This window comes from Formivibrio sp. oc-25 (assembly GCF_055810895.1).
On sequence record NZ_JBVVOL010000011.1, the window covers coordinates 54,273 to 98,970 of the forward strand.

Below are 44,698 nucleotides of genomic sequence, written 5' to 3' on the forward strand. Positions count from 1 at the left end.
CGATACCATTCGGTCTCGCCGGCACATTGACCACAGTGATCCGCGCAGGCGGCGCGCATGACCGCTACGCGCCCCTTGCGGACCCAATGCGACAGCATGCCCTGTATCACCGCCTCCTGCTGGTGAAAGTGGCGGCTCAATTCCGCCAGACTCACCGAAGGATGGCTTTGCAGATAGCTGCGCAGGAGATTCATCATTGGCAACAACTTCCGTTTGTGCAAGCTGCGGCTGGTGCAGCAGGTGATATCTGGCTGATATCTCCGCGTTGGCCAGCGCGGCGCAACAAGAAAATGGCCAGGCTAGCCAGGGTGGCCAGTGCCAGGAGCCAGGCGGATGCACTCAGTGGCGATATGGCGAATTGCGCAGCCTGATACCAGGCGGTGCCGCTGCCCCAGGCCATACTGAATGACCAGGCTGCCACCAGCAGGGTCCAACGCAGGCCGGATTCGCGATATACCGCACCCATGGCCGCTACGCAGGGCAGGTAAAGCAGCACGAACAGCAGATAAGCCATGGCGGCAGCCGTGGAACCAAACATCTGGCGCATCATGCCGAAGGTGTCGGTATTGACCTCGCCAGCGGCTTCACCTGCTTCCACGTCACCCAGGCTCAGCCCCAGCGGGTCGGTCAGCGATCCGGCGACATCGGCCAGCCCTGCAGGAATGCTGGCAAAGGCTTCCTGAATGCCCCCGCTCAAGCTGAATGCCTGTTCTTCTTCGGCTGCTCCCGCATCATCCTTGCCCTTGGCGGCGATGCCGGTATAGAGCGTATCCAGCGTTCCCACCACAGCTTCCTTGGCGAAGATGCCGGTAAAGATGCCGACAGTGGCTGGCCAGTTTTCGCGGCTGACCCCCATGGGTTCGAAGATCACCGAAATATGCTGGCTGACACTGGTAAGGATCGATTTTTCGGTATCTTCATTGCCAAAACTGCCATCGGTTCCGAGCGAGTTGAGCACGTTCAGAATCATCACGACTGCGACAATGGCCTTGCCCGCCTTGATGATGAATGCCTTGAGCCTATCCCAGGTGCGCAGCAGCAGGCTTTGCAGGGTCGGCATGCGATAAGGGGGCAGCTCCATCACGAACGGCGTGGCTTTGCCCGGCAGGAGCGTGTGCTTGAGGATCAGTCCGGTTGCTGCTGCGGCCAGAATGCCTGCCAGATACAGGGCGAATACCACGTTCTGGCCATTGGTCGGGAAAAAGGCCGCTGCAAACAGCGCGTAGACCGGCAAGCGGGCACCGCAGGACATGTAGGGGATCATCATGATGGCCTGCAGGCGATCTCTCACCGAATCCAGCGTACGGGTACCCATGATTGCCGGCACGTTGCAGCCGAATCCCACCAGCATCGGCACAAAGGCTTTGCCGGGCAGGCCCAGCTTGTGCATGACGCGATCGGTCACCATGGCAGCGCGTGCCAGATAGCCAGAGTCCTCCAGGAACGACAGGCAAAGGAACATGGCGGCAATGACGGGGATGAAGGTCGATACCGTCTGGATGCCACCACCGATACCATTGGCAATGAATACGGTCAGCCATTCGGGTGTGCCGAAGCTGCCAAGCAACTCGCTCATGCCATCAACCAGCAGTGTGCCGGTCAGAATGTCGAAGAAATCGATAAAGGCCGAGCCGACATTGATCGACAGCAGAAACATCAGGTACATCGCCCCCAGAAAAACCGGGATTCCCCAGATCCGGTGCAGGGCAATGCCGTCAAGCTTGCCGGTCAGTGCTTCGCCTGCCAGCCGGGGACGACTGATTGCTTGCTGGCAGAGCAGGTCGATGGCTTCGTAACGGGCACTGGCGATGGCGATGTCCAGTTCACCATCAAACGGCTCCCCCCATTTCTGTTGCAAAGCGGACAGTGCTGCTTGTTCCGGGCCATGCAATTCCAGGTGCAATTGTGTGTTTTGCAACAATCCCAACAATTGCCAGCGGCTTTGTTGCTGCAGATTGGCCGAGGCGTTGGCCAGGGTCGAAAGATCCGCTGCATGCTGGCTGGTCAAGGTCTGTGGCGTTGCCGGACGACGCGGGTTGGTGCCTGCCTGGATCAGGGTGGCCTTCAGGTCGGCGATACCCTTGCTGCGACTGGCGGTGATGCCGATGACCGGGCAACCCAGTGCTGCCTGCAGGGCCGGAAGGTCGATTTCCTCGCCCTTGGCCGATACGGCATCCATCATGTTCAGGACAACCAGCACCGGCCGGCCAAGATCAAGCAGTTGGTAAGTCAGGTACAGGTTGCGTTGCAGATTGGCGGCATCGACCACGTTCACGATCAGATCGGCCTCGCCTGTCAGGGCGTAATCGCGTGCAATGCGCTCGTCTTCGGACAGTCCCTGTGTTTCATATTCCAGCGCATAGGTTCCGGGCAGGTCGATGACATTGACGATTTGCTCGTCCAGCGTGAAGCGCCCGGTTTTTTTTTCGACCGTTACGCCGGGCCAGTTGCCCACGCGCTGCCGCGCGCCGGTCAGGGCATTGAACAGGGTGGTTTTGCCGCAATTGGGGTTGCCGAGCAGGGCAACGTGCAGTTCGCGCATGATCAGAGTACCTCCACGCCGACGCCAGCCGCTTCGGCGCGACGCAAACATAAACGGAAACCGCGCAGAGCGATTTCCACCGGATCGCCCAGTGGTGCCAGGCGTACGACTTCGACTTCGCAACCGGGTGTCAGGCCCATGGCCAGCAGTTTGCGTCGGAAAGGACGCGATTCAGCCAGCAAGCCGGTCACGACAGCTTTCTGGCCTTGCGGTAATTGTCCGAGTGTTTTGCTCGACATGGTTGGATCTCCCTTTGGGTGTATACCCGGCACAGTTTGGTTAACTCCAAGCAAGTTCTTTGCCAGAGAGCAACGGCATTGCAAATTCGTTTTAATGATAACAAATCGCATTTGCGCATCGATTCGTATCTGCCCGAATACTGATGAGAATCAATATCACTTGTTTGATATGGGCTGACAGCGCTTGACAATGCATGTCTCAAAGCAATTAAATAGGAATAATTCTCATTTGAGGAGTGTATCATGACCGCATCCCATCATGTAGTGGCCTCGCCGGTTTTTGATGTGCTGGGCGAGTTGTTATTCCAGTTGCATGGCAGCCTGCTGACAGCACAAGGGCAGAAAATGCATCCGCGCAATGTGCAAAAGATGGTGGCCTGGCTGACCCTGCTGGAGCAGGATGGCAGTCTTCCGCCCGAGTTTCGTGAATTGTGCGAATGCCTGCGCGATGATTGGCAGCAGCCTGTGCAACCTGAAATTGCCGGCGGCTACCGGATGGGGATGATGTCATGTGCAGCCTGAGTGAAGCCTGCCAGCATCACAAGGCCCCGGCATCCTCGCGTCGCAGGCGTCTGTGGGAGTTGGAGCAGCGCTGCTACTGCTCGCTGGTGGGGGTGTGTTTCGAGGTTGATGAGTTAAGGCGGATGCTGGTGCGCAGCATGGATCTGCCCAAGGGTGTCAGCGATTATGAGGTGCACGTCACTGCGGTGCATTTATGTGAAAAACGCTCGCCATTTTCCGAATTGCTGCAACGCGAACTCGAACGCCGATATGCCCTGATCCTCAAGCGTTTTCGCATGGCCAAGACGCCCGAGCATGTGCTGGCACTGTGGCATGAGTCACTGCAGGGGCCGGACGTGCGCGGCGCGCTGTGGGCTGCCTGGTCACACCCGCAATGCGATGATATGGTCAGTCAACTGGTATATGCCGATATCCATATGCTGCAGCACCAGCTTGGTTGCATGCAGCGACGGGAACAGGGGTATGTGCAGAAACTGGAGCAGGAAAACCTGCGCCTTGCGACAGAATTGGCTGCCATCCAGCAACGCATGACGGCCTTTCGCGTCGAGAAGATCGCGCAGATCGATGACTTGCGTCAGCAGTTGCAGCAGCGCAATGAGGATCTGCAGCGGGTGCAGGCTGAAATGGAACGGCTAAGCGTTGTTGCCGAGCAGACTGCCCATCCGGCCCGCTTGTTGCATGAGCTGGCCTCGGTCCAGCAGCGCATGCTGCAGACAGAAGCTCGCCTGCGCGAACAGGCGATCGTGAACGCCGAGCTGACCGTGCAACTGGATGAAATGCGTCGCGAGAATGCCCGCCTGGAGCAGACGATCGGTCGCTTGCTGGCGCAGGATCATTCCCGGGCCGGGGTGGATGCCCCCGCGCTGGATTGCAATTTGTCTGGCCGCTGCGTGCTGTGCGTAGGCGGCAGAACTGGCACCATCGACATCTATCGCGGCATGGTTGAGCGCATGGGTGGGAAGTTCGTACATCACGATGGCGGCGTGGAAGAAAGTTTCCATCGCCTGGAATCCAGCATTGCCTGTGCTGATGCCGTGATCTGCCAGGCCGGCTGCGTCAACCACAATGCCTACTGGCTGGTGAAGGACCTGTGCAAGAAAAGCGGCAAACCCTGTGTTTACACACGCAAACCCAGTGTCAGCGCCTTTCTGGGTGGGCTCAATAGCCTGTTTGTTGCGGCCTCAGGCAACAACATGCCCGATGAATAAGAAACTGTTCACGATCTGTGGCGAGAAGCCGTCAGCGGGGTGAAGCGCAGCGCAAAAACCGGAATGTACAGGGAGTGCATGAGGACGCTTCGCAGAAAGCACCTTTTGGGTGTTTTGAGCAGTACATGAGCCCCGATTACGGCTTCACAGTAAGATTGCGAACCGTTTCTAAGTTCGCATCAGTGTCGGCGTATCGTCAGCAGCAATGGCCAGGCAAACAGCGCAAGTGCCGCACCTGTACCCGCGGCAATGGCAAACAGATTGGCCCAGTCCACCCAATAGCCAAAATCCGAAAAACTGGCGTGGGTCAGGAAGGGAACGGTGGCGATGCCCGCCAGTGTGCCAATCAGCCAGATGCCGATCAGTGCCCGCACTGGCAGAAATTGGCGTGGGCGCCCACCGCGCAATGCCAGCATCCATAAAACCAGCCACATGGCACCCAAAGCTGCCAGCCAGTGCCCGTTGAGCCAGGCCAGTTCATAAACGATATTGCCAGCCAGCCAGATTTCATACATGGCAATACTCCTCTACACATGACCCTTGAGCACGGCAATGTAGGCCGGCTTGAGCAACTGGGTCTTCATCAGCCAGGCAAACCAGCTTTCCTGCAATGGGTTGATCATCGGCAGCGACGGCGTGAGATTGCCTTCGTAATCAAACTCGATCAGCAGGGCCGATCCTTCGCGCAGCAAAAGCGGGCAGGAGGTATAGCCATCAAAGGATTCCACCGGCTGGCGTCCGGCAATCACTGCCATCAGGTTATTGGCCACGATCGGGGCGCTCTTTTTCACGGTCGCGGCGGTCTTGCCGCGCGGGGTGCCGTTGATATCGCCAATGCCGAAGATGTTGGGGAAGCGGCGATGCTGCAGGGTCGATTTGTCGACCTCCAGCCAGCCACCCGCCGCCATGGGCCCGTCCTGCCAGGGCAATGGACTGTTCTTGATGGCATCCGGTGCGCGCATGGGGGGCACGACATGAATGAAATCGTAAGGAATTTCCGCATCTGCGCCTTCCGGCCTGGCGAAATAGGCACGACGGGCGTGAATATCGATGGCGGTCAGTTTGTGCTGGTAGTCCACATCGATCCCCAGTGTCTGCCAGCGCTCGATCACTGTATCGTGGATGACCGGTACGCCGAATACGTTCTTGAGGGCGGAATAAAAGTGGACGGTCGAGCGTGAAAGCCGGCCAGACTGCTTCAAGCGGTCACGCAGCATGAACGTGGTTTTGAGTGGGGCACCGGCACATTTGAGCGGGGTGGCTGGCAGGGTCATTACCGCCTGCCCGCCTTTTTCGCAGAAGGCCTGCATGGCTTTCCAGGTGGCCTCGGCGCCCTGCGGTCCGTAGTACACGCTGGCCAGGCCGTTCTGGCCGATGGCTGCCGGATCCATGCCGGCGATCTGGGCGTAATCGAGATGAACGCCGCTGGCGATGACCAGAAAATCGTAGCGGATGCGCTGGCCGCTGTCGGTGATGACGGTGTTGTTGTGCGGATCAAAACCCGCTGCCATTTCCTTGATCCAGTGCACGCCCGCAGGCTGGAAATCGCTGTTACGGTCGCGCACCTTGTGTACTGGCCAGATGCCGGTGCCTACCAGGGTATAGCCGGGCTGATAGTTGTGCTCTTCCTTGCGGTCGAGCAGGGTGATGCGCGCACCCTCCAGTCCTTGCTGCAAGCGACTGGCGATGGCGATGCCACCCAGGCCGCTGCCTACGATCAGGATGTGCGCACTGGTCCTGATTTTTTCCTGGGCTGTTGCTTCTTGCGGCAAGGAGGCGCCAATTGCCAGCAGCGCTGTGGATCCGACGCGCAGAAATTCGCGTCGATGGATGTCGAAATATCCCGAACACAGCATGTTGGCGCCTCCTTTGGGGGGAATCGCGCGCAGAGCCTAGCGGTCTTTGCGATCTTCCTGCGCTTCGTACCACATTGCATTCATGGCAGCGAGCAGCAACGCTGCCGTCAGGCCGAGAATCCAGGCGAAATACCACATGATGAATGTCTCCTATCCCAAGACTGGGTCAAAAATCCGTTGCTCAGTACACCGATTTGCTGTTTTGCTCGATAAACGTACCGGTGACCTTGCCGCGCATGACGCGATAGGCCCAGCTGGTATAGAGCACGATCGGCGGCAGGAACAGCACCACCACGCCCAGCATGATCGCCAGCGTGAGATAACTGGAGGTCGCATCCCAGGCGGTCAGGCTGCTTTGCGGATGGCTCGATGATGGCAGCACGAACGGAAACAGCGAAGCCCCGGCAGTACTGATGACGCTGGTGCAGGCAAGGCTGCTGGCAATGAAGGCAATACCGCCCTTGTTTTTCAGCGCCGCCAGCAGGCCAATCGCCATCGAGACAAATGCCGCCAGCGGCAGGATCGTCATCGCCGGGTAGCGTTGGTAGTTGGCCATCCAGGCACCCGCCTGCTGGATCACTTCCTTGTTGAGCGGATCGGAAGGTGCGCCGGGCAAGCCGCCTGCGGTGATCACATAACCCGGAATGCCATAGGCGAGCCAGACGCCCGCCAGCGCAAAGGTGGCAATCAGCAACAGGTTGAACAGCAGGGCCGCCTTGCGTGCGCGTGCTGCGATGTCGCCTTCGGTGCGCAGGATCAGGTAATGTGCGCCATGCGTGAGCAGCATGGCCAGGCTGACGATGCCGCACAAGAGCGGGAAAGGTGTCAGCAGACCGAAGAAGCTGCCGGTATAGGTCACTCGCAGGGTGTCATCGAACTGGAACGGCACACCCAGGAACAGGTTGCCAAAAGCCACGCCAAAGATGATCGGCGGCACCGCGCCTCCTACGAACAGGCCCCAGTCCCAGAAATTGCGCCAGCGTGGGTCGGCAACCTTGCTGCGGTAATCAAAGCCGATCGGGCGGAAGAACAAAGCCCACAGCACGGCCAGCATGGCGATGTAGAAGCCGGAAAAGGCCGTGGCATAGACGAACGGCCAGGCGGCAAAAATGGCGCCGCCCGCCGTGACAAACCAGACCTGGTTGCCTTCCCAGTGCGGGGCGATGCTGTTGATCATTACCCGGCGCTCGGTATCGGTCTTGCCGACGAAAGGCAGCAGTGCACCCACACCCATATCGTGACCATCCATGATGGCAAAACCGATCAAGAGGGCACCTACCAGGAGCCACCAGATGAATTTCAGTGTTTCGTAATCCATATTCAGGCTCCTTGCTGTTCAAGATGGTATTTGCCGGTGCCGAGCGAGCTTGGGCCCAGACGGGCGTACTTGATCATCAGGTACATTTCTGCGATCAGGAAGCCGGTGTAGAGCAGCACAAAACCGGCCAGTGAGAAGAGGATGCTGCCAACGCTCAGGCTGGATGCGGACAGGTGCGTGGGCAGTACGCCGTAAATGGTCCATGGCTGGCGGCCATACTCGGCGACAAACCAGCCCAGCTCACACGCAATCCAGGGCATCGGGATAAACCAGAAGGCCCACTTCAGCAGCCAGCGATTCTGCTCGATGCGATTGCGCGCGGACGCCCAGAAGGCAAGCGTGAACAGCAGCAGGAAAGCAACGCCCAGCCCCACCATCAGGCGGAAACTCCAGAACATGGGTGCGACATCCGGAATGGTGTCGTGCGCCGCCTTGTCCATGATTTCAGGTGTGGCCTGGCGGACATCGGTCACGTATTTCTTCAGCAAAAGCCCAAATCCCAGATCGGCCTTGTATTGCTCGAAAACGGCTTTGACAGTTTCGTTTTTCTGATCGCTGCGCAAGGCTTCCAGTGCGATCACGGCTTTCTGTCCGTTTTCAATGCGGGCCCGGTTCATGGTGATGATGTCTTCAATGCCGGGAATTTCGGTACTGACCGAGCGTGTGCCGATCAAGCCCATCACATAGGGAATCTTCAATTCCAGGTGATTCTTGCGGGCTTCCTGGTCGGGGATCGCGAACAGCACCAGCCCCGCCGGCGCAGGCTCGGTTTCCCACATCGCTTCCATGGCGGCGAGCTTCGATTGCTGCGATTCCGTCACGGTGTAGCCCGATTCATCTCCTAGTACGATTACGGACAGTGCCGAAGCAAACCCGAACGCAGCAGCGATGCGGAAGGAGCGCAAGGCGAACGGCTTGTCGCGCCCTTTGAGCAGATACCAAGCCGAGATACCCAGCACAAACACTGCTGCTGTGACGTAGCCAGCCGACAGTGTGTGGACAAACTTGGCCTGCGCTGTGGGATTGAACAGTACCGCCCAGAAGTCGGTCATTTCCATGCGCATGGTCTGGTAGTTGAATTCCGAGCCAAGCGGATCCTGCATCCAGCCATTGGCGATCAGGATCAGCAGGGCGGAAAGGTTCGATCCCAGCGCCATCAGGAAGGTGGTCGCCAGGTGGCCGACTTTCGACAGGCGATCCCAGCCAAAGAAAAACAGCCCGACCATGGTGGATTCGAGGAAAAAGGCAAGCAGCCCCTCAATGGCCAGCGGTGCGCCGAAGATATCGCCCACGTAGTGCGAGTAATACGCCCAGTTGGTGCCGAACTGGAACTCCATGGTCAGCCCGGTGGTAACCCCCAGAGCGAAGTTGATGCCAAACAGCTTGCCCCAGAACTTGACCATGTCGCGGTAAATTTCCTTGCCGGTCATCACGTAAACCATTTCCATGATGACCAGAATCCAGGCCAGCCCCAGCGTGAGCGGAACAAAAAGAAAGTGGTACATGGCCGTCACGGCAAATTGCCACCGTGACAAGTCGACCAGGGTTTCACTGATCATAAGACCTCCGGGTTTTCAGAAAATATTGAGAAAGAAAATGCTTGTTTGGACGCAAATCATGCGGGCGACCTGGCGCATCGACGCAGCGCGGCCAGCGTGTTGGCCGGGGCGAAAATACGGGAAAAAGGCAGGCATGGCAGAATGGTTATTGGCATATGATCCCCTCCATTCTAGAACGATTATCAATATACGACTTGGTATTATTTGACTTGAGTCAATTGTGCACAGGCGAAAAGAAAACGGCATGGCTGTTGGGCCATGCCGTATCTGAAAAGCGCGGGTGGCTGAAATGATGTGATCAGATCAGGCCGTTTGAGTCGTTTTTTCCGGGAACGAAAGTTTGGCCTTGCCATGCTCGTCGATGTCGATGGTGACTTCGCCGCCATGGGCCAGGCGGCCGAACAGCAATTCGTCGGCAAGCACCTTGCGGATCGTGTCCTGGATCAGGCGTGCCATCGGCCGTGCACCCATCTGCGGGTCGAACCCCTTTTCCGCCAGCCAGGCTTTGAGTTCCGGCGTGAAGTGTGCATCGACCTTCTTTTCCTGTAGCTGAATTTCCAGCTGCAGCAGGAACTTGTCGACCACCTGCAGAATGACCTGCGGGCTGAGCGGGGCAAACGAAATGATTGCATCCAGCCGGTTGCGGAATTCGGGGGTAAACAGGCGCTTGATATCCTGCATTTCCTCACCGCTTTCCTTCTTGGTGGTAAAGCCGATCACCGGGCGATTCAGTGATTCCGCTCCCGCATTGGTGGTCATGATGATGATCACATTACGGAAATCGGCCTTGCGTCCATTATTGTCGGTCAGCGTGCCATGATCCATCACCTGCAGCAGCACGCTGTAGATGTCCGGATGCGCTTTCTCGATTTCATCCAGCAGCAGCACCGAATAGGGATGCTTGGTGATGGCATCGGTCAACAGGCCGCCCTGCTCGAAACCAACATAGCCGGGCGGCGCACCGATCAGCCGGCTGACGGCATGGCGCTCCATATATTCGGACATGTCAAAGCGTACCAGTTCTATGCCTAGTGTATAGGCAAGCTGGCGGGCCACTTCGGTCTTGCCCACGCCGGTCGGACCGCTGAACAGGAAGTTACCAATCGGTTTCTGCGGATTACCCAAGCCTGAGCGTGCCATTTTGATCGCTGATGAAAGCGCTTCAATGGAGGGGTCCTGGCCAAACACCACGTGCTTGAGATCGGAGTCGAGCGTTTTCAATGCATTGCGATCATCACTCGAGACATTCTTGGGCGGAATGCGCGCAATCTTGGCAATGATCTCTTCGATCTCGTGCTTGTTGATGGTCTTCTTTTGCTTGGATTTGGGCAAAATCTTCTGGGCAGCACCGGCTTCGTCGATCACGTCGATAGCCTTATCGGGCAGGTGACGATCATTGATGAACTTGGCCGACAATTCAGCCGCTGCCGTCAATGCGGCGGCGGTGTATTTAACATTGTGATGCTGCTCGAATTTATCCTTGAGCCCCCTGAGAATTTCAACAGTCTGCTCGATCGTAGGTTCGGCGATATCGATCTTCTGGAAGCGACGCGACAGGGCGTTGTCCTTGTCGAAAATTCCGCGAAACTCGTTGTAGGTTGTCGCTCCGATGCACTTGAGCGCGCCGTTGGAAAGCGCCGGCTTCAGCAGGTTCGAGGCATCGAGCGTACCGCCCGAGGCCGCGCCTGCACCAACGAGCGTGTGAATTTCATCGATGAACAGGATTGCACCCGGCTCTTCGGTCAACTGCTTGATCACCGCCTTCAGGCGCTGTTCGAAATCGCCGCGATACTTAGTGCCGGCCAGCAGCGCGCCCATGTCAAGTGCATAGACTGTGGCATCCGACAAGATATCCGGTACGTCGCCTTCGACAATGCGTCGCGCCAGTCCTTCTGCGATGGCTGTCTTGCCCACGCCGGCCTCGCCGACCAGTAGCGGGTTGTTCTTGCGACGCCGGCAAAGGATCTGGATCACTCGTTCCAGTTCGGGTTCGCGGCCGATAAGCGGATCGATCCGGCCGTTGAGTGCCTGCTGGTTGAGGTTTTGCGTGTAGCTGTCCAGAGCCCCACCCGAGGATGTGGTTTCCTGCTCGGTTTCTTCGCCGCCTTCCGATTTGGGCGATTGCGCCGGGCCACTGCTCTTGGTGATGCCATGCGAAATGAAGTTGACTACATCCAGGCGCGTAATGCCCTGCTGATGCAGGTAATACACGGCATGGCTATCCTTTTCGCCGAAGATGGCTACCAGTACGTTGGCACCGGTGACTTCCTTCTTGCCCGAAGATTGCACATGCAGGATGGCGCGTTGAATCACGCGCTGGAAGCCGATGGTTGGCTGGGTCTCCACTTCGCCCGAGCCGGAAACAATCGGTGTGTGCTCGTTGACGAAGTCTGTCAATTGCCGCCGCAATTCATCCAGATTTGCCCCGCAGGCGCGCAGCACTTCACTGGCCGATGGATTGTCGGTCAGTGCCAGCAGCAAGTGCTCGACGGTAATGTATTCGTGACGCTTCTGGCGCGCCTCCATGAAAGCCATATGCAGGCTGACTTCAAGTTCCTGGGCAATCATTTTTGTATCTCCATGATGCATTGCAGCGGATGCTGGTTCTGCCGAGCGTAACGAGTTACCTCGGAAACCTTGGTTGCAGCGATATCCTTGGGAAATATGCCGCAGATGCCACGTCCCTCCGTATGGATTTTGAGCATGATTTGCGTGGCGCGTTCATAGTCCATATTGAAAATAGTTTGCAAGACCGTGGTTACAAAATCCATGGGGGTGAAGTCATCATTCAGAAGCACCACTTGCCACATGGATGGCGGCCCGCTGCGTATGGTTTGTTGTAGTTTTTCGGTTTCCTGCTGGTACCTGGTCGCCATGGTTGTTTCCGTGTTCGAGCGCTCCTGATTTCATTTTGGTCCGGTGTATTGGCTTTTCAAGTGAGCAAAATTGTTACAGTTTGGTACCGGGCTACCACTTTCGCTTGACCGGCGCGGGGCAACTCGCGTAAAACCGCTTTTCAGAGTTTGATGTCAAGTTTCACGCAGTACCGGTCTTGCCGTTTTGCTTGTCTTGTACTATCAAACCCAGCGTACCTCGTTGAGGTTTTATTTTTTAGAAATAGGAATTTCCAGCAATGGCTATCGGTACTGTTAAGTGGTTCAACGACGCTAAAGGTTTTGGCTTTATTACTCCGGATGAAGGCGGCGAAGATCTGTTCGCTCACTTCTCTGCAATCAACATGCCAGGTTTCAAGACCCTGAAGGAAGGCCAGCGCGTTTCCTTCGAAGTGACCACCGGTCAAAAGGGTAAGCAAGCCTCGAACATCCAGGCTGCCTGATTGGCAATAAGCCGCAAAGCTACAAACTTTGCGGCTTTGTTTCAGGTGGAATGAAAATCCTCTTGGAATGATTTCCACCAGTTATTTTTATGATAGGAAATTTCAAAATGGCACTCGGTACTGTTAAGTGGTTCAATGACGCCAAGGGTTTTGGTTTTATCACTCCGGATGAAGGTGGCGAAGACCTGTTCGCGCACTTCTCCGCAATCAACATGCCAGGTTTCAAGACCCTGAAGGAAGGCCAGCGCGTTTCCTTCGACGTGACCACTGGTCAGAAGGGCAAGCAAGCTTCCAACATCCAGGCTGCCTGATTCGCCGGATGTAAAGCAGGAAAACCCCGCTGCGGCGGGGTTTTTTGTTGCCTGCAAGAACGGGTTCCAAGGGTTGATCGTGGTGCGGTGCGTCGCGGGCCTGCCTTGTGATGGTGCGAATGACAGGCGATAAAAAAGGCAGGCTTGAAAGCCTGCCTTTGCATTTTCGGATGACTTGTCCGCTTATTTTTTGTCCAGCGTGCCAAGCGGCAAAACGGTACGGCCATAAACTTCGTTCAGGATCTGGGCGACTGCGCAGTAGATGGCGGATGCGCCGCAGAAGATGCCTTCAAAGCCAGCAACACGGGCCAGTGCTTCATTGCCGGTGGCTTTTTCGATGGCCAGCAGGAAGAACAGGACCACCAGCGAGCCAAAGATAACTTGCAGGGTGCGGTTCAGCTTGAGCGTGCCGATGAACATGAAGAAGGTGAAGACACCCCACATGGCCAGATAGGCTGCCATCGAAGTACCGTCATCGGGGGTGAAGCCCATTTTCGGCAGGGCGAGCAGGCCCACGAGAGTCAGCCAGAAAAAACCATAAGAGGTGAAGGCGGTTGCGCCAAAGGTATTGCCCATGCGCCATTCCTGCACGCCGGCGAATACCTGGGCGATGCCACCGTAGAAGATGCCCATGGCCAGAATCATGCTGGTCAGCGGATAAAAACCTGCATTGTGGATGTTCAACAGCACGGTGGTCATGCCGAAGCCAAGAAGACCAAGCGGTGCGGGATTGGCGAGGGCGCCAGACGGGTTGGACATGAAAACTCCCTGACAAATTGATTTGGATTCTAAAAAGAGTAAGAAACAGCATTGCCGCAGCGCAAAAACAGCGCCATCAGGTCGGGCGCGACTCTACCTGCTATGTGGCCGAGATACCATGTTTTTTTTGTGATTTTTGACTCGAATCAAGCGTGAAAATTGCTGATTGCGATTGAGTCTGGATGGGGGAGATGGGCACCTCGCCGAATGACGACGAGGCGCCCTGTCAGCATTAGCCAAGCCAACCAATGACATTCAGGAAAATCAGGGAAATGGCGATGGGCGCGACATAGCGCAACAAGGTATTCAGCAGATGGAAGCCGCCATTGTCGATGGCAAGCTCTTCGCGAACATGCTCGCGCTGCATGATCCAGCCCACAAATATCGCGATCAGCATGCCAGAAACCGGCATGATGATTTTTGATGTCATGGCATCGAGCAGATCAAAGATCCCCAGCCCGAAAAACTTGACGTTTTCCCATGAGTTGAAGGAAAGACATACCGCAACGCCTAGCAGCCAGACAGCACCGCAAGTAGCCCAGGTGGCCGTGACACGACTGATGTTGAAACGTTCGGTGATGTAAGAGACGAACGGTTCGAGCAAGGAGATCGAAGAGGTCCAGGCGGCAAACAGTACCAGCAGGAAGAACAGGATGCCGATCAGGTGACCCATCGGCATCTGGGCAAAAGCTACCGGCAGTGTTTGTAGTATCAGGCCAGGACCGGATGCAGGTTCCTGGCCGTTGGCGAACACAATGGCAAAGATGGCCAAGCCAGCCAACAGTGCGATCGCGGTATCGGCCAGTGCGATATGCAGGCAGGTACGGATGATCGGTGTTCCGCGATCAAGGTAGGAGCCGTAGGTCATGATGGCACCCATGCCCAGACTCAAGGTGAAAAAGGCATGCCCCATCGCCGACAGGATGACACTGGCATTGATTTCCCTGGCGTTGAAATGGAACATGAATTTCAGTGCACCAACCATGTCCGCGGCAAAAATGCCGTATGCAAGCAATACCAGCACGATTGCGAACAAGGTCGGCATCATGATTTTATTGGCCGCTTCAATACCGCTGGTAACGCCACGCACGACAATATAGCCGGTCATGAGCATGAAGACGGTGTGCCAGCCTATCAGTCTGAGCGGGCTTGCCAGCAGGTCGCCAAATCGCTGGCCAGCCAACTCCGGCGTAATGCCGGCAAAGCCTTTCATGGCTTGCATCGAGTAATCCAGAACCCAGCCGGCCACGACGCTATAGAACGAGAAGATCAGCAGGGCACCGATAATGCCCATCAAGCCCAAGCCTTTCCAGAGCTTGGTGACACCGGCTTCCTGAGCCAGTGCGCCCATCGAAGCAACGGGATTGCCTTGGCCGCGACGGCCGAGCATCAGTTCGGCAATCAGCAAGGGCACACCAATGGCAAAAATGCATGCAAGGTAGACCAGCACAAAGGCGCTGCCGCCGTTTTTTCCGGTCATGTACGGGAATTTCCAGATATTGCCCAGTCCAACGGCTGAGCCGATCGTGACCAGAAAAAAGCCCAACGGCTGGACCAGTGACTGCGTTCCAGTGCCGGGGAAGAAGTTGTTTGATTCATGTTCGAATCAGGTTCCAGGTTTTTGGTTATTGGGCAGGGCAACAGCAGCGGCACCTGCAGCCAGGGTGTGAATATTACGATGCTGGCGTATATTGCCTATTGGGTATTTCGTGTAGTTGCAATACACATTAGCTGTGTCCGAATGTTTTCTCCCGCAGCACGCGCAGTTCATCGCGCAATTTGGCGGCTTTTTCGAATTCCAGGTTCTGTGCGGCTTGCATCATCTCTTTTTCCAGGCGCTTCAATTCCTTGGCGACCTGTTTTTCGTCCATCTCTTCCAGCAGGCGATGGCGTTTCTGTTCGATACGCACAGCGGCAGCATCTTCGGCGTTGTAGACGCCGTCGATGATGTCCTTGATGCGCTTGACCACGCTCTTGGGGGTGATGCCATTGGCTTCGTTGAATGCGATCTGCTTGGCGCGACGCCGTTCGGTTTCGTCGATAGCCTTCTTCATCGAATCGGTGATCTTGTCGGCATACAGGATGGCCGTGCCGTTCAGGTTGCGCGCAGCGCGGCCGATGGTCTGGATCAGTGAGCGTTCGCTGCGCAGGAAGCCTTCCTTGTCGGCATCCAGAATCGCCACCAGCGATACCTCGGGAATATCCAGCCCCTCTCGCAGCAGGTTGATGCCAACCAGTACATCGAAAAGCCCGAGGCGCAGATCGCGGATGATCTCGACGCGCTCGACGGTATCAATATCCGAGTGCAGGTAGCGAACTTTCACGCCATGTTCGCCCAAGTATTCCGTGAGTTGCTCGGACATGCGTTTGGTCAACGTGGTTACCAGCACCCGTTCTTCCACGGCAACGCGTTTCCGGATTTCCGAGAGCAGGTCATCCACTTGCGTGCCGACCGGACGTACTTCGATGACAGGGTCGACCAAGCCCGTTGGTCGTACCACTTGTTCTACGACTTGGCCATGATGCTCTGCTTCGTAATTGGCGGGTGTGGCCGAGACGAACACGGTCTGCGGCATCATGGTTTCAAATTCTTCAAATTTCAGCGGACGATTATCCAGTGCCGACGGCAGGCGGAAACCGTAATCAACCAGGTTTTCCTTGCGCGCGCGATCGCCGCGGTACATGCCGCCAATCTGGCCGATCAGGACATGGCTTTCGTCCAGAAACATCAGGCTGTTGTCGGGCAGGTAGTCGATCAGTGTCGGCGGGGCATCACCCGGTTTCTTGCCGGAAAAGTGGCGCGAATAGTTTTCGATGCCTTTGCAAAAACCCATCTCATTGAGCATTTCCAGATCGAAACGGGTGCGCTGTTCCAGCCGCTGCGCTTCCACCAGTTTGTGGTTTTGATGGAAAAACGTCAGCCGATCGCGTAGTTCTTCCTTGATGGTCTCGATCGCCTTGAGTACGGTGGCACGCGGGGTGACGTAATGGCTGGACGGAAACACGGTAAAGCGGCCGACGCGGCTTTCGATCTTGCCGGTGAGTGGGTCGAACAGTTGCAGTTTCTCGATCTCATCGTCAAACAGCGAAATCCGCACGGCCAGATCGGCGTGTTCGGCCGGAAAGACATCGATCACGTCGCCACGTACACGAAATGAGCCGCGCGCGAAATCCATCTCGTTGCGGTCGTACTGCATGACGGAAAGCCGGCTGATGATATCGCGCTGGCTCAGATGTTCACCTTCCTTCAGGTGCAGGATCATCTGATGATAATCGCTGGGGTCGCCGATACCGTAAATGGCCGAGACCGTGGCCACGATCACGCAGTCGGGGCGCTCCAGAATGGCTTTGGTGGCGGAAAGGCGCATCTGTTCGATGTGCTCGTTGATGCTGGAATCCTTCTCGATGAACAGATCGCGGCTGGGGACATAGGCCTCGGGCTGGTAATAATCGTAGTAGCTGACGAAGTATTCCACCGCGTTTCTGGGAAAGAACTCGCGCATCTCGGAATACAGTTGCGCTGCAAGCGTCTTGTTCGGTGCCATGATGATCGCAGGGCGACCGGTGCGGGCAATCACATTGGCCATGGTGTAGGTCTTGCCTGAGCCGGTTACGCCCAGCAGTGTCTGGTATTTGAGACCATCATCAAGCCCGGCTATCAATTGCCCGATGGCGCCGGGCTGGTCGCCGGCAGGCGGAAATGGTTGAAACAACTCATAGGGGCTGCCGGGAAAAGTGACGAACATGGCGAAATCCTGCAGGCAAAAAGCAACCCATCATTCTACCGAAGCTGAAGTGTGCGGATGAAACCTTCTGCCAAAGATAGCTCCCTGCAAGGAAGTGATGCGTGTCAAATGACAATGATTTGTTCTTGCCGAATGTCTAAAAATTACCTATCGGATCATGAATGGGTCGATATAATTTCATTAGTTAATTTGCGCGTGCAGGTTCTGTCATGAAAACTGCGAAGAAAGATTACCACCCACTTTCGGTTCTATTGCACTGGGGTGCGGCTTTTTTTGTTATCGCTTCGGTTATTTCGGTTGAAGTCGGCATCCGAATGTCGAGAACCGATCCGCTGCGACCAACCTTGCTACGCTTTCACATGATTGCCGGGCATCTGGTCTTTGCCCTGAATCTGCTGCGATTGGCCCTGTTCAGCGTATTCGGCACGCCAACGCCGGATGGTTCTGATTTCCATCAGGTGCATGCGGCGCGCTTCATGCATGCCATCCTCTATGGCTCGATTGGGTTCCTGGCTTGTTCCGGTACGATTTTGTACCTGGGTCAGGCGACAGGCAGCTATGTGCTGGGTGTGTATATTCCAGAAATTCTTTCGCCAATGGGGCTTTCGATGTTGGCGGAGCTGCACCACCTCGTCAGCACGGCCTTTATCGTTTTCTGCGGGCTGCATGCTGCGGCTGCCTTGTGCATGCATTATTTCGGCCGTCAGGCCACGCTGACCAAGATGAAGCCCGAAGCAGCAGTTACCGGCTATATCGCTGTGCCAGAGCCGGAAAACTACATGCGTGTCGATGGCGTGGTCGTGCGAACCCAAAGATCGTCAAATTGAGTGGCGGCACTTTGTCCGATATGAAAACGGCCTGCATAGCAGGCCGTTTTTCTTGGGTATTGCGCAGTTCAGTTGTGGCAGGCGGTTGCAATGGCCTCCGCCAATGCATCCACCATTTCCTCCGTGGTATCCCAGGCGCACATGAAACGACAGCCGCCAGCGCCGATGAACTGGTAAAAGCGCCAGCCACTGCTGCGCAAGCTGTCGATGGCGTGCTGGGGTAATGTGGCGAATACGGCGTTGGATTCGCGAGGAAACAGAAGTGTGGCCTCGGGAATGCGTTGCAGGGCATCGTGCAGACGCTGGGCCATGGTGTTGGCATGACGGGCATTGCGCAGCCAGACGTCATTTTCCAGCAGGCCGAGCCATGGCGCGGAAATGAAGCGCATCTTGGAGGCCAGTTGCCCGGCCTGCTTGACGCGATAGGCAAATTCTTCAGCCAGTTCCCGCCGGAAAAATACCACGGCTTCCCCCACTGGCAGGCCGTTTTTGGTGCCGCCAAAGCACAAGACGTCTACGCCGGCGCGCCAGGTGATGTCGGCGGGGTGTGCATTCAATGTGGCGACAGCATTGGCAAAGCGTGCGCCATCCATGTGCACGGTCAGGCCATGCTGGTGGGCCATTGCCGAAATGGCTTTGATTTCCTCAATTTGATAGACCGTGCCAACTTCCGTGGATTGGGTGATGGAAACCACTTTCGGTCGCGGGTAGTGAATATCGCTGCGACGGGTGATGATGGCTTCAATCGCCTGTGGGGTGAGCTTGCCGTTCGGCCCGGATGCGGTCAGCAATTTCGAGCCGTTGGAGAAAAATTCCGGCCCGCCGCATTCGTCGGTTTCGATGTGTGCCAGCTCATGGCAGATAACCGAGTGATAGGACTGACACATCGATGCCAGTGCCAGTGAATTGGCAGCGGTACCATTGAAAACAAAAAAGACTTCGCAGTCGGTCTGAAATAGTTCGCGGATGGCATCGCATACGCGCAGGGTCCATCTGTCCTCGCCGTAAGCGGGTTCGTGGCCGCTGTTGTTGGCCTCGATCAGCCACTTCATGGCTTCCGGACAGGCACCTGCGTAGTTGTCTGAGGCAAAGTGCTGTGACATAAGGATACTTTCGTATAGAAAGATAGAAAGTACATTTTTGCAGATTGGGCGTGGGGCGCTATTCGGGTTTGCCGCAAAGTGGCTGGCAAAAGTGCCGCAGGGCGGGTGAATGATTTCATTACAAGTATCTGAGGGGTGAAGAGTGATTGATCGATCATTGGTTGAAAAGGCGGCGGACAGTGGTGTGCGCAAACTGACCCTGTTGCAGACGGATCCGGGGCGTTACATGGTGCGCTCGATCCTGGCGGGAATGTACCTGACCATCGTGGTGTTCCTGTTCTGGGCGCTGAGCCACAATCTGCAGGCCAGTGCCTTCGGCAAGGTCATTGCGTCCGGTTTTTTTGGTGTGGGGCTGTCGGTGATTGTGTTTACCAATGCCGAGTTGTTCACCAGCAATAATATGTATCTGGCGGTATCTTCCGCGGAAGGGAAGACGGGGTGGGGGCAGACCACCCTGCTGTGGGGTGCCTGCTACCTAGGCAATCTGCTCGGGGCTGTACTTGTGGTGTTGCTGTTGCTGGGGGCGGATGTGATCAGCCACTTGCCGGCGGATCATGCTGTCTATGCCGGGGCGGCCCATAAGGCGCATCAGTCGGCATCGGTGATTTTCTTCAAGGGTGTGCTGGCAAACTGGATTGTCTGCCTGGCGGTGAGGCTGGCGCTGCGCTGCAAGGAGGATATTGCCAAAATCACTGCGATGATTCTGGTGGTATTCATTTTCCTTTACCTGGGATTCGAGCACTCGATTGCCAATATGGGTACTTTCCTGGTGTCGTTGCTGGGTAGTGGGTCGATCACGCTGAACGATGCACTCTACAACCTGTTGTTCTGCACCTTGGGGAATATTGTCGGGGGGGTGCTGTTTGTCGGTTTGCCATTCAGCTACATCAACCCGAGCGAGGGATCGGGCGGGTAATCCGCAAAACAAAAACCCCGCAACAGCAGTTGCGGGGTCTCGAGTATGCAGCACCGGAAACGGCTTACTTGAGCTTGGTTTCCTTGTACATCACATGCTTGCGGGCAACGGGATCAAATTTCTTGATCTCCATTTTTTCCGGCATGGTGCGCTTGTTCTTGGTGGTGGTGTAGAAGTGGCCGGTGCCGGCGCTGGATTCGAGCTTGATCTTGTCACGCATGATTGCTGGCCTTTAATCAGAGTTCGCCGCGAGCACGCAGGTCTGCGAGAACGGCATCAATACCCACTTTGTCGATGGTGCGCAATGCGGCGTTGGAAACGCGCAGGCGGACAAAGCGGTTTTCGCTTTCAACCCAGAACCGGCGGGATTGCAGGTTCGGAAGGAAACGACGCTTGGTTTTGTTGTTTGCGTGGGAAACGTTATTCCCGGTAACCGGGCGCTTGCCGGTGACTTTGCATACTCGTGCCATGATTCAAAATTCCTGCTGGATTCTTGCAAAGACCGGATTTATAGCATGAAAATGCCGCTGTATTCAAGCCTTGCCCGGTTTTTTCGCTATTCTGCGACAGGTGGTGCCAGTACGGTACGGTTGCCATTGGTTTCCATCGGACTGACCAATCCGGCAGTTTCCATCTGCTCGATCAGGCGGGCGGCGCGGTTGTAGCCGATGCGCAACTGGCGTTGCACCGCCGAGATCGACGCGCGGCGCGATTTGATCACGAACGCCACGGCTTCGTCGTAGAGCGGATCGGATTCTTCGCCGCCACTGCTGCCGGATTCCCACGGCAAGCCACTGCCGCCGCCTGCGGCTTCAGCTTCAAAACCACCGTTGAGAATACCTTCGATATAGTCCGGTTCGCCAAACTGCTTCAGATATTCGGTGACGCGGTGCACTTCCTCATCGGCGACGAAGGCACCATGCACGCGCAAGGGGTAACCGCTGCCGGGTGGCATGAACAGCATGTCGCCCTGGCCAAGCAGCGCCTCGGCACCCATCTGGTCGAGAATGGTACGGCTATCGATCTTGCTGGAGACCTGGAAGGCAATGCGGGTGGGGATGTTGGCCTTGATCAGGCCGGTAATCACGTCGACCGATGGCCGCTGCGTGGCCAGGATCAAGTGGATGCCGGCCGCGCGCGCCTTCTGTGCCAGGCGTGCGATCAATTCTTCGATCTTCTTGCCGGCAACCATCATCAGATCGGCAAATTCATCGACCACAACCACGATCTGCGGCAGGTTTTCAAGCCGTTCCGGGTTTTCTGGCGTCAGGCTGAACGGATTGGTGAGGTGTTTGCCGGCTTTTTCGGCCTCTTTCACTTTCTGGTTGAAACCGGCCAGATTGCGCACGCCAAACGTGCTCATCAGCTTGTAGCGCTTTTCCATTTCCGCCACACACCAGTTGAGCGCGTTGGCGGCGAGTTTCATGTCGGTAACCACCGGTGCCAGCAAATGCGGAATGCCATCGTAGATGGAAAGTTCCAGCATCTTGGGGTCGACCATGATGAAGCGCACTTCATCCGGCGTGGCCTTGTAGAGCAGCGACAGGATCATGGCGTTCACCCCCACCGATTTGCCAGAGCCGGTAGTGCCGGCCACCAGCAGATGCGGGGCACGGGCCAGATCGGTCACGATCGGGCGGCCGGTGATGTCCTTGCCGAGCGCGACGGTGAGTTTCGAGTGTTGCTGGTGATACGCCTCGGACGAGATGATTTCCGAGAGGCGAATGGTCTGGCGCGAGGGGTTGGGTAGCTCCAGACCCATGCAGGTTTTGCCGGGAATCGTTTCCACCACGCGAATGGATACCAGCCCCAGTGCGCGGGCCAGATCCTTCATCAGGTTGACGATCTGGGCGCCCTTTACGCCGACAGCCGGCTCGATTTCATAACGGGTGATGACCGGGCCCGGGTAGGCTGCGACGACCTTGACCTCGACATTGAAGTCGGCCAGCTTGCGCTCGATCAGGCGCGAGGTGTATTCGAGCGTTTCCAGGCTGATGGTTTCCTGGGCCGGCGGCGGCGGGGCGAGCAGCGTCACTGGCGGCTGCGAAAGTTTGTCGGTGGCGACCGGGATATCGTCGCCAAAATCGAACAGGGCTGGTTGCGCAGATTTTTTCTTCTCCTGCTCTGCCTGCTTTTCCATTGCCTTGACCACGGCCTTGGCAACCGGAATTTCCATCTGCGGCGGCTCGATATGCAGCGGGGGCTTTTCCACCTGCTTTTTCTTCTCTTCAATTACGCGCTCGCTGCGGGCTTCTGCCGCCTGGCGGCCGATGCGACGGTCATTGGCGGCCTGGATTGCATCACGCATGCGCAGGCACGATGTTTCCAGCAAAAGGCCGACACGCTCCATGATTTCCAGCCATGACCAGCCGGAAAAAAGCGAGAAGCCCAGGCAGAACGCCAGAATCAGGGCGAGCGTGGCGCCGGAGAAGCCGAACAGGCTGGTCAGCCAGCCGCCCAGGGCCAGGCCAAGCATGCCGCCCGGCGCGAGCGGCAGGGTGGCATGCATGCTGTGCAGGCGCAGCGCCTCGAAGCTGCTGCTGGCCAGCAGCAGCAGCAAAAAGCCGGCACAGGCGAAAAAGACGACCGGGCGTGAGCCTTCACTGATGCGGTCTATGCGGCGGTAACCCCACAGAATGGCGCCGAAGCAGAAGCCGACCCACCACCAGGCGGACAGGCCGAACAGATAAAGCAGGATATCTGCCAGTACGGCGCCAAATGCACCGCCACGATTCTGCACCAGGCCATGGCTGGTGCTGTGCGACCAGCCAGGGTCGTTCGGGTGGTAACTGGCCAGCGCCAGAACCAGATAGACCGCAGCGGCGACCAGGATCAGCCACCAGGACTCACGCAGCAGGTTGGCTAAGTGCGGCGGCAGCGCGGCGCGGCTGGAAACATTGGGTACGTTTTTGCTTTTCTTGCGGAAAATGGCCATATGGCGATGCCAGATTGAATTGTTTGCGAAGTGATTATAACGGCGAGAAACAAGATGCAGGAAAGTCGTTCCGATCAAGGTGTGCTGAAAGCACTGCGTCATATAATCATCATCTTTGGATCGATGGATGGATCATGCCGATGACAGCGCAAGAACACTTGGCGGGGAAGCGCGCTTTCCTGGCCATGCTGGGAATTTGCCTGGTCGTGATGCTGACGGCGCTGGATCAGACTGTGGTTGGTACGGCGATGCCCAGGATTGTGGCCGAATTGCAGGGCTTCAATTATTACAGTTGGGTGGGTTCCGGTTATCTGCTGACCTCGGCGATTTTCATGCCGCTGACGGGCAAATTCGGCGACCTTTACGGACGCAAGCCGTTTGTGCTGGGTGCCATCGTTTCGTTCACGCTGGCTTCGGTGTTGTGCGGGCTGGCGCAGAATATGCCGCAACTGGTGATCGCGCGGGCCCTGCAGGGGATCGGCGGGGGCATGGTGATGGGCACGGCCTTTGCCTCGATTACCGATCTTTTCCCGGATACCGCGCGGCGAATCCGCTGGATGGCGATGGTGACGACTGCATTCGGCATCGCCAATGCGGTCGGCCCGATGCTGGGCGGCTTCATGACCCAGCACTGGGGCTGGCGCAGCGTGTTTTTTGTCAATCTGCCGGTGGGACTGGCGGCGCTGTGGGTGGTGCTGCGCTTTTTGCCGCGCTTCCCCGGACACCGCCAGGGTAATGAAAAGGTGGATTGGTTCGATGCCCTGCTGATGGCCGCTGCACTCGGCGCCCTGATGCTGGCACTGGAAGATGGCCGCATGCTCGGTTATGACTCGCTGGCTTTCTGGGGGCTGCTGCTGGGTGGTCTGGCTGCGGGTGGCTGGTTCGGCTGGCGCTTGCAGCATGTGGCGGCACCGATTTTCCCGCCGCGCGTCTTGCGCCTGGCTGCTGCGCAGCGCCTGATCCTGCTGGCATTCCTGTCCGGGTGTGTGCTGTTCATGCTGGTCTTCTATGTGCCGCTGCTGCTGCAGGGCGGATTTGGACACACTCCGCGTTCGGCCGGCCTGTTGCTGACACCGCTGGCGCTGGGTATTCCCGTGGGCAGCCTGATCAATGGCAGGCTGCTGCCGCGGCTGAAATGGGGTCACCGCCTGTTGTCCTGTGGCATGTTGCTGCTGGCCGGCGGTTGTTTGCTCGTGACGCGGCTGCATCCAGCCTCCAGCGATGGCCAGATTCTATTTGCGCTGGCGTGCTGCGGGATCAGTTTCGGCTTCCAATTCCCCAATCTCAATCTGCAGATGCAGTCGGCGGTGGAACGCAGCGATGTGGGTGCGGGAGCGGCCATCGTCAATTCCACGCGGACATTCGGCAGCATGATTGCCGCCAGCCTGACGGCGCTGCTGGTCAATGCCAGCTATGAATCGAGTGTGGCCCATGCCTTGCCGCAGCCAGGCGTAGAGGCTGCCAGGACCTTGCTGGAAAACCCGCAGGTACTGGTGCGCGATGCCGATCGCCAGGCCTTTGTCGAGGCGGCACAAGCCCTGGGTTTGCAGGCGCAGCCCTTGCTTGATACGGCGCAGGCCGGCCTGGTCGGCGGGGTGCATCACGCGCTGTGGATCGGCATGGTGCTGGCGTTGGTCGGGGCAGTCATCGGCTGGCGGCTGCCGCCGCTGCCGCTCAGGAAGTGATCACTCCAGTGGTCAGACAGGCCACAGCGGTGCTTCATCCATCAGTGCCACTTGCTCTCGCAATTCCAGGATCCGGTCCTGCCAGTAGCGCGCGGTGTTGAACCACGGGAAGGCAGCGGGAAAGGCCGGATCATCCCAGCGGCGCGCCAGCCAGGCCGAGTAGTGGATCAGGCGCAATGTGCGCAGGCCCTCGATCAGATACAGCTCGCGGGTATCGAATTCGCAAAAATCTTCATAACCGGCCAGGATATCGGCAAGTTGGCGCACCATATCGCCCCGTTCGCCCGAAAGCAGCATCCATAGATCCTGTACGGCCGGGCCCATGCGGCTGTCATCAAAGTCGACAAAGTGCGGGCCATCCGGCGTCCAGAGCACATTGCCAGGGTGGCAATCGCCATGCAGGCGGATGCGGGCGATTGCCCCGGCACGATCAAAGCAGCGACGCACGCCGTCGAGCGCCTGATTGACCACGCTGCCCCAGGCTTCGGTCAAATCCGATGGAATGAAATCGTGCGCCAGCAGGTAATCGCGCGGCTCGATGCCAAAAGTGTCGAGATCCAGGGCGGGGCGTTTGGTAAAGGCATGAACGGCACCGACGGCGTGGATGCGGCCGAGAAAGCGGCCCAGCCATTCCAGCGTGTCCGGATTGTCCAGTTCCGGTGCACGTCCGCCACGGCGCGGAAATACGGCAAAGCGAAAGCCGGCAAAGTGATGCAGCGTGTTGCTGTCGAATGTCAGCGGCGCCACGACCGGAATTTCGCGTTCAACCAGCTCTTGCGTGAAAAGGTGTTCTTCCAGAATGGCCGCATCGCTCCAGCGCAGTGGCCGATAGAACTTGGCCACCACGGGCGGCCCATCTTCCTGGCCAATCTGGTAGACGCGGTTTTCATAGCTGTTGAGCGCGAGCAGCCTGCCATCGCAGGGCAGGCCCAGGCTTTCCAGGGCATTGAGCACGCAATCGGGCGTGAGTGCAGCATAAGGATGTTCAGTCATGCCCGGATTGTAGCCCGGGAAGGCAGGCTCAGGCCGGAGATGTTGTCTATGCTTTATTCAGGCGACGAATTTATCCATGGGAGATACAGCATGGAGGTCTGGTTTGCGCTCGGCATCACCCTGCTGGCTGGCATGGCCACCGGTATCGGCAGCATCATCGCCTTCACGGCACAGCGAACCAACTATCGGTTCCTGTCGATCGCTACCGGTTTTTCGGCTGGTGTCATGCTTTATGTTTCGTTTGTCGAGATTTTCTTCAAGGGCGTGGTGGCGCTGACCGAGCGCTACGGCGATTACTGGGCGCACTGGATCAATACCGCTTCGTTCTTCGGTGGCATGCTGCTGATCGGCTTGATCGATAACCTGATACCGGCCGGGGAAAATCCGCATGAAATCCGGACCGAAAAAGAAACCATGCCACTGCACGACCCGAATGCACCACTGGCGCCATCGCCGCAGGTGCGCAAGGCGCTGCATCTGGATCATGGCCATGGGCACGATGCACATCATCATCACAGATTGATGCGCATGGGTTTGTTTACCGCGCTGGCCATCGGTATCCACAATTTCCCGGAAGGGTTGGCCACCTTTCTGGCTGCATTGCACAACCCGAGTCTTGGCGTGGCCATTGCCGTTGCGATCGCACTACACAATATTCCGGAGGGCATCAGCGTGTCCGTGCCGATCTTTTATGCCACGGGCGATCGCAAGCGTGCTTTTCTTTATTCCTTCATCAGCGGCATGGCCGAGCCGGTGGGTGCCGGGGTGGCGTATCTCTTGCTGCGCTTCATTGCCGGAGGGGATGACGCAACCGTGCCGCCGGAGTTGATGGGCATCCTGTTTGGCGGTGTAGCCGGCATCATGGTCTATATCAGCCTGGATGAATTGCTGCCCACCAGCCGCGCCTATGGCAAGGGCCATGACAGCCTGTTCGGCCTGATCGCCGGCATGCTGGTCATGGCCGTGAGTCTGCTTCTTATGAAATAGTTGTCAGAGCCTGTTCACGATCCTGCTGCGAGGCTGTGATCAGGGCGCATGCGCTGCTCAAAACACCCGAAAGGTGCTTTCTGCGAGGCGTCCTCATGTACTAACTTGTACATTCCGGTTTTGCGCTGCTCTTTACCCTACTGACGGCCTCTCGCGACAGATCGTGAACAAGTTCTCAGACAACACCCTGTGCCAGCATGGCATCGGCGATCTTGACGAAGCCGGCGATATTGGCGCCCTTCACGTAACTGATCCGGCCGTCGGCCATCTGGCCGTGCTGCAGGCAGGCAGCGTGGATGTTGCCCATGATTTCGCGCAGGCGGGCATCGACTTCCTCGCGTGACCAGGAGAGCCGCATGGCGTTCTGGCTCATTTCCAGACCTGATGTGGCTACGCCGCCGGCGTTGCTGGCCTTGCCCGGCGCATACAGGATGCCGTGCTGTTCAAACAGCTTCACGGCTTCTGCCGTGGAGGGCATGTTGGCGCCCTCGGCCACACAGATCACGCCATTTTTGACCAGCGTGGCCGCATCGTTCTCATCAAGTTCGTTCTGGGTGGCGCAGGGCAGGGCGACATCCACCGCCACCTGCCAAGGGCGCTGGCCCGGCAGGAAAGCGGCATCCACGCGCTCGGCGTAGTCGCTGACACGGCCGTGCAGCTTGTTTTTTACTTCCATCAGCGCAGCCAGTTTCTTCGGTGTGAAGCCGGCCTCGTCCACGACTGTGCCGCTGGAATCCGATACCGTGACGATTTTGGCACCCAGCGACATGGCTTTCTCGATCGCATACTGCGCCACGTTGCCGGCGCCGGATACGCTGACGCGCAATCCATCGAACGAGCGGCCCACGCGCTGCAGCATCTGTTCGGCAAAGTACACCGTGCCATAGCCGGTGGCTTCCGGGCGCAGCAGCGATCCGCCGAAGCTCAATCCCTTGCCGGTGAAGACGCAATCCGAGCGATTGCTCAGCTTTTTCATCATGCCGGCCATGAAGCCGACCTCGCGCGCCCCCACGCCGATATCGCCGGCCGGCACATCGGTATCTGCACCGACATGGCGCTGCAATTCGGTCACGAAGGCCTGGCAAAAGCGCATGACTTCGCCCGGGCTCTTGCCCTTCGGATCGAAATCGGCACCGCCCTTGCCGCCGCCCATCGGCAGCGTGGTCAGTGCATTCTTGAAGGTTTGCTCGAACGCGAGGAATTTGAGGATCGACAGGTTGACGGACGGATGGAAGCGCAACCCGCCCTTGTACGGGCCGATGGCTGACGAATGCTGGATGCGATAGCCGCGATTCACCTGCACCTGGCCGCGATCATCGACCCAGGCTACGCGGAACTGGATGATGCGTTCGGCCTCGATCAACCGATCCAGTACGCCTTGCGACAGGTATTCGGGTTTCTGCGCGATGATGGGCCACAGGCTCTCGATGACTTCATGCACCGCCTGCAGATACTCGGGTTGTCCGGGGTTGCGCGCAGCGACGCGCGCCATGAAATCTTCAAGGGAAACCGTTTGCATGGATGAATTCCTCCAGCGGCCTGCCCTGGCAGGTCGCGCAATGTTGGGTGTGTCGGGATAAAAATGCGGGAAGATTAGGCTCTGTTGACATTTGATTGATTTTTACAACGTCAACAGAGCCTAGGGCTGGCCGCTGGCATCCTGGCTATGGGTGACCGCGAGCACTGTCAGCCGGCGCGAGGTGCCGTCCGGGAAGATCCAGTCAATGCTCTGGCCGCATGGCAGCCCGATCAGGGCAGCGCCGACCGGGGCCAGCACGGAAACCTTGCCTTGCGCCATGTCGGCATCGGCCGGAAAAACAATCTGTACCTCGCGTGCGGAGCCGCTGGTTTCGTCGCGGTAGCGCACCCGTGAATACATGGCCACGGTGTTTGCCGGAATTGATTCCATGGGAACAACAATGGCACGATCCAATTCGGCCAATAGCTCGGCCGAGGGTGGCATGGCCATCAGTCTGGCATAGTCGACATGGCTGATGATCAGGTCGTTTTCTGGCATGTTCTATCTGATTTTTTGATGCGTGCGGGTAGTTGATCTGTCGTCTGTTTTGAGCAGGCTGTACGCATGATAGGCAAGTGCTCCTGGCTTGATAAGTCGGCATGGGTGAATAATACTGTTTCCATTTTGGAAACAGATGGGCAGGTGCCATGCACGATATCAATGACATGCTGATCTTTGCCCAGGTGGTCAAAGCCAGGAGTTTTTCCGGTGCGGCGCAGCGCCTGGGCGTGTCGAAATCACGCATCAGCAAGGCCATATCCCGTCTGGAAGCTGCGCTGGGTGTGCGCCTGTTGCAGCGCAGTACCCGCCGCCTGAGCCTGACCGAGATCGGTGAGGCGTATTTCGAGCACTGCGACCGGATTCAGGACGAACTGGCGCGTGCCGATGCAACGCTGAACCGCCTGCATCTGGAACCGCAAGGCACGCTGAAAATCAGCGCATCCGTGGCGTTCAGTACCTTGCACGTGGCACCGGCCCTGGCGGATTTCATGGCGCAGTATCCGGATCTGTCGGTGGATCTGACCATCGCCGACCGCTTTGTTGATCTGGTGGAAGAAGGCTTCGACCTGGCCCTGCGCATCGCGGCCAACCCCGGGCATAACCTGGTGGCACGCAAGCTGGCACCGATCCGGCGCAAGATCTGCGCCAGCCCTGCCTATCTGGCGAGCCACGGCACACCGCAATTGCCGCAGGATCTGGCCCGCCACAATTGTCTCGATTACACCTATCTGAGCGCGGGTGGTGTCTGGCGTTTGCGCGGGCCGGAGGGCGATATTGCCGTGCCGGTGGCGGGAACCCTGCGCATCAACGATGACGAGGCGCTGTCGCAGGCCGTGCTGGGTGGCCTGGGTCTGGCCTTGCTGCCCACCTTTATCGTCGGGCGCGAGTTGCAGCGGGGCCGATTGGTCGAGGTACTACCCGGTTATGTACCGGTGGAGCAATTCCTGTATGCAGTGTATGTGCCCAACCGGCATCTGCCGCAAAAGGTGCGGGTATTTATCGATTTTCTGAGCCAACGCTTTGGTGCATCGCCGTACTGGGACAATCTCACCCCTGAACAGCATGGCCAGCCGCCGCTGACGCTGGATACGGTCTGGATCTGATCAGTTGTGGCTGGTTGCGGTATCGCGTTGCCAGTGGGTCTTGCTGCCCTGCAGCAGCGAGTTGTCGGTGAATTTGATCTGCAGCAGAGCCAGTTGCCACACTTCACTGCGCTTGAGCCGGGCAATCGGGTGACGTTGGCAGTATTGCCCGTAAGCGGTTTCCGCCGCTTGCCCGCGTAGCAGGCAGGCTTCGGCCGTGAACTGGATACCCTGGATTTTCGGAATCAGTTTCGGTTGACCGGCAATGGTGCCGGCAATACGCGGGGTGGCCAGCATGGCCTGACCGTGGCGGGTGGCTGGATTGCTGAGAATGATGAGGGCAACGCTCTCCGCATCAAAGGCATAGAAGCAACTGGCGGCCCACGGTTCGCCCTCAAACAGCGTGGCCAGACCCACCACATGCTGGCGCTGGATGAAACGGCGGATGTTATCGGGCAAGGGTGTCATGGCTGGATAGTGGGGAGCCGGAAAATTGAAGGAAACATGGATGCCGGAATGACAGCCGGAACCGGCTCAATTCAAGGTGTGGGGTCGATTCATGCTGCCAGCGTGCTTTCACCCCAGCGCGGCAATCGGGGAACGTCGATCCCGAACAGATCGAGGGCGCGACCCACGCTGTGCGTGATGATTTCGTCAACCGTGGCCGGGCGCTGGTAGAGCGCCGGCACCGGCGGAAACACCACACCGCCCATTTCTGTCACCTGTGCCATATTGCGGATATGTCCGAGGTTGAGCGGCGTTTCGCGCACCATCAGCACGAGCCGCCGCCGTTCCTTGAGCGTGACATCCGCCGCGCGGGTGAGCAGGTTGTCGGAAAGGTTGTGCGCAATGGCCGCGAGCGAGCGCATCGAGCACGGCGCGATCAGCATTCCGAGCGTGGTAAACGATCCGCTCGAAATGGCGGCGCCCAGATCGCCGATGGGATGGACCACATCCGCCAGGGAAAATACCTCTTCCCGGCTGATGTCGGTTTCCAGCGAGCGCGTCAGTTCCGCGCCTTTGGAGACGACCAGATGCGTTTCCACATCCTGCGACTGCAGCAGTTCCAGCGCCTTCATGCCGTACTGGAAACCCGATGCGCCGCTGATGCCGATGATAATGCGCCGTTTGCTCATGGCTCAGATTCCCTTCAAACGAAATCCGGCAGGAAGCGCTTCACATCGACTTCGAGAAACTTCGAGCGCTGGAAATGCGCCTTGAGATGGAACGGCACGGTGCAGTCGAAGATGGTCTTGCACGACATTCCTTTTTGCAGAATCGACGGGCTGTATTCCGGGATCTGCGAAGGATCGAGCGGATGGCAGCGCACGCCCGGAATGACGATGGTGTCGACATCGGCCTGATAACGTGTCTGCATGGCCCAGAGCACTTCGTTGCTGTCGAAGATGTCCACGTCCTCATCGACAAGGATCACGTTCTTCAATTCCGGATAGGCTGCAAAAGCCAGGATCGCAGCCTGGCGCTGGCGGCCCTCATCGGCCGGATTGCTCTTCTGAAACTGCATCACGGCAAGGAATTTTCCGCCGCCGGCCGAATGTGCGTACACATTGCGCAGTTTGCCCGGCATGGCATTTTCGACCAGATTCAGGATCGAGGCCTCGGTCGGGATACCTGCCATCGAAACGTGTTCTTCCGACGGCCCCACGGTGGTTTGCAAGATCGGGTTGCGGCGGTGCGTGACGGCTTTGACCTTGATCACCGGCAGCGAATCCTTTGATTCACCCGTGTAGCCCGGAAACTCCGGCATGGCCTTGCCGGTATGGGTGTGCTGGTCTTCGACGAGGCGCACATTCGGGAGCAACTCGCCTTCGATCACGATTTCTGCATTGGCAATCGCGCGCTCGTTGATGGTGAGGCACTTCACCATTTCCACCGCCTTGCCGCGCAGGCCACCGGCAATCGCCAGCTCGTCATAGCCTTGCGGCGTTGTGGGGGGTTCAAAGCAGGCGGCTATTTCCACAGCCGGATCGACGCCGATGCTGATCGAAATCGGCAGCGGCTTGCCGGCGGCCTCTGCCTTCATGCGGAAGGCATCAATATGGCGGCCCGGGGTCAGCCACATCGAGAGTTCATCACGGCTTTGCACGCACAGACGGTGGATGGTGATGTCCGATTCACCCGTGTCCGGGTCGGACGCATAACACATGCCCATGGTGATATAGGGGCCGGCATCTTCCGGGGTATTGGTCGGTGCAGGCAGGAGCGTGCGCAGATCGAAATCGGGGTCGGATGCCAGATTCACGATTTCACGGCTCGGCGCATGGGTCGCGTCGATGGTGACCGGCGCAATGGCGTGCTTGATGGCATCCTTGAGCAAAAAGCCCAAGCGATCCGGTGCGCAATCCAGCAATTTGCCCACGCGCTTGCGCGAGGACAGAAGGCCAATGGCCACGCGGAAATCCGGATAGCCCTTGACCTTGTTGAAGATCATCGCCGGGCCATCGATCCTGGTCGGGCGCATGCAGGTGCCCCCCGCGCCGACATGACGGTAAACGCCGGAGAGCTCTGCATTCGGATCGACTTCGACATCGGTACTCACCAACTGGCCCGGGATCGATTCGAGTCGTTGCAAGGCTGAACGCAAGTCGGTTACGGCAATCTGTTTCCCGGCGACGCCGAGATTTCCTTCCGTCACGCTGCTCATCATCCCTCCTGAAAGTATGGATTTCATGGTGGGATGAACTATATGTCGCAGCCATCAACTCAAGAAAATACCGTTTGCATTGCATCAGCCATACCAAAAAGGTTGCTGATGGTGAGGTGGGCTCAAGTGTCGCAGGGTGCAATCTGCAAGGCTCGTTGCTGGTTGCACCCTGCGAGGGTGGAGACTATGCAACGACCTTAAAGGTTTGAATGTCGACGCTATCGACCAATAGATCCAATTGATTGACGAGTGCTTTCAGGTAGGGTTGGGCGCTGTGAAAATCAAAGGCGTTCTGGTCTTTGAATTTTTCGAGCATCGTCAATTTTGCCGGATTGTCGATGGCCTGATGAAGTGCATAACTGATGCAGCCCTCCTCGCTGCGGGTGGGTTCGATCAATGCAAGCAGGGCAGCTTTCAGGTTATCGATCTGATCCGGTTTTGCCGTAAAGGCAGCAATGCAGGTAATGGTTGACGTGCTCATATTGGGCCTTGTTTAGTTGGAAAAGGTTAGCAGTTGCCAATGGATCGGGTATATCCGTCGTGTCATCGAGGCGTTGATTTCATAGTCATGAATGCCAGAACTTTGCAGATATATCACGGCAAGATCCTACCCCCACTTTCTGGATACTGACAAATAAACACCAGTAAACGATGTGACAGGCTCTGATGGCAGTGATTGCTGTTTGGTGTGATCAGCGCTGGCAAAAGCTTTCGATGGTGGCCGTGACTTCCGGGATCTCAACGCCGGTCGACAGGCGTGCGGCGACCGGGTGGAACTGCAGCGCAGAGGGGTTGATATCGATGCAGGCAAAGGCGCCACTGCGCGATTCCATTGCCTCGGAGGCCGGAAGGAATGCCACAGCCTCGATGCCGGAATCGAGCATCTCAAGGGCAATGGCCGGGTCGGAAACATGCATTTTCACATTGGGCTGGATACCGGCCTTGCGCAGCTGCGCCAGCAGTGTTTCAAAGGTGCCTACGCCTTCCACCCGGCGTAGCAGGATCAGCGGGTGCTGGCCCAGTGATTCCAGCGTCATTCTGGCTGGCAGCTCGTCTGGCAGCAAACGCCGTGCGACCAGCGCCTTGAGTGGCAGCGGCGCAAACTCGATCAGCTCGAACCCCTCCTGTTTGTGCGGACGCTGGATAAAGGCGATGTCGATGCGGCCCCGGTGCAGCAGTTGTTCGAGATGGCTGGAATCCGATACCGACACGCTGATCTCGGCACGCGGGTTTTCCTGATACAGCGAATGTACCAGGGGCAGAAACTGGCGCAGGAACAGGTAGGAAATTCCCACGCGCAGCATGCGCCGCTCGGTGCTGGCGATCTCGATGGTCTTGCGCTTGGTATCTTCGATGCTGCGCAGGATATCGCAGGCTTTCTGGTACAGGTATTGCCCGGCCTCGGTCGGCTCCAGCCGGCGGCCGGTACGCACGATCAGCTCGGTGCCAACTTCCTCTTCCAACTCCTGCAGGCGTTTGCTCAAGGGCGGCTGGGCCATGCACAGCACATGCGCTGCCTTGCTGATCGAGCCTTGTTCGATGATGGTGCAGAAGTAGCGCAGTCGTTTGAGATCCAAGATTCGGTCCATATGGGTGAATGCCGCTGACTTGAGGGTTTTATGCGCCTTCGGCGCGGGATTCAAGTGCCGTTTCCGCACGGCGGGCAGGAAGGGGGATTTGCGTCGCCAAATCCCCCTTCACCCCAAAGGCGAGCCCGCGCTGGCGTCCCTTCGGGATGCCCTGTGATGCTCGCAAAGCACGGCGGCTGCGGCGAGGATGGGCAAAGCCAATCAAGTCCCTTTTCGGGGAACTCGGGCTCCGCCCTCAAACAGTCCTCGCCGAATTCCCGTGTTTTGCTGTGCTTCTCGGCGCCAGCCTGGGCATTTCGCGTTCTTGCATGCGTTTGATATTCAGGTGGTTACACCCGCGGCAGGCAGACCGTTACCCGTACTCCCTGGCCCGGTTCCGATTCCAGCCGGATTGTGCCGCCGTGGACTTCCACGATTGCCTTGGCAATGGCCAGGCCCAGCCCGGTGCCGCCGGTGTGCTTGGCGCGCGAGGATTCCAGCCGGAAATAGGGCTCGAATACTTTTTCCAGTTGATCGGCAGGGATGCCGGGGCCGTGGTCGGCGATGGTGATGCGGGTTTCCTGGCCCAGGTCTTCCACGCCTAGTTCGATCTGTCCGCCACCATAACGGCGCGCATTGTCGAGCAGGTTGGCCAGGCATCGGCGCAGCGCATGCGGGCGGGCCTGGATGGGCTGACGGCAGTTGCCGGTACGCTGGATACGGGCGCCGAGTTCTTCCATGTCTTCCACCACGCTGTCGAGCAGGGCATCCAGATTGACCGGCACCGGTGCCTCCACGTTCGAGCCTGCGCGCAGGAAATCCAGCGTCTGGCTGATCATGGTGTCCATTTCGCTCAGGTCGTGTTCCATCTTCTCGCGCAAGGCCGGATCGATGCCGTTTTCCAGGCGCAGGCGCAGGCGGGTAATCGGCAGGCGCAAATCGTGTGAAACGGCCGAGAGTGCCTGGGCACGCGTGTCGATCAGGCGCTTGAGATCCCGTTGCATGGCATTGAAGGCTTGCGCGGCCTGGCGGACTTCCTGCGGGCCGGTTTCGGGCAGTGGTGGCTGGTTCAGGTTGCGCGCCAGCCCGGATGCGGCATCGGCCAGTTTTACTAGCGGGCGTGTCAACTGGCGTACCGACCAGAGCGACAGGGCCGCTATAGACAGCCCCAGCAGCACCAGCAAGGCGATCAGTCGATACGGCAAGTCGGTGGCGGGCACCGGCAGCAGATGATGGAAGGTCACGATACTGCCGTCACTGAGCCTGACCTGGGCGATATAGGTACGGGCAAAGAAGGGGCCTTTGCCTTCCGAGCCAGATGAGCGTCGCCTGCCCCGGTCGTCATCGTCATCATCGTGACGCGGGCGCAGGCCAAACAGCAGCGGATCAACCCGTTCGAGCGCCAGCATCTGGATGGCAAGCGGGCGTACGAATTGCCGTGCTGCTTCGCTGGCAAAGGCCTGGGCATCGTCGGAGGCATCGATGTTTTGCATCGCCCAGGGAATCGCGAACGAAAGCGTCGTGGGTTGTACGCTGAGTGCCTTGGCCAGAATCGGCCGCTCTGCCGGCGAAGCGCCGTCGAGCACGGTGGCGATGCCGCCCATGCGCTGTGCAGCGTATTCCGACAGCAGCTTGTAGTTGAGCCGGCCGCGATCATCCAGCAGCAGCCACCAGCCCAGCAGTTGCACGACGAACAGACCGGTAAACAACGCCAGCGCAATCTGGCCAAACAGGGTTTTGGGCAACCATTTCACGTGCGGCGCTCCACCCGTGCCGCAAGCATGTAGCCTTCGCTGCGCACGGTCTTGATCAGTTCCGGATCGCGCGCATCATCGTTGAGGCGGCGACGCAGGCGCGAAATCATCACGTCGATGGTGCGGTCGAACGGCCCGGCATCGCGCCCGGCCAGCGTATCCATCAACTGGTCGCGCGAGAATACGCGGTTGGGGGATTCGGCCAGGAGGTGCAGCAGCCGGAATTCCCCGGTGGAAAGCGCAATGACCACGCCATCGGCGCCGATCAGGTTGCGCGCGGACAGATCAAGCGTCCAGCCGGCGAAATGCAGCGATCTGGGCGCGCTTTCGCGGGTTTCATGCTCCTCGGCGCGGCGCAGGATGCTCTTGATGCGCGCCAGCAGCTCGCGCGGGTTGAAGGGCTTGGGCAGGTAATCGTCCGCGCCCATTTCCAGCCCGATGATGCGATCCATGTCATCGCCGCGCGCGGTCAGCATCAGGATAGGCAGGCGCGAAGCAGCGCGCAGATCGCGGCAAAGACTCAGCCCGTCCTCGCCCGGCAGCATCAGATCCAGAATCAGCAGATCGGGCGTTTCGTGCGCCAGCTTCTGGCGCATGCTTGCGCCATCGCAGGCGGTTGCCACCTCAAAGCCCTGATTGCCGAGATAGCCGCGCAGCAGTTCGGTCAGCTCCGGATCATCGTCTACCACCAGAATTTTCTTGCCCATTGGCACCACTCCCATGTTTCGTCCCAAGGATAGCGCGTGTGCCATCGGTAACCCCCTCTTTGTGAACGACCTGCACAAAGTATTACATGCCATTAACAAAATTCCGCGCAGTGGCCACAAACCGTTTACATGCACGAGGTTAAATTGAAAGCGTACCCAACCAAGCCTTGAGACAACCATGCAAGCCAATAGCCAACCTGACCGAATGGATGCTGATCCAGCGCTACCAACCGCCGCCCAGCGGCGCAGCGCCTGGATGCGCACCTTGCTGAAATGGCACTGGATCAGCTCGGCCCTGTGCCTGGTCGGCATGCTGTTTTTTGCAACGACCGGCATCACGCTCAATAACGCCGGCTTTTTCGAAAGCCAGACCCCGGTGCTGACGCAGCACCAGGGAAGTCTGCCGACCGGGCTGCTTCAGACCATCAATGCCATGGGCAATGGGCAGGACAAGGCCTTGCCCGATGCGGTACAGGCATGGATTGGCACAGCGTGGCACGTGCGCCTTTCGCCCAAAACCAGTGATTGGCAGAACGATGAAGTTTATGTCGACCTGAAATCTCCCGGCGTGGATGCCTGGCTCAGCATCGATCGCCGCACTGGCGCCATCCAGTATGAATCGGCCGACCATGGCTGGGTGGCGTTCTTCAACGATCTGCACAAGGGCAAGAATGCCGGGCCGGTCTGGAGTGGCTTTATCACCCTGCTCGGTATTGGCTGTCTGGTTTTCAGCATCACCGGGCTGCTGATCCTGCAGGTGCATGCCAAAGGCCGCTGGAGCGTATGGCCGGTAACTGGCCTGGGCCTGATTGTACCGCTGTTGCTGATCCTGCTTTTTATCCATTGAAATTTGCATTGAAATCCGGAGCGAACACCATGCAAAAAAAACTGATGACATCCGTACTGTCCCTGCTGGGCGTTGGTCTGGCCATGCCAGCCTGGAGTGCCGGTGCCGAACTCTCGATCAATCTGCCTGCCATCCAGGGCGCGCGGGTCAAGCGCCCGTATGTCGCAGTCTGGCTGGAAAAGGCCGATAGCCATGCCTTTGCCGGCAATATCGCCGTCTGGTACGACATGGCCAAGCCCAACAATATCGGCGCCACCAAGTGGTTGCCCGATCTGCGCAGCTGGTGGCGCATCAGCGGCAGCCAGGCTTCGTTCCCGATCGATGGCGTATCGGGCGCCACCCGCCCGGCCGGTGAACACGCCATCAACCTGGGCAGTACGCCGGCCTTCAAGAATCTGGCAGCAGGCAATTATGAAGTGGTGGTGGAGGTTGCACGCGAACATGGCGGACACGAGCTGGTGCGCCTGCCGCTGCAATGGCCAGTGCGTACTGCCAAAACCGAGAAAGTCAGTGGTACCGAAGAGGTGGGCGAAGTCCGCCTGAGCGTGAAGCCATGATCACCCGCATGGCTCGGCTGCGCGTGCTGATTCCGCATCAACTGGATACGGCAGTCAAGCCTGTGCGGGGCGAAGTCAGAAAGCTGCAGGGCTATTGCATGGGGACAAGCTGGAGCGTGCAACTGGTGGCACCTGCCGGCTTCGTGCAGGAGCCTGTGACACAGCAGATTTCTGATCTGCTGGAGGACATCGAAAACCAGATGAGCCATTTCCGGCCTGAATCCGATCTGTGCCGGTTTGGGCGTTTGCCTGCAGGTGCATCGCAGGCATTGCCCAACGAATTTTCCCGCGTGCTGCGTGCCGCGCTGGAGGTGGCCCATCTAAGCCAGGGCGCATTCGATCCGACCATCGCTGCACTGGCCGATGCCTGGGGATTTGGCAGTGCCCGCCGGTTTTTCGATGCCGGGTTTGTGCCGCCCAATCAGATCAACGTGGCGGCGGGGCGTTGGCCGGAATTGATGCTGGATAGTGATAACCGGCTGTATCAGCCCGGCGGCGTGGCGCTCAACTTTGCCGCCATCGCCAAAGGATTTGCCGTGGATGCCGTGGCGCAGTGGCTGTGCGGGCAGGGTTTTCCCAATCATCTGGTGGAAATCGGCGGCGAATTGCGCGGGGGCGGTGTGAAGCCGGATGGCCAGCCGTGGTGGGTGGCGCTGGAATCTCCGGCCACCGATTGCCCGCTGCCATCCACCCGCATTGCGCTGCATGACCTGGCGGTAGCGACATCGGGCGATTACCGGCGCAGTTATCGCATGAATGGCCGCCTGATCCACCACACCCTGGATCCGCGTACCGGCGCGCCAAGTGCCAACCGCGTGTCATCGGTCAGCGTTATCCATGCCGAATGCATGCTGGCCGATGCCTGGGCGACCGCGTTGACGGTGCTGGGCCCGGAGCAGGGCCTGGCACTGGCTGAACGCTTGAATCTGAGCGTATTGCTGCAAGGTCATGACCACGCAGGGAATTGGGTGGAATGGAGCAGTGCGGCGTGGCGCGATCTGCAGTAGGTTCCCGGCAATCATGAATGGTGATGAAAATGTACGAACTGATGACTTCTGATCCCTTGCGCGGGCTGGCTGCCGTTGGCATCGTGCTGGGCTATGGCGTGCTGTGCTGGAAGAAATGGCAGCATGCGCACCGGCCAATGCCGTTGGATAACGGCGGAGTCGATACGGGCAAGGAGCAATTCTGGGTGGTGTATGCCAGCCAGACCGGCCAGGCCGAAGCGCTTGCCCGGCAAAGTGCCCAGATGCTGATGACGGACAAACGCCAGGTGCATGTCTGCCGTATCGACGAAAACTGGCAGGAAGCCGTGCAGCAGGCCCGCTGTATCCTGTTTGTCGTCAGTACCTATGGCGAAGGCAGTGCCCCGGATCATGCCCGGCGTTTTGTGCAGCAAAGCATGCATGCGGCAACGCCGAGAATGCTGCAAGGCAAGCGTTATGGCGTGCTGGCGCTGGGCGATAGCCACTATCCGGCCTTTTGCGCCTTTGGCCGTGAACTGGATGGCTGGCTGCAGGCAGCCGGCGCAATCCCGGAATTCCCGCGTATCGAAGTCGACCAGATGAACGCGCAGGCGCTGCAGCAATGGCAGGCGCGACTGCAGCATCTGGGGGCTAGCCATACGGTGGATTGGCACACACCAGCTGCCCGCTATTCGCCGTGGCATTTTGTCGCACGCCAGTTGCTGAACGAAGGCAGTCCAGGCAACCCGGTTTATCTGGTGACCTTGCAGGGCAGCGCTGAGGCCATGCCGCAATGGCAGCCCGGCGATCTGGTCGATGTACTGGTTCCCGGGGCCGAGGCGTGGCCACGTGTGTATTCGATTGCCAATCTGCCCGGCGAGGGCAGGCTGGAGCTGATCGTGCGCCTGCATCGACGCGATGATGGCAGCAAGGGGATGGCATCCTCCTGGCTGACCGAAACTGCCTGCGCCGGCGACCGGATCCAGATGAAGATTCGCAGCAATCCCGGCTTTCATCTGGAGCCCGATCTTTCACGCCCCCTGATCCTGATCGGCGCAGGCACCGGCATTGCCGGTCTGCGCGCCCATTTGCAGGCGCGCGCTCATGCCATGCGCCAATCGGGTCTGCAAGTGCCGCAACGCAATGCCTGGCTGTTCTTTGGCGAGCGCTCGATCCGGCACGATTATCTGTGCCGGCTGGAAATCGAGGACTGGAAGCGTCAGCAGGTCTTGTCCAAAGTTGATCTGACCTTCTCGCGCGATGATCCGGTAGCGCCGTATGTGCAGCACAATCTGCTGGCGCAGTCTAAGGAAGTCTGCGAATGGATTCGCCAGGGCGCGCAGATCCTGATCTGTGGCAACGCGCAGAAGATGGCGCCGGGCGTCGACAAGGCATTGCGACGCATGCTCGGCTCGCACGAGGTGGATTTGTTGCTGGAGGCGGGGCGGATTCGCCGGGATGTTTATTGAGGGCAGTGCCTGTTTTTACCGGGATTGGCGGGAGTTCATCCCGGTAGGTGAGCTTTGCTTTTGCCGTAGGTCGGGTTTTAACCCGACGCGATACCCATGTTGTCGGGTTAAAACCCGACCTACGGCACTCAGTGGGTTTGAGGGTGTGTGAAGGTGCAGACCACCCTTTGCCAAACCGAGCCTTCCCGTGCCACGAACCTATTTCTCTCCCTGGCGCTTGTCCGCCAGCCGCTCCACCACCCCCTCGATCATGCTGGCGCTGATTTTCTTGGCAACCCGAGGGTTTTTCATCCGTACGGCATCGAAGAGCTCGCGGTGCTGCTTGATGGTGATTTCCTTGACGGCGTCGTCCTGCAGATAGGTCGCATCGAATACCACCTGCTGCAGCGCGCCGATCGCTTCGCCCAGTTGCTTGATCACATAGTTGTGCGCCGAAGCGTTCAGCGCCTTGTGAAAGCGGATATCCGCCAGATTGAAGCGCTGCTTGTCCTCGTATTGCCCGGCCATGTCGATCAGCGCGGCTTCCATCTCGGCCAGGTCTGCCGCCGTGGCGCGCAGTGCCGCCCATTCCGCAATCGCCGGCTCCACCACCTGCCGCATTTCCAATAGCGTCTGGATGAAATCGTAGTTCTCGCCCGTAGCCAGCACCCAGTTCAGCACGTCCGTATCCAGATAATTCCACTCTTCACGCGGATTGACCAGGATGCCTTTCTTGGATTGGGTGTCGATCAGTTTCTTGGCGCTCAGCACCTTGATCACTTCGCGCAGGGTGGCGCGTGAAATGTCATAGACCTTGCACAGGTCGGTCTCCGGGGGCAGCAGCGTGCCCTTGGGGTAAACCCCCTGAATGATGTCGTTGCCGAATTGCTCAATCGTACGGTCCAGCTTGGTTATTTTTTTTGTCATATCGGGTTCGGTGCGTTCATAGGCCCTTGTTCAAGGGCGGGATTGGTTTTGTGTCGACGCGGCATCCAGTGTCTTCGCGTTGCAGGTATGCGGCACAAGTATCGGAATTTTCGGGTATTTCCTTTGGCTTGGCCAGTATCCGATATCGCAATTTGCCTCTGCATTGCCGGTTTTCCATCTGACGGAATGGGCCTGCCCAAGGGCTTGGTCGGCTGCGTTTATGTCCGATTTTAGTCGGTTATTGTCTTTGTTGGTACGACTTTAAATATTTTCAGTCAGACAGAAAATTAATTTTGGTTTGACTGTAAAAAATATTATGTGATACAAATAATGCATGGACACCGTACTCTACTCATCGCGCCGCACCTTTCAGGAGCAAATTCTTGACCGGCTGGGGCAGGACATCTGTACCGGGCGCTATGCCCCGGGCCAGGTGTTGCCTTCCGAGGCTTATCTGGGCGAAGCGTTCGGCGTGAGTCGCATCGTGATCCGCGAGGTGATCAAGTCGCTGGTGGCCAAGGGCATGCTGGAGGTGCGGCGCAAGGTCGGAACAACGGTGTTGCCGCCGGATCACTGGAATCTGTTTGATCCGAGCATCATCGCCTGGCGCGCGCAGTCGGCCAGTCTGAACAAGATGCTTTCGCGCGATCTGATGGAGTTACGCCGCATCGTGGAACCGGCCGCGGCGCGCTTTGCGGCACAGCGTGCCGGAGAGCCCGAGCGCCAGGCCTTGCGCGCCGCCTATGTGGCGATGGAGCGCGCCATTGCCGGCGAGGGCAATTACGTGGCGGCTGATCTGGCCTTTCACGCCGTATTGCTGGCTGCCAGTGGTAACCAGTTCGTGCGGCAGATGCAGGAAGCGCTTTCCGCGATTTTGCGCACCAGCTTCGAGATCGTGTCGAACAAGCCAGGTGGCCCGGCCTTTTCCCTGCCGATGCATGAGGCCTTGTGTTGCGCCATCGAGGCAGGGGATGCCGTGGCGGCGGAACGGGCTGCGCTGGTGCTGATCGAGCAGGCAGAAAGCGACCTGACGCAGCGTTTGCTCCAGCCCGCCGCGGCGGCATGAATATGGAATTTCTGATGCAAGGCTTGCCTTGCACGCATCGCAATTCGGTGCTGGGCACCGTGAACGTACTCAACTCAGGAGAAAAAAGATGTCTGGATTGTTTGATTTGACTGGCCGTACCGCACTGATCACCGGCTCGGGCCGTGGCATTGGCCTGTCGTACGCAGAAGGTCTGGCCGAGGCCGGTGCCGCCGTGGTGCTCAACGACCTGCGCGAAGAAAACATGACCGAAGCCTTGGCCAAGCTCAAGGCCAAGGGTTACAACGCACGCGGCCTGGCCTTCAACGTGGCCGACGAAGCCGCCGTGGTGGCCGCATTCGAGCAACTGGACAAGGATGGCGTCGAGGTCGACATCCTGATCAACAATGCCGGCATCCAGTTCCGCAAGCCGATGGTCGAGCTGGAACTGAAGGATTGGCAGCGCGTGATCGATACCAACCTCACCGCAGCCTTCATCGTCGGGCGCGAAGCCGCCAAGCGCATGATCGCCCGTGGTCGCGGCGGCAAGATCATCAATATCGGTTCGCTGACCAGCGAAGCAGCCCGCGCCACCGTCGCCCCGTACACCGCAGCCAAGGGCGGCATGAAGATGCTGTCCAAGTCGATGGCAGCCGAGTGGGCAAAATTCAATATCCAGGCCAACTCCATCGGTCCGGGCTACATCCTGACCGACATGAATACCGCACTGATCGAAAACGCCGAGTTCGATGCCTGGGTGAAGAGCAGCAACCCGGCCGGCCGCTGGGGCAAGCCGGAAGAGCTGGTGGGTACCGCCGTCTTCCTGTCCTCGCCGGCTTCGGATTATGTGAACGGCCAGATTATTTATGTGGATGGTGGCTGGTTGTCGGTTCTCTAATTAATTTGACCAGGAGCGAACTCATGGACGCACGTGCCTGCGTATTGCATGAAGAAAAAGACCTGCGCATCGAGAATGTGCCGGTCGCAGAAATGAAGGATGACCAGGTACTGGTGCGCATCGGTGCCGGCGGCATCTGCGGCTCTGACCTGCATTACTACCTGCACGGCGGATTTGGCGTCGTGCGCGTCAAGCAGCCGATCGTCTTGGGTCACGAAGTGGCCGGTACGGTCGAAGCGGTCGGATCGAAAGTGACCAAGGTCAAGGCTGGTGACCGTATTGCATTGAGCCCCAGTCGTCCGTGCGGCAAGTGCAAGTTCTGCCAGGCCGGTGAGCATCAGCATTGTCTGGATATGTGGTTCTACGGCAGCGCCATGCGTACCCCGCACAGCCAGGGCGCGTTCCGCGAACTGATCGTGGCGGAAGAGTATCAGTGTGAATCCGTTGGCGATGCGATCAGCCTGGGCGAAGCCGCCTGCTGCGAACCGCTCTCTGTTGCTCTGCATGCGGTGAAGCAAGCCGGCAATCTGGCGGGCAAGAAGGTACTGGTCACCGGCTCCGGCCCGATCGGCGCCCTGGTAGTAGCCGCTGCGCGTTATGCCGGCGCGCTCGAAGTGGTGGCTACCGATCTGCACGATGCCGCATTGGCCAAGGCCGTCGAAATGGGTGCAACCGGCACGGTGAATGTCGCCGCAGCCCCAGGCTTGCAGACCGAGCAATACACGGCTGACAAAGGCTACTTCGATGTTGCGATTGAATGTACCGGTGTCGGTGCGGTGCTGAAGGACATCTTCCCGGTACTGCGTCCGCGTGGCGTGATCGTGCAAGTCGGCGTGAGTGGCGACGTATCGATTCCAATCGGCGTGCTGGTGGGCAAGGAAATCAGCCTGGTCGGTGCGTTCCGCTTCCACAGCGAATATGCGCTGGCTGCACGCCTGTTGAAGGAAGGCCGCATCAACGTGAGGCCGATCATCACGGCAACCCTGCCAATCGAGCAGGCCGTGGAAGCGTTTGAACTCGCATCGGATCGTCGTTCGCAGATGAAGGTGCAGCTGACTTTCTGATCGCAGAAATTAAATTCTAAAAAAACTGCCTTTCTCCAAGGAGACAACATGGCAACCCTGATTACCGACGTCAAAGTCATCCTTACCGCCCCTGAGGGCATCAACCTGGTGGTGGTGAAGGTGGAAACCAACCAGCCGGGCCTCTACGGCCTGGGTTGCGCGACCTTCGCCTACCGGCACGTGGCGGTCAAATGCCTGATCGAAGAATACCTGCGCCCGCTCCTGATCGGTCGCGATGCCGAAGCGATCGAAGAAAACTGGCAGCTGATGCACCAGAACGCCTACTGGCGTAATGGCCCGATCGAGAACAACGCCATTTCCGGCATCGA

Annotated in this window: 44 protein-coding genes and 1 pseudogene (1 of these 45 running past the window's edge); 17 read left to right on the plus strand and 28 right to left on the minus strand. The window is 58.3% G+C overall.

The window, feature by feature from the left end; genetic code table 11:
- The 3 genes in view from AC0KVQ_RS09425 to AC0KVQ_RS09435 are tightly spaced (at most 2 nt apart) and all read right to left on the minus strand, a layout consistent with a single transcriptional unit that may run on beyond the window.
- On the minus strand, positions 1-197 hold the 5' portion of the coding sequence (locus AC0KVQ_RS09425; RefSeq protein ID WP_473420897.1) for a FeoC-like transcriptional regulator. 76 nt of this gene lie to the left of the window's left edge; only the first 197 of its 273 coding nucleotides appear in the window; the start codon lies at positions 195-197; the stop codon falls past the left edge of the window.
- Positions 194-2,542 (minus strand): Fe(2+) transporter permease subunit FeoB, encoded by a 2,349-nt coding sequence (gene feoB / locus AC0KVQ_RS09430; protein ID WP_473420898.1) that lies wholly within the window; start codon positions 2,540-2,542, stop codon positions 194-196. The genes AC0KVQ_RS09425 and feoB overlap by 4 nt, the downstream gene beginning before the upstream one ends.
- A gap of 2 nt (positions 2,543-2,544) precedes the next feature.
- Positions 2,545-2,781 carry a FeoA family protein gene (locus tag AC0KVQ_RS09435; RefSeq protein ID WP_473420899.1) on the minus strand — a complete coding sequence of 79 codons (237 nt, stop codon included), beginning with the start codon at positions 2,779-2,781 and terminating at the stop codon, positions 2,545-2,547.
- A 243-nt stretch (positions 2,782-3,024) separates the two neighbouring features.
- Here AC0KVQ_RS09435 and AC0KVQ_RS09440 point away from each other — a divergent pair, with 243 nt between their 5' ends.
- Both AC0KVQ_RS09440 and AC0KVQ_RS09445 read left to right on the plus strand, forming a co-directional pair.
- Positions 3,025-3,303 (plus strand): hypothetical protein, encoded by a 279-nt coding sequence (locus AC0KVQ_RS09440; RefSeq protein ID WP_473420900.1) that lies wholly within the window; start codon positions 3,025-3,027, stop codon positions 3,301-3,303.
- A complete protein-coding gene (locus AC0KVQ_RS09445; protein ID WP_473420901.1) occupies positions 3,291-4,511 on the plus strand; it encodes a DUF2325 domain-containing protein in 1,221 nt (406 codons plus the stop codon). Before AC0KVQ_RS09440 ends, AC0KVQ_RS09445 begins: the two co-directional genes overlap by 13 nt.
- Before the next feature lie 179 nt (positions 4,512-4,690).
- Here AC0KVQ_RS09445 and AC0KVQ_RS09450 read toward each other — a convergent pair whose 3' ends face one another.
- The 7 genes from AC0KVQ_RS09450 to clpS form a co-directional block, all read right to left on the minus strand.
- Entirely contained in the window at positions 4,691-5,026 is a 336-nt protein-coding gene (locus tag AC0KVQ_RS09450) for a hypothetical protein (RefSeq protein ID WP_473420902.1), read from the minus strand.
- A gap of 12 nt (positions 5,027-5,038) precedes the next feature.
- Positions 5,039-6,367: an NAD(P)/FAD-dependent oxidoreductase gene (locus AC0KVQ_RS09455; protein WP_473420903.1), complete on the minus strand. Its 1,329-nt coding sequence runs from the start codon at positions 6,365-6,367 to the stop codon at positions 5,039-5,041.
- A 36-nt stretch (positions 6,368-6,403) separates the two neighbouring features.
- Complete coding sequence (gene cydX, locus AC0KVQ_RS09460) at positions 6,404-6,505, minus strand: cytochrome bd-I oxidase subunit CydX (protein ID WP_473420904.1); 102 nt, start codon at positions 6,503-6,505, stop codon at positions 6,404-6,406.
- A gap of 43 nt (positions 6,506-6,548) precedes the next feature.
- Complete coding sequence (gene cydB / locus AC0KVQ_RS09465; protein WP_473420905.1) at positions 6,549-7,685, minus strand: cytochrome d ubiquinol oxidase subunit II; 1,137 nt, start codon at positions 7,683-7,685, stop codon at positions 6,549-6,551.
- A 2-nt stretch (positions 7,686-7,687) separates the two neighbouring features.
- Positions 7,688-9,244: a cytochrome ubiquinol oxidase subunit I gene (locus AC0KVQ_RS09470; protein WP_473420906.1), complete on the minus strand. Its 1,557-nt coding sequence runs from the start codon at positions 9,242-9,244 to the stop codon at positions 7,688-7,690.
- 303 nt (positions 9,245-9,547) lie between these two features.
- Positions 9,548-11,812, minus strand: coding sequence for an ATP-dependent Clp protease ATP-binding subunit ClpA (gene clpA, locus AC0KVQ_RS09475; RefSeq protein ID WP_473420907.1), 2,265 nt, complete (start codon positions 11,810-11,812; stop codon positions 9,548-9,550).
- Positions 11,809-12,120 carry an ATP-dependent Clp protease adapter ClpS gene (gene clpS, locus AC0KVQ_RS09480; RefSeq protein WP_473420908.1) on the minus strand — a complete coding sequence of 104 codons (312 nt, stop codon included), beginning with the start codon at positions 12,118-12,120 and terminating at the stop codon, positions 11,809-11,811. Before clpS ends, clpA begins: the two co-directional genes overlap by 4 nt.
- A gap of 257 nt (positions 12,121-12,377) precedes the next feature.
- Between clpS and AC0KVQ_RS09485 the strand changes: the two genes are divergently transcribed.
- Together AC0KVQ_RS09485 and AC0KVQ_RS09490 are read left to right on the plus strand one after the other, a co-directional pair.
- Complete coding sequence (locus tag AC0KVQ_RS09485) at positions 12,378-12,581, plus strand: cold-shock protein (RefSeq protein WP_473420909.1); 204 nt, start codon at positions 12,378-12,380, stop codon at positions 12,579-12,581.
- Positions 12,582-12,688: 107 nt separating this feature from the next.
- Positions 12,689-12,892 carry a cold-shock protein gene (locus AC0KVQ_RS09490; protein ID WP_473420910.1) on the plus strand — a complete coding sequence of 68 codons (204 nt, stop codon included), beginning with the start codon at positions 12,689-12,691 and terminating at the stop codon, positions 12,890-12,892.
- 183 nt (positions 12,893-13,075) lie between these two features.
- Here the strand turns inward: AC0KVQ_RS09490 and AC0KVQ_RS09495 are convergent, their stop codons facing one another.
- The 3 genes from AC0KVQ_RS09495 to uvrB all read right to left on the minus strand — a co-directional run bounded on the left by AC0KVQ_RS09495 (position 13,076) and on the right by uvrB (position 17,397).
- On the minus strand, positions 13,076-13,651 hold the full coding sequence (locus AC0KVQ_RS09495) for an acetate uptake transporter (protein WP_473420911.1): 576 nt from the start codon (positions 13,649-13,651) through the stop codon (positions 13,076-13,078).
- Between the two features lie 232 nt (positions 13,652-13,883).
- Positions 13,884-15,197, minus strand: coding sequence for a sodium-dependent transporter (locus AC0KVQ_RS09500; RefSeq protein WP_473420912.1), 1,314 nt, complete (start codon positions 15,195-15,197; stop codon positions 13,884-13,886).
- A 181-nt stretch (positions 15,198-15,378) separates the two neighbouring features.
- Positions 15,379-17,397, minus strand: coding sequence for an excinuclease ABC subunit UvrB (uvrB, locus tag AC0KVQ_RS09505; protein WP_473420913.1), 2,019 nt, complete (start codon positions 17,395-17,397; stop codon positions 15,379-15,381).
- A 209-nt stretch (positions 17,398-17,606) separates the two neighbouring features.
- On the opposite strand from uvrB, the gene AC0KVQ_RS09510 reads away from it, so the two are divergent.
- Positions 17,607-18,224, plus strand: coding sequence for a cytochrome b (locus AC0KVQ_RS09510; RefSeq protein WP_473420914.1), 618 nt, complete (start codon positions 17,607-17,609; stop codon positions 18,222-18,224).
- 68 nt (positions 18,225-18,292) lie between these two features.
- On the opposite strand, the gene AC0KVQ_RS09515 is transcribed toward AC0KVQ_RS09510, so the two are convergent.
- The gene (locus AC0KVQ_RS09515) at positions 18,293-19,327 is read right to left on the minus strand and encodes a threonine aldolase family protein (protein WP_473420915.1); all 1,035 of its coding nucleotides are present in this window, start codon (positions 19,325-19,327) and stop codon (positions 18,293-18,295) included.
- Positions 19,328-19,469: 142 nt separating this feature from the next.
- Here AC0KVQ_RS09515 and AC0KVQ_RS09520 point away from each other — a divergent pair, with 142 nt between their 5' ends.
- Positions 19,470-20,243, plus strand: coding sequence for a formate/nitrite transporter family protein (locus AC0KVQ_RS09520; protein ID WP_473420916.1), 774 nt, complete (start codon positions 19,470-19,472; stop codon positions 20,241-20,243).
- Between the two features lie 64 nt (positions 20,244-20,307).
- On the opposite strand, the gene rpmG is transcribed toward AC0KVQ_RS09520, so the two are convergent.
- From rpmG to AC0KVQ_RS09535, 3 genes are all read right to left on the minus strand, one after another.
- A complete protein-coding gene (rpmG, locus tag AC0KVQ_RS09525; protein WP_473420917.1) occupies positions 20,308-20,463 on the minus strand; it encodes a 50S ribosomal protein L33 in 156 nt (51 codons plus the stop codon).
- 16 nt (positions 20,464-20,479) lie between these two features.
- Positions 20,480-20,713, minus strand: coding sequence for a 50S ribosomal protein L28 (gene rpmB / locus AC0KVQ_RS09530; RefSeq protein WP_473420918.1), 234 nt, complete (start codon positions 20,711-20,713; stop codon positions 20,480-20,482).
- 86 nt (positions 20,714-20,799) lie between these two features.
- Positions 20,800-23,178 (minus strand): DNA translocase FtsK, encoded by a 2,379-nt coding sequence (locus tag AC0KVQ_RS09535; RefSeq protein WP_473420919.1) that lies wholly within the window; start codon positions 23,176-23,178, stop codon positions 20,800-20,802.
- A 140-nt stretch (positions 23,179-23,318) separates the two neighbouring features.
- Between AC0KVQ_RS09535 and AC0KVQ_RS09540 the strand changes: the two genes are divergently transcribed.
- Positions 23,319-24,863, plus strand: a complete 1,545-nt coding sequence (locus tag AC0KVQ_RS09540; RefSeq protein ID WP_473420920.1) for an MDR family MFS transporter — start codon at positions 23,319-23,321, stop codon at positions 24,861-24,863.
- 12 nt (positions 24,864-24,875) lie between these two features.
- Here AC0KVQ_RS09540 and AC0KVQ_RS09545 read toward each other — a convergent pair whose 3' ends face one another.
- Positions 24,876-25,856, minus strand: a complete 981-nt coding sequence (locus AC0KVQ_RS09545) for a serine/threonine protein kinase (protein ID WP_473420921.1) — start codon at positions 25,854-25,856, stop codon at positions 24,876-24,878.
- A gap of 90 nt (positions 25,857-25,946) precedes the next feature.
- Here AC0KVQ_RS09545 and zupT point away from each other — a divergent pair, with 90 nt between their 5' ends.
- A complete protein-coding gene (gene zupT, locus AC0KVQ_RS09550) occupies positions 25,947-26,843 on the plus strand; it encodes a zinc transporter ZupT (protein WP_473420922.1) in 897 nt (298 codons plus the stop codon).
- Positions 26,844-27,018: 175 nt separating this feature from the next.
- Here zupT and gdhA read toward each other — a convergent pair whose 3' ends face one another.
- Complete coding sequence (gene gdhA / locus AC0KVQ_RS09555) at positions 27,019-28,362, minus strand: NADP-specific glutamate dehydrogenase (RefSeq protein ID WP_473420923.1); 1,344 nt, start codon at positions 28,360-28,362, stop codon at positions 27,019-27,021.
- 120 nt (positions 28,363-28,482) lie between these two features.
- Positions 28,483-28,860: a nucleoside diphosphate kinase regulator gene (rnk, locus tag AC0KVQ_RS09560; RefSeq protein ID WP_473420924.1), complete on the minus strand. Its 378-nt coding sequence runs from the start codon at positions 28,858-28,860 to the stop codon at positions 28,483-28,485.
- A gap of 149 nt (positions 28,861-29,009) precedes the next feature.
- Here rnk and AC0KVQ_RS09565 point away from each other — a divergent pair, with 149 nt between their 5' ends.
- Positions 29,010-29,966 carry a LysR family transcriptional regulator gene (locus AC0KVQ_RS09565; RefSeq protein WP_473420925.1) on the plus strand — a complete coding sequence of 319 codons (957 nt, stop codon included), beginning with the start codon at positions 29,010-29,012 and terminating at the stop codon, positions 29,964-29,966.
- On the opposite strand, the gene AC0KVQ_RS09570 is transcribed toward AC0KVQ_RS09565, so the two are convergent.
- The 7 genes from AC0KVQ_RS09570 to AC0KVQ_RS09600 all read right to left on the minus strand — a co-directional run bounded on the left by AC0KVQ_RS09570 (position 29,967) and on the right by AC0KVQ_RS09600 (position 36,639).
- A complete protein-coding gene (locus tag AC0KVQ_RS09570; RefSeq protein WP_473420926.1) occupies positions 29,967-30,413 on the minus strand; it encodes a pyridoxamine 5'-phosphate oxidase family protein in 447 nt (148 codons plus the stop codon).
- Between the two features lie 89 nt (positions 30,414-30,502).
- On the minus strand, positions 30,503-31,081 hold the full coding sequence (locus AC0KVQ_RS09575; protein ID WP_473420927.1) for a UbiX family flavin prenyltransferase: 579 nt from the start codon (positions 31,079-31,081) through the stop codon (positions 30,503-30,505).
- 14 nt (positions 31,082-31,095) lie between these two features.
- Positions 31,096-32,613, minus strand: a complete 1,518-nt coding sequence (locus AC0KVQ_RS09580; protein WP_473420928.1) for a UbiD family decarboxylase — start codon at positions 32,611-32,613, stop codon at positions 31,096-31,098.
- A gap of 181 nt (positions 32,614-32,794) precedes the next feature.
- Positions 32,795-33,091, minus strand: coding sequence for a putative quinol monooxygenase (locus AC0KVQ_RS09585; protein WP_473420929.1), 297 nt, complete (start codon positions 33,089-33,091; stop codon positions 32,795-32,797).
- 211 nt (positions 33,092-33,302) lie between these two features.
- A complete protein-coding gene (locus tag AC0KVQ_RS09590) occupies positions 33,303-34,199 on the minus strand; it encodes a LysR family transcriptional regulator (RefSeq protein WP_473420930.1) in 897 nt (298 codons plus the stop codon).
- Positions 34,200-34,528: 329 nt separating this feature from the next.
- Entirely contained in the window at positions 34,529-35,932 is a 1,404-nt protein-coding gene (locus AC0KVQ_RS09595) for an ATP-binding protein (RefSeq protein ID WP_473420931.1), read from the minus strand.
- Positions 35,929-36,639 (minus strand): response regulator, encoded by a 711-nt coding sequence (locus AC0KVQ_RS09600; protein ID WP_473420932.1) that lies wholly within the window; start codon positions 36,637-36,639, stop codon positions 35,929-35,931. The genes AC0KVQ_RS09595 and AC0KVQ_RS09600 overlap by 4 nt, the downstream gene beginning before the upstream one ends.
- Positions 36,640-36,817: 178 nt before the next feature.
- Between AC0KVQ_RS09600 and AC0KVQ_RS09605 the strand changes: the two genes are divergently transcribed.
- Genes AC0KVQ_RS09605 through AC0KVQ_RS09620 form a run of 4 tightly spaced genes read left to right on the plus strand, consistent with a single transcriptional unit; the run spans position 36,818 to position 40,477 of the window.
- Positions 36,818-37,486: a PepSY-associated TM helix domain-containing protein gene (locus tag AC0KVQ_RS09605; protein ID WP_473420933.1), complete on the plus strand. Its 669-nt coding sequence runs from the start codon at positions 36,818-36,820 to the stop codon at positions 37,484-37,486.
- A 29-nt stretch (positions 37,487-37,515) separates the two neighbouring features.
- Positions 37,516-38,043: a DUF2271 domain-containing protein gene (locus AC0KVQ_RS09610; RefSeq protein ID WP_473420934.1), complete on the plus strand. Its 528-nt coding sequence runs from the start codon at positions 37,516-37,518 to the stop codon at positions 38,041-38,043.
- On the plus strand, positions 38,040-39,050 hold the full coding sequence (locus AC0KVQ_RS09615) for an FAD:protein FMN transferase (RefSeq protein ID WP_473420935.1): 1,011 nt from the start codon (positions 38,040-38,042) through the stop codon (positions 39,048-39,050). Before AC0KVQ_RS09610 ends, AC0KVQ_RS09615 begins: the two co-directional genes overlap by 4 nt.
- A 23-nt stretch (positions 39,051-39,073) precedes the next feature.
- The gene (locus tag AC0KVQ_RS09620) at positions 39,074-40,477 is read left to right on the plus strand and encodes a sulfite reductase subunit alpha (protein ID WP_473420936.1); all 1,404 of its coding nucleotides are present in this window, start codon (positions 39,074-39,076) and stop codon (positions 40,475-40,477) included.
- Between the two features lie 198 nt (positions 40,478-40,675).
- On the opposite strand, the gene AC0KVQ_RS09625 is transcribed toward AC0KVQ_RS09620, so the two are convergent.
- The gene (locus tag AC0KVQ_RS09625) at positions 40,676-41,383 is read right to left on the minus strand and encodes a FadR/GntR family transcriptional regulator (RefSeq protein WP_473420937.1); all 708 of its coding nucleotides are present in this window, start codon (positions 41,381-41,383) and stop codon (positions 40,676-40,678) included.
- A 334-nt stretch (positions 41,384-41,717) separates the two neighbouring features.
- Between AC0KVQ_RS09625 and AC0KVQ_RS09630 the strand changes: the two genes are divergently transcribed.
- The 4 genes and pseudogenes from AC0KVQ_RS09630 to AC0KVQ_RS09645 all read left to right on the plus strand — a co-directional run.
- Positions 41,718-42,449 carry a FadR/GntR family transcriptional regulator gene (locus tag AC0KVQ_RS09630; protein ID WP_473420938.1) on the plus strand — a complete coding sequence of 244 codons (732 nt, stop codon included), beginning with the start codon at positions 41,718-41,720 and terminating at the stop codon, positions 42,447-42,449.
- A gap of 88 nt (positions 42,450-42,537) precedes the next feature.
- On the plus strand, positions 42,538-43,305 hold the full coding sequence (locus AC0KVQ_RS09635; RefSeq protein ID WP_473420939.1) for an SDR family oxidoreductase: 768 nt from the start codon (positions 42,538-42,540) through the stop codon (positions 43,303-43,305).
- 23 nt (positions 43,306-43,328) lie between these two features.
- Positions 43,329-44,369, plus strand: a complete 1,041-nt coding sequence (locus tag AC0KVQ_RS09640) for an L-idonate 5-dehydrogenase (RefSeq protein WP_473420940.1) — start codon at positions 43,329-43,331, stop codon at positions 44,367-44,369.
- A gap of 48 nt (positions 44,370-44,417) precedes the next feature.
- Positions 44,418-44,698: pseudogene (locus AC0KVQ_RS09645) on the plus strand (hypothetical protein); the annotation flags it as partial.

Coding starts and splice junctions, on each gene's coding strand:
- AC0KVQ_RS09470 (WP_473420906.1), bottom strand. CDS start 9,244: ATGATCAGTGAAACCCTGGTCGACTTGTCACGGTGGCAATTTGCCGTG.
- AC0KVQ_RS09455 (WP_473420903.1), bottom strand. CDS start 6,367: ATGCTGTGTTCGGGATATTTCGACATCCATCGACGCGAATTTCTGCGC.
- AC0KVQ_RS09625 (WP_473420937.1), bottom strand. CDS start 41,383: ATGACAAAAAAAATAACCAAGCTGGACCGTACGATTGAGCAATTCGGC.
- AC0KVQ_RS09570 (WP_473420926.1), bottom strand. CDS start 30,413: ATGACACCCTTGCCCGATAACATCCGCCGTTTCATCCAGCGCCAGCAT.
- AC0KVQ_RS09450 (WP_473420902.1), bottom strand. CDS start 5,026: ATGTATGAAATCTGGCTGGCTGGCAATATCGTTTATGAACTGGCCTGG.
- AC0KVQ_RS09485 (WP_473420909.1), top strand. CDS start 12,378: ATGGCTATCGGTACTGTTAAGTGGTTCAACGACGCTAAAGGTTTTGGC.
- AC0KVQ_RS09575 (WP_473420927.1), bottom strand. CDS start 31,081: ATGAGCAAACGGCGCATTATCATCGGCATCAGCGGCGCATCGGGTTTC.
- AC0KVQ_RS09640 (WP_473420940.1), top strand. CDS start 43,329: ATGGACGCACGTGCCTGCGTATTGCATGAAGAAAAAGACCTGCGCATC.
- rpmG (WP_473420917.1), bottom strand. CDS start 20,463: ATGCGTGACAAGATCAAGCTCGAATCCAGCGCCGGCACCGGCCACTTC.
- AC0KVQ_RS09590 (WP_473420930.1), bottom strand. CDS start 34,199: ATGGACCGAATCTTGGATCTCAAACGACTGCGCTACTTCTGCACCATC.
- AC0KVQ_RS09610 (WP_473420934.1), top strand. CDS start 37,516: ATGCAAAAAAAACTGATGACATCCGTACTGTCCCTGCTGGGCGTTGGT.
- AC0KVQ_RS09635 (WP_473420939.1), top strand. CDS start 42,538: ATGTCTGGATTGTTTGATTTGACTGGCCGTACCGCACTGATCACCGGC.
- AC0KVQ_RS09565 (WP_473420925.1), top strand. CDS start 29,010: ATGCACGATATCAATGACATGCTGATCTTTGCCCAGGTGGTCAAAGCC.
- AC0KVQ_RS09620 (WP_473420936.1), top strand. CDS start 39,074: ATGAAAATGTACGAACTGATGACTTCTGATCCCTTGCGCGGGCTGGCT.
- AC0KVQ_RS09510 (WP_473420914.1), top strand. CDS start 17,607: ATGAAAACTGCGAAGAAAGATTACCACCCACTTTCGGTTCTATTGCAC.
- clpS (WP_473420908.1), bottom strand. CDS start 12,120: ATGGCGACCAGGTACCAGCAGGAAACCGAAAAACTACAACAAACCATA.
- AC0KVQ_RS09630 (WP_473420938.1), top strand. CDS start 41,718: ATGGACACCGTACTCTACTCATCGCGCCGCACCTTTCAGGAGCAAATT.
- AC0KVQ_RS09605 (WP_473420933.1), top strand. CDS start 36,818: ATGCAAGCCAATAGCCAACCTGACCGAATGGATGCTGATCCAGCGCTA.
- clpA (WP_473420907.1), bottom strand. CDS start 11,812: ATGATTGCCCAGGAACTTGAAGTCAGCCTGCATATGGCTTTCATGGAG.
- AC0KVQ_RS09490 (WP_473420910.1), top strand. CDS start 12,689: ATGGCACTCGGTACTGTTAAGTGGTTCAATGACGCCAAGGGTTTTGGT.
- AC0KVQ_RS09600 (WP_473420932.1), bottom strand. CDS start 36,639: ATGGGCAAGAAAATTCTGGTGGTAGACGATGATCCGGAGCTGACCGAA.
- AC0KVQ_RS09580 (WP_473420928.1), bottom strand. CDS start 32,613: ATGATGAGCAGCGTGACGGAAGGAAATCTCGGCGTCGCCGGGAAACAG.
- AC0KVQ_RS09585 (WP_473420929.1), bottom strand. CDS start 33,091: ATGAGCACGTCAACCATTACCTGCATTGCTGCCTTTACGGCAAAACCG.
- cydX (WP_473420904.1), bottom strand. CDS start 6,505: ATGTGGTATTTCGCCTGGATTCTCGGCCTGACGGCAGCGTTGCTGCTC.
- rnk (WP_473420924.1), bottom strand. CDS start 28,860: ATGCCAGAAAACGACCTGATCATCAGCCATGTCGACTATGCCAGACTG.
- cydB (WP_473420905.1), bottom strand. CDS start 7,685: ATGGATTACGAAACACTGAAATTCATCTGGTGGCTCCTGGTAGGTGCC.
- AC0KVQ_RS09615 (WP_473420935.1), top strand. CDS start 38,040: ATGATCACCCGCATGGCTCGGCTGCGCGTGCTGATTCCGCATCAACTG.
- AC0KVQ_RS09545 (WP_473420921.1), bottom strand. CDS start 25,856: ATGACTGAACATCCTTATGCTGCACTCACGCCCGATTGCGTGCTCAAT.
- AC0KVQ_RS09535 (WP_473420919.1), bottom strand. CDS start 23,178: ATGGCCATTTTCCGCAAGAAAAGCAAAAACGTACCCAATGTTTCCAGC.
- AC0KVQ_RS09495 (WP_473420911.1), bottom strand. CDS start 13,651: ATGTCCAACCCGTCTGGCGCCCTCGCCAATCCCGCACCGCTTGGTCTT.
- AC0KVQ_RS09540 (WP_473420920.1), top strand. CDS start 23,319: ATGACAGCGCAAGAACACTTGGCGGGGAAGCGCGCTTTCCTGGCCATG.
- AC0KVQ_RS09440 (WP_473420900.1), top strand. CDS start 3,025: ATGACCGCATCCCATCATGTAGTGGCCTCGCCGGTTTTTGATGTGCTG.
- AC0KVQ_RS09515 (WP_473420915.1), bottom strand. CDS start 19,327: ATGTCACAGCACTTTGCCTCAGACAACTACGCAGGTGCCTGTCCGGAA.
- feoB (WP_473420898.1), bottom strand. CDS start 2,542: ATGCGCGAACTGCACGTTGCCCTGCTCGGCAACCCCAATTGCGGCAAA.
- AC0KVQ_RS09435 (WP_473420899.1), bottom strand. CDS start 2,781: ATGTCGAGCAAAACACTCGGACAATTACCGCAAGGCCAGAAAGCTGTC.
- uvrB (WP_473420913.1), bottom strand. CDS start 17,397: ATGTTCGTCACTTTTCCCGGCAGCCCCTATGAGTTGTTTCAACCATTT.
- rpmB (WP_473420918.1), bottom strand. CDS start 20,713: ATGGCACGAGTATGCAAAGTCACCGGCAAGCGCCCGGTTACCGGGAAT.
- gdhA (WP_473420923.1), bottom strand. CDS start 28,362: ATGCAAACGGTTTCCCTTGAAGATTTCATGGCGCGCGTCGCTGCGCGC.
- zupT (WP_473420922.1), top strand. CDS start 25,947: ATGGAGGTCTGGTTTGCGCTCGGCATCACCCTGCTGGCTGGCATGGCC.
- AC0KVQ_RS09445 (WP_473420901.1), top strand. CDS start 3,291: ATGTGCAGCCTGAGTGAAGCCTGCCAGCATCACAAGGCCCCGGCATCC.